General features: G+C 36.6%; 62 protein-coding genes, 2 pseudogenes and 2 other annotated features (2 of these 66 only partly in view). Of the genes and pseudogenes, 51 read left to right on the top strand and 13 right to left on the bottom strand.

The window, feature by feature from the left end:
• From mtnN to AC1DKZ_RS03620, 12 genes are all read left to right on the top strand, one after another.
• A protein-coding gene (mtnN, locus tag AC1DKZ_RS03675; RefSeq protein ID WP_002015266.1) for a 5'-methylthioadenosine/S-adenosylhomocysteine nucleosidase crosses the window boundary here: on the top strand, nt 1-198 show its 3' end. The gene continues 498 nt to the left of window position 1, outside the view; only the last 198 of its 696 coding nucleotides appear in the window; the start codon falls outside the window, past its left edge; it ends in the stop codon at nt 196-198.
• 82 nt (nt 199-280) lie between these two features.
• Nucleotides 281-1204, top strand: a complete 924-nt coding sequence (locus tag AC1DKZ_RS03670; protein ID WP_476995653.1) for an O-acetylserine dependent cystathionine beta-synthase — start codon at nt 281-283, stop codon at nt 1202-1204.
• A gap of 3 nt (nt 1205-1207) precedes the next feature.
• Entirely contained in the window at nt 1208-2341 is a 1134-nt protein-coding gene (locus tag AC1DKZ_RS03665) for a bifunctional cystathionine gamma-lyase/homocysteine desulfhydrase (RefSeq protein WP_476995652.1), read from the top strand.
• Between the two features lie 260 nt (nt 2342-2601).
• Complete coding sequence (gene adhE / locus AC1DKZ_RS03660) at nt 2602-5205, top strand: bifunctional acetaldehyde-CoA/alcohol dehydrogenase (protein WP_427327208.1); 2604 nt, start codon at nt 2602-2604, stop codon at nt 5203-5205.
• A gap of 126 nt (nt 5206-5331) precedes the next feature.
• Nucleotides 5332-5568 (top strand): YrhC family protein, encoded by a 237-nt coding sequence (locus tag AC1DKZ_RS03655; protein ID WP_002034123.1) that lies wholly within the window; start codon nt 5332-5334, stop codon nt 5566-5568.
• Nucleotides 5569-5715: 147 nt separating this feature from the next.
• Nucleotides 5716-6663 carry an ABC transporter substrate-binding protein gene (locus tag AC1DKZ_RS03650; RefSeq protein WP_476995651.1) on the top strand — a complete coding sequence of 316 codons (948 nt, stop codon included), beginning with the start codon at nt 5716-5718 and terminating at the stop codon, nt 6661-6663.
• A gap of 5 nt (nt 6664-6668) precedes the next feature.
• Complete coding sequence (locus AC1DKZ_RS03645) at nt 6669-7697, top strand: FecCD family ABC transporter permease (protein ID WP_113935624.1); 1029 nt, start codon at nt 6669-6671, stop codon at nt 7695-7697.
• Nucleotides 7684-8502, top strand: a complete 819-nt coding sequence (locus tag AC1DKZ_RS03640) for an ABC transporter ATP-binding protein (RefSeq protein WP_113935623.1) — start codon at nt 7684-7686, stop codon at nt 8500-8502. Before AC1DKZ_RS03645 ends, AC1DKZ_RS03640 begins: the two co-directional genes overlap by 14 nt.
• On the top strand, nt 8469-8864 hold the full coding sequence (locus AC1DKZ_RS03635) for an ankyrin repeat domain-containing protein (protein ID WP_113935622.1): 396 nt from the start codon (nt 8469-8471) through the stop codon (nt 8862-8864). Before AC1DKZ_RS03640 ends, AC1DKZ_RS03635 begins: the two co-directional genes overlap by 34 nt.
• A 294-nt stretch (nt 8865-9158) precedes the next feature.
• Nucleotides 9159-9686, top strand: a complete 528-nt coding sequence (locus AC1DKZ_RS03630; protein ID WP_002015253.1) for a GNAT family N-acetyltransferase — start codon at nt 9159-9161, stop codon at nt 9684-9686.
• 58 nt (nt 9687-9744) lie between these two features.
• Entirely contained in the window at nt 9745-10203 is a 459-nt protein-coding gene (locus AC1DKZ_RS03625; protein ID WP_113935620.1) for a GNAT family N-acetyltransferase, read from the top strand.
• A 109-nt stretch (nt 10204-10312) separates the two neighbouring features.
• Nucleotides 10313-10690 carry a hotdog family protein gene (locus AC1DKZ_RS03620; RefSeq protein WP_002088730.1) on the top strand — a complete coding sequence of 126 codons (378 nt, stop codon included), beginning with the start codon at nt 10313-10315 and terminating at the stop codon, nt 10688-10690.
• Between the two features lie 39 nt (nt 10691-10729).
• Here AC1DKZ_RS03620 and AC1DKZ_RS03615 read toward each other — a convergent pair whose 3' ends face one another.
• Nucleotides 10730-11275, bottom strand: coding sequence for a helix-turn-helix domain-containing protein (locus AC1DKZ_RS03615; protein WP_002015249.1), 546 nt, complete (start codon nt 11273-11275; stop codon nt 10730-10732).
• A 156-nt stretch (nt 11276-11431) separates the two neighbouring features.
• On the opposite strand from AC1DKZ_RS03615, the gene AC1DKZ_RS03610 reads away from it, so the two are divergent.
• Nucleotides 11432-11836, top strand: a complete 405-nt coding sequence (locus tag AC1DKZ_RS03610; protein ID WP_070144931.1) for a DoxX family protein — start codon at nt 11432-11434, stop codon at nt 11834-11836.
• 21 nt (nt 11837-11857) lie between these two features.
• A complete protein-coding gene (locus tag AC1DKZ_RS03605; protein WP_476995650.1) occupies nt 11858-12715 on the top strand; it encodes a VOC family protein in 858 nt (285 codons plus the stop codon).
• 16 nt (nt 12716-12731) lie between these two features.
• Here AC1DKZ_RS03605 and AC1DKZ_RS03600 read toward each other — a convergent pair whose 3' ends face one another.
• From AC1DKZ_RS03600 to AC1DKZ_RS03590, 3 genes are all read right to left on the bottom strand, one after another.
• Entirely contained in the window at nt 12732-13046 is a 315-nt protein-coding gene (locus AC1DKZ_RS03600; RefSeq protein ID WP_113769194.1) for a 4a-hydroxytetrahydrobiopterin dehydratase, read from the bottom strand.
• The gene (locus AC1DKZ_RS03595) at nt 13027-14781 is read right to left on the bottom strand and encodes an aromatic amino acid hydroxylase (protein WP_113935616.1); all 1755 of its coding nucleotides are present in this window, start codon (nt 14779-14781) and stop codon (nt 13027-13029) included. The genes AC1DKZ_RS03600 and AC1DKZ_RS03595 overlap by 20 nt, the downstream gene beginning before the upstream one ends.
• Before the next feature lie 162 nt (nt 14782-14943).
• Nucleotides 14944-15171, bottom strand: a binding site (T-box leader).
• A gap of 51 nt (nt 15172-15222) precedes the next feature.
• Nucleotides 15223-15451 (bottom strand) — a binding site (T-box leader).
• A gap of 70 nt (nt 15452-15521) precedes the next feature.
• Nucleotides 15522-18269: a S8 family serine peptidase gene (locus tag AC1DKZ_RS03590; protein WP_476995649.1), complete on the bottom strand. Its 2748-nt coding sequence runs from the start codon at nt 18267-18269 to the stop codon at nt 15522-15524.
• A 230-nt stretch (nt 18270-18499) separates the two neighbouring features.
• On the opposite strand from AC1DKZ_RS03590, the gene AC1DKZ_RS03585 reads away from it, so the two are divergent.
• Nucleotides 18500-19738 carry a TolB family protein gene (locus AC1DKZ_RS03585; RefSeq protein WP_476995648.1) on the top strand — a complete coding sequence of 413 codons (1239 nt, stop codon included), beginning with the start codon at nt 18500-18502 and terminating at the stop codon, nt 19736-19738.
• A 43-nt stretch (nt 19739-19781) separates the two neighbouring features.
• Here AC1DKZ_RS03585 and AC1DKZ_RS03580 read toward each other — a convergent pair whose 3' ends face one another.
• Together AC1DKZ_RS03580 and AC1DKZ_RS03575 are read right to left on the bottom strand one after the other, a co-directional pair.
• Nucleotides 19782-19904: a DUF4023 domain-containing protein gene (locus tag AC1DKZ_RS03580; protein ID WP_000071861.1), complete on the bottom strand. Its 123-nt coding sequence runs from the start codon at nt 19902-19904 to the stop codon at nt 19782-19784.
• Nucleotides 19905-19976: 72 nt separating this feature from the next.
• The gene (locus AC1DKZ_RS03575; RefSeq protein ID WP_431181708.1) at nt 19977-20315 is read right to left on the bottom strand and encodes a phosphoglycerate mutase; all 339 of its coding nucleotides are present in this window, start codon (nt 20313-20315) and stop codon (nt 19977-19979) included.
• Between the two features lie 173 nt (nt 20316-20488).
• Here AC1DKZ_RS03575 and AC1DKZ_RS03570 point away from each other — a divergent pair, with 173 nt between their 5' ends.
• From AC1DKZ_RS03570 to AC1DKZ_RS03560, 3 genes and pseudogenes are all read left to right on the top strand, one after another.
• Nucleotides 20489-21064 carry a histidine phosphatase family protein gene (locus AC1DKZ_RS03570; RefSeq protein WP_098635928.1) on the top strand — a complete coding sequence of 192 codons (576 nt, stop codon included), beginning with the start codon at nt 20489-20491 and terminating at the stop codon, nt 21062-21064.
• Nucleotides 21065-21409: pseudogene (locus tag AC1DKZ_RS03565) on the top strand (delta-aminolevulinic acid dehydratase); the annotation flags it as partial.
• A gap of 264 nt (nt 21410-21673) precedes the next feature.
• Complete coding sequence (locus tag AC1DKZ_RS03560) at nt 21674-22174, top strand: DoxX family protein (protein ID WP_113935610.1); 501 nt, start codon at nt 21674-21676, stop codon at nt 22172-22174.
• Nucleotides 22175-22210: 36 nt separating this feature from the next.
• Here AC1DKZ_RS03560 and AC1DKZ_RS03555 read toward each other — a convergent pair whose 3' ends face one another.
• Nucleotides 22211-23095 carry an alpha/beta fold hydrolase gene (locus AC1DKZ_RS03555; RefSeq protein ID WP_431181707.1) on the bottom strand — a complete coding sequence of 295 codons (885 nt, stop codon included), beginning with the start codon at nt 23093-23095 and terminating at the stop codon, nt 22211-22213.
• 15 nt (nt 23096-23110) lie between these two features.
• Nucleotides 23111-23950, bottom strand: coding sequence for a GNAT family N-acetyltransferase (locus AC1DKZ_RS03550; protein WP_476995647.1), 840 nt, complete (start codon nt 23948-23950; stop codon nt 23111-23113).
• A gap of 269 nt (nt 23951-24219) precedes the next feature.
• Here AC1DKZ_RS03550 and AC1DKZ_RS03545 point away from each other — a divergent pair, with 269 nt between their 5' ends.
• Together AC1DKZ_RS03545 and AC1DKZ_RS03540 are read left to right on the top strand one after the other, a co-directional pair.
• A complete protein-coding gene (locus AC1DKZ_RS03545) occupies nt 24220-25605 on the top strand; it encodes an alkaline phosphatase (protein WP_113935607.1) in 1386 nt (461 codons plus the stop codon).
• Nucleotides 25606-25659: 54 nt separating this feature from the next.
• On the top strand, nt 25660-26124 hold the full coding sequence (locus AC1DKZ_RS03540; RefSeq protein ID WP_427327199.1) for a hypothetical protein: 465 nt from the start codon (nt 25660-25662) through the stop codon (nt 26122-26124).
• 26 nt (nt 26125-26150) lie between these two features.
• On the opposite strand, the gene AC1DKZ_RS03535 is transcribed toward AC1DKZ_RS03540, so the two are convergent.
• Nucleotides 26151-26801, bottom strand: a complete 651-nt coding sequence (locus AC1DKZ_RS03535) for a GTP pyrophosphokinase (RefSeq protein ID WP_002015229.1) — start codon at nt 26799-26801, stop codon at nt 26151-26153.
• Nucleotides 26802-27091: 290 nt separating this feature from the next.
• Here AC1DKZ_RS03535 and AC1DKZ_RS03530 point away from each other — a divergent pair.
• The 3 genes and pseudogenes from AC1DKZ_RS03530 to AC1DKZ_RS03520 all read left to right on the top strand — a co-directional run.
• Nucleotides 27092-27703 (top strand): annotated as a pseudogene (locus AC1DKZ_RS03530) (YcdB/YcdC domain-containing protein); the annotation flags it as partial.
• A 183-nt stretch (nt 27704-27886) separates the two neighbouring features.
• Complete coding sequence (gene sigK, locus AC1DKZ_RS03525) at nt 27887-28600, top strand: RNA polymerase sporulation sigma factor SigK (protein WP_000051382.1); 714 nt, start codon at nt 27887-27889, stop codon at nt 28598-28600.
• A gap of 291 nt (nt 28601-28891) precedes the next feature.
• Complete coding sequence (locus tag AC1DKZ_RS03520; protein WP_113935604.1) at nt 28892-29680, top strand: phosphatidylserine decarboxylase; 789 nt, start codon at nt 28892-28894, stop codon at nt 29678-29680.
• A 152-nt stretch (nt 29681-29832) separates the two neighbouring features.
• On the opposite strand, the gene sda is transcribed toward AC1DKZ_RS03520, so the two are convergent.
• A complete protein-coding gene (sda, locus tag AC1DKZ_RS03515) occupies nt 29833-29988 on the bottom strand; it encodes a sporulation histidine kinase inhibitor Sda (RefSeq protein ID WP_002015226.1) in 156 nt (51 codons plus the stop codon).
• 246 nt (nt 29989-30234) lie between these two features.
• Between sda and AC1DKZ_RS03510 the strand changes: the two genes are divergently transcribed.
• The 8 genes from AC1DKZ_RS03510 to AC1DKZ_RS03475 all read left to right on the top strand — a co-directional run bounded on the left by AC1DKZ_RS03510 (nt 30235) and on the right by AC1DKZ_RS03475 (nt 35367).
• A complete protein-coding gene (locus AC1DKZ_RS03510) occupies nt 30235-30747 on the top strand; it encodes a YqeG family HAD IIIA-type phosphatase (RefSeq protein ID WP_002015225.1) in 513 nt (170 codons plus the stop codon).
• 3 nt (nt 30748-30750) lie between these two features.
• Nucleotides 30751-31857: a ribosome biogenesis GTPase YqeH gene (gene yqeH / locus AC1DKZ_RS03505; RefSeq protein ID WP_002015224.1), complete on the top strand. Its 1107-nt coding sequence runs from the start codon at nt 30751-30753 to the stop codon at nt 31855-31857.
• Between the two features lie 15 nt (nt 31858-31872).
• Entirely contained in the window at nt 31873-32706 is an 834-nt protein-coding gene (gene aroE / locus AC1DKZ_RS03500; protein WP_002088705.1) for a shikimate dehydrogenase, read from the top strand.
• Nucleotides 32707-32710: 4 nt separating this feature from the next.
• A complete protein-coding gene (yhbY, locus tag AC1DKZ_RS03495) occupies nt 32711-33004 on the top strand; it encodes a ribosome assembly RNA-binding protein YhbY (RefSeq protein WP_002015220.1) in 294 nt (97 codons plus the stop codon).
• Nucleotides 33005-33139: 135 nt separating this feature from the next.
• Nucleotides 33140-33709: a nicotinate-nucleotide adenylyltransferase gene (locus AC1DKZ_RS03490; RefSeq protein WP_002015218.1), complete on the top strand. Its 570-nt coding sequence runs from the start codon at nt 33140-33142 to the stop codon at nt 33707-33709.
• The gene (gene yqeK, locus AC1DKZ_RS03485) at nt 33699-34268 is read left to right on the top strand and encodes a bis(5'-nucleosyl)-tetraphosphatase (symmetrical) YqeK (RefSeq protein WP_002143180.1); all 570 of its coding nucleotides are present in this window, start codon (nt 33699-33701) and stop codon (nt 34266-34268) included. Before AC1DKZ_RS03490 ends, yqeK begins: the two co-directional genes overlap by 11 nt.
• On the top strand, nt 34265-34621 hold the full coding sequence (gene rsfS, locus AC1DKZ_RS03480; RefSeq protein WP_000653209.1) for a ribosome silencing factor: 357 nt from the start codon (nt 34265-34267) through the stop codon (nt 34619-34621). The genes yqeK and rsfS overlap by 4 nt, the downstream gene beginning before the upstream one ends.
• The gene (locus AC1DKZ_RS03475; RefSeq protein ID WP_002088700.1) at nt 34618-35367 is read left to right on the top strand and encodes a class I SAM-dependent DNA methyltransferase; all 750 of its coding nucleotides are present in this window, start codon (nt 34618-34620) and stop codon (nt 35365-35367) included. Before rsfS ends, AC1DKZ_RS03475 begins: the two co-directional genes overlap by 4 nt.
• A gap of 172 nt (nt 35368-35539) precedes the next feature.
• Here AC1DKZ_RS03475 and comER read toward each other — a convergent pair whose 3' ends face one another.
• Nucleotides 35540-36367: a late competence protein ComER gene (gene comER / locus AC1DKZ_RS03470; RefSeq protein WP_002015213.1), complete on the bottom strand. Its 828-nt coding sequence runs from the start codon at nt 36365-36367 to the stop codon at nt 35540-35542.
• Nucleotides 36368-36444: 77 nt separating this feature from the next.
• Here comER and AC1DKZ_RS03465 point away from each other — a divergent pair, with 77 nt between their 5' ends.
• The 3 genes from AC1DKZ_RS03465 (at nt 36445) to AC1DKZ_RS03455 (ending at nt 40001) form a co-directional block, all read left to right on the top strand.
• Nucleotides 36445-37044 (top strand): helix-hairpin-helix domain-containing protein, encoded by a 600-nt coding sequence (locus tag AC1DKZ_RS03465; RefSeq protein WP_476995646.1) that lies wholly within the window; start codon nt 36445-36447, stop codon nt 37042-37044.
• A gap of 63 nt (nt 37045-37107) precedes the next feature.
• A complete protein-coding gene (locus AC1DKZ_RS03460; RefSeq protein WP_002088698.1) occupies nt 37108-37665 on the top strand; it encodes a ComE operon protein 2 in 558 nt (185 codons plus the stop codon).
• A 14-nt stretch (nt 37666-37679) separates the two neighbouring features.
• On the top strand, nt 37680-40001 hold the full coding sequence (locus AC1DKZ_RS03455; protein WP_476995645.1) for a DNA internalization-related competence protein ComEC/Rec2: 2322 nt from the start codon (nt 37680-37682) through the stop codon (nt 39999-40001).
• A gap of 31 nt (nt 40002-40032) precedes the next feature.
• Here AC1DKZ_RS03455 and AC1DKZ_RS03450 read toward each other — a convergent pair whose 3' ends face one another.
• Entirely contained in the window at nt 40033-40167 is a 135-nt protein-coding gene (locus tag AC1DKZ_RS03450) for a YqzM family protein (protein WP_000997609.1), read from the bottom strand.
• A gap of 348 nt (nt 40168-40515) precedes the next feature.
• On the opposite strand from AC1DKZ_RS03450, the gene holA reads away from it, so the two are divergent.
• Nucleotides 40516-41526 (top strand): DNA polymerase III subunit delta, encoded by a 1011-nt coding sequence (gene holA, locus AC1DKZ_RS03445; protein ID WP_002034073.1) that lies wholly within the window; start codon nt 40516-40518, stop codon nt 41524-41526.
• Between the two features lie 84 nt (nt 41527-41610).
• Here holA and rpsT read toward each other — a convergent pair whose 3' ends face one another.
• On the bottom strand, nt 41611-41868 hold the full coding sequence (rpsT, locus tag AC1DKZ_RS03440) for a 30S ribosomal protein S20 (protein WP_113935599.1): 258 nt from the start codon (nt 41866-41868) through the stop codon (nt 41611-41613).
• A 180-nt stretch (nt 41869-42048) separates the two neighbouring features.
• Here rpsT and gpr point away from each other — a divergent pair, with 180 nt between their 5' ends.
• From gpr to yqfD, 16 genes are all read left to right on the top strand, one after another.
• Complete coding sequence (gene gpr, locus AC1DKZ_RS03435) at nt 42049-43152, top strand: GPR endopeptidase (RefSeq protein WP_002088693.1); 1104 nt, start codon at nt 42049-42051, stop codon at nt 43150-43152.
• Nucleotides 43152-43514, top strand: a complete 363-nt coding sequence (locus AC1DKZ_RS03430) for a DUF3679 domain-containing protein (RefSeq protein ID WP_049946676.1) — start codon at nt 43152-43154, stop codon at nt 43512-43514. The genes gpr and AC1DKZ_RS03430 overlap by 1 nt, the downstream gene beginning before the upstream one ends.
• 208 nt (nt 43515-43722) lie before the next feature.
• Nucleotides 43723-45546, top strand: a complete 1824-nt coding sequence (gene lepA, locus AC1DKZ_RS03425; protein WP_002034072.1) for an elongation factor 4 — start codon at nt 43723-43725, stop codon at nt 45544-45546.
• 189 nt (nt 45547-45735) lie between these two features.
• Nucleotides 45736-46110 (top strand): winged helix-turn-helix transcriptional regulator, encoded by a 375-nt coding sequence (locus tag AC1DKZ_RS03420; RefSeq protein WP_002015203.1) that lies wholly within the window; start codon nt 45736-45738, stop codon nt 46108-46110.
• 51 nt (nt 46111-46161) lie between these two features.
• Nucleotides 46162-47301, top strand: coding sequence for a radical SAM family heme chaperone HemW (gene hemW, locus AC1DKZ_RS03415; RefSeq protein ID WP_431181703.1), 1140 nt, complete (start codon nt 46162-46164; stop codon nt 47299-47301).
• Nucleotides 47302-47434: 133 nt separating this feature from the next.
• The gene (gene hrcA, locus AC1DKZ_RS03410) at nt 47435-48451 is read left to right on the top strand and encodes a heat-inducible transcriptional repressor HrcA (protein ID WP_002067157.1); all 1017 of its coding nucleotides are present in this window, start codon (nt 47435-47437) and stop codon (nt 48449-48451) included.
• Between the two features lie 114 nt (nt 48452-48565).
• Nucleotides 48566-49132 carry a nucleotide exchange factor GrpE gene (gene grpE, locus AC1DKZ_RS03405; protein ID WP_002138384.1) on the top strand — a complete coding sequence of 189 codons (567 nt, stop codon included), beginning with the start codon at nt 48566-48568 and terminating at the stop codon, nt 49130-49132.
• Between the two features lie 26 nt (nt 49133-49158).
• On the top strand, nt 49159-50994 hold the full coding sequence (gene dnaK, locus AC1DKZ_RS03400) for a chaperone protein DnaK (RefSeq protein ID WP_002015198.1): 1836 nt from the start codon (nt 49159-49161) through the stop codon (nt 50992-50994).
• A 202-nt stretch (nt 50995-51196) separates the two neighbouring features.
• Nucleotides 51197-52303, top strand: coding sequence for a chaperone protein DnaJ (gene dnaJ, locus AC1DKZ_RS03395; RefSeq protein WP_002015197.1), 1107 nt, complete (start codon nt 51197-51199; stop codon nt 52301-52303).
• 28 nt (nt 52304-52331) lie between these two features.
• A complete protein-coding gene (prmA, locus tag AC1DKZ_RS03390) occupies nt 52332-53270 on the top strand; it encodes a 50S ribosomal protein L11 methyltransferase (protein ID WP_002138379.1) in 939 nt (312 codons plus the stop codon).
• Between the two features lie 145 nt (nt 53271-53415).
• Nucleotides 53416-54165: a 16S rRNA (uracil(1498)-N(3))-methyltransferase gene (locus AC1DKZ_RS03385; RefSeq protein ID WP_113935596.1), complete on the top strand. Its 750-nt coding sequence runs from the start codon at nt 53416-53418 to the stop codon at nt 54163-54165.
• Nucleotides 54166-54171: 6 nt separating this feature from the next.
• Nucleotides 54172-55524: a tRNA (N(6)-L-threonylcarbamoyladenosine(37)-C(2))-methylthiotransferase MtaB gene (mtaB, locus tag AC1DKZ_RS03380; RefSeq protein ID WP_002138376.1), complete on the top strand. Its 1353-nt coding sequence runs from the start codon at nt 54172-54174 to the stop codon at nt 55522-55524.
• A gap of 466 nt (nt 55525-55990) precedes the next feature.
• The gene (rpsU, locus tag AC1DKZ_RS03375; protein WP_000048061.1) at nt 55991-56164 is read left to right on the top strand and encodes a 30S ribosomal protein S21; all 174 of its coding nucleotides are present in this window, start codon (nt 55991-55993) and stop codon (nt 56162-56164) included.
• A gap of 15 nt (nt 56165-56179) precedes the next feature.
• Nucleotides 56180-56623, top strand: a complete 444-nt coding sequence (locus AC1DKZ_RS03370; protein WP_000054578.1) for a GatB/YqeY domain-containing protein — start codon at nt 56180-56182, stop codon at nt 56621-56623.
• 107 nt (nt 56624-56730) lie between these two features.
• On the top strand, nt 56731-57024 hold the full coding sequence (gene yqfC / locus AC1DKZ_RS03365) for a sporulation protein YqfC (RefSeq protein WP_002067170.1): 294 nt from the start codon (nt 56731-56733) through the stop codon (nt 57022-57024).
• A gap of 249 nt (nt 57025-57273) precedes the next feature.
• On the top strand, nt 57274-57671 hold the 5' end (the start) of the coding sequence (gene yqfD, locus AC1DKZ_RS03360) for a sporulation protein YqfD (protein ID WP_476995644.1). 802 nt of this gene lie beyond the right edge of the window; the window shows 398 of its 1200 coding nt (coding positions 1-398); it begins with the start codon at nt 57274-57276; its stop codon lies off the right edge, out of view.

The raw sequence follows: 57671 nt of genomic DNA, 5'->3' as shown, positions 1-57671 counted from the left end.
GAAGACCTTTATGCAGTAGAAATGGAAGCAGCAGCTGTTGCGCAAGTATGCCACCAATATGAAGTTCCGTTTGTTATTATTCGCGCACTTTCTGATATTGCTGGTAAAGAATCAAATGTTTCATTTGATCAATTTTTAGATCAAGCAGCTCTTCATTCTACAAACTTTATCGTAAAAGTACTAGAAGAGTTAAAGTAATGTAACAAAAAGGCAACTGTCTCATATAAAGAAAATACATACAGTTGCCTTTTCTTTATTGGCAAATAAGGGGGAGAACACGATGAATGTATATCGTGGCGTTCATGAATTGATTGGTCATACACCAATTGTAGAAATTACGCGTTTTTCACTTCCAGAAGGAGTCCGTTTATTTGCAAAGCTTGAATTTTACAACCCAGGCGGAAGCGTTAAGGATCGTTTAGGAAGAGAATTAATTGAAGATGCACTAGAAAAAGGGCTTGTTACCCAGGGCGGAACAATTATTGAACCGACGGCTGGGAATACTGGCATTGGACTGGCACTTGCAGCGTTACAACATGATTTACGCGTCATTGTTTGTGTACCAGAGAAATTTAGTATTGAAAAACAAGAATTAATGAAAGCGCTAGGTGCAACGGTTGTGCATACACCGACTGAGCAAGGAATGACCGGCGCAATTGCAAAGGCAAAAGAATTAGTAAAGGAAATACCGAATTCATACTCTCCAAGTCAGTTTGCGAATGAAGCAAACCCTCGTGCTTATTTCAAAACATTAGGTCCTGAACTTTGGGACGCATTGAATGGAGAAATTAACATATTTGTTGCAGGGGCAGGAACTGGCGGTACGTTTATGGGAACTGCGTCTTATTTAAAAGAGAAAAACATTGATATTAAGACGGTTATTGTAGAACCAGAAGGATCTATTTTAAATGGTGGTAAAGCTGGTTCACATGAAACAGAAGGGATTGGTCTTGAATTCATCCCGCCATTTTTAAAAACATCTTATTTTGATGAAATTCATACAATTTCTGATCGACATGCATTTTTACGAGTGAAAGAGTTAGCGCAAAAAGAAGGCCTTCTCGTTGGGAGCTCTTCAGGAGCAGCGTTTCATGCAAGCTTACTTGAGGCAGAGAAAGCAGCACCAGGTACGAATATTGTAACGATTTTTCCTGATAGTAGTGAGCGCTATTTAAGTAAAGACATATACAAAGGATGGGAATAAAAAATGAGAGCAAAGACAAAGTTAATTCATGGTATTCGCATAGGAGAACCTTCAACTGGATCTGTAAACGTGCCGATCTATCAAACAAGTACGTACAAACAAGAAGCAGTTGGTAAGCATCAAGGATATGAATATTCACGTACAGGCAATCCAACACGTGCAGCTTTAGAAGAAATGATTGCTGTATTAGAAAACGGTCATGCTGGATTTGCATTTGGTTCAGGAATGGCTGCTATTACAGCAACAATTATGTTGTTCTCAAAAGGTGACCACGTCATTTTAACAGATGATGTTTATGGCGGAACGTACCGTGTTATTACGAAAGTATTAAACCGCTTCGGTATTGAGCATACATTTGTAGATACAACAAACCTAGAGGAAGTTGTAGAAGCGATTCGTCCAAATACGAAAGCGATTTATGTGGAAACACCAACGAATCCATTACTGAAAATTACTGATATTAAGAAAATATCCGCTCTTGCTAAAGAAAACGATTTATTAACAATTATTGATAACACATTCATGACGCCATATTGGCAGTCGCCAATTTCTTTAGGAGCAGACATTGTGCTTCATAGTGCAACGAAATATTTAGGAGGACATAGTGACGTAGTTGCAGGCCTAGTAGTTGTAAATAGCCAGCAATTAGCAGAAGACCTTCACTTTGTACAAAACTCAACAGGAGGTATTCTTGGCCCACAAGATAGCTTCTTACTACTTCGTGGTTTAAAAACATTAGGAATTCGTATGGAAGAACATGAAACGAATTCACGTGCGATTGCCGAGTTTTTAAATAACCATCCGAAAGTAAATAAAGTATATTATCCAGGTCTTGAATCCCATCAAAACCATGAACTAGCAACAGAACAAGCAAATGGATTTGGTGCTATCATCTCATTTGATGTAGATAGTGCGGAAACGTTGAATAAAGTACTTGAGAAACTGCAATACTTTACACTTGCTGAAAGCTTAGGAGCAGTAGAAAGTTTAATTTCTATCCCATCTCAAATGACACATGCATCAATCCCAGCAGATCGCCGTAAAGAATTAGGAATTACAGATACATTAATTCGAATCTCTGTTGGTATTGAAGATGGAGAAGATTTAATTGAAGATTTGGCACAAGCGTTAGCGTAATAAAAATGCACTGCTAATATAGAGCAGTGCATTTTTATTATATTAATTTGTGAAACATTTCACAAATTAGACATACACAAATGAAATGATTTCATGTATATTGAATTCATGAAATGTTATTCACGAACAAACTTGTGAAATATTTCACAAGCGATGGGATTCATGTAGGAAGGTAACTCTATTTTTTTACGCTAATCGGGACTTTTTATGACCTACAGGGACTTATGAAGTCCAAGATAGCAGAATAGGAGGAAATTTACATGGTAGTCAAAGAGAAAGTTGTAAATGAAATGCAAGAGGTAAAAGAGATGATTGATACGTTAGTAGATAACGGTCAAAAAGCTTTACAAGCATTAGAAAGTTTTACACAAGAGCAAATTGACAACATTGTTCATGAAATGGCGCTTGCGGGTGTCGATCAACATATGCCGCTTGCGAAGTTGGCTGTTGAAGAAACGGGCCGTGGCGTATATGAAGATAAATGCATTAAAAATATTTTTGCCACTGAATATATTTGGCATAGTATAAAGAAAGATAAAACGGTAGGAATTATTCATGAAGATCCTCATGAAGAAATAATAGAAATCGCAGAGCCTGTCGGTGTAGTAGCTGGGGTAACGCCAGTAACGAACCCAACATCGACAACAATGTTTAAAGCATTAATCGCGATAAAAACGAGAAATCCAATTATTTTCGCATTTCATCCTTCTGCACAAAACTGTTCCGTTGCAGCGGCAAAAACAGTATATGATGCAGCAGTGAAAGCTGGTGCACCAAAGCATTGTATTCAATGGATTGAAAGACCTTCTGTGGAAGCAACGAAACAATTAATGAACCATGATGGTGTCGCACTCGTTCTAGCAACTGGAGGGGCTGGTATGGTGAAATCGGCTTATTCTACTGGTAAACCCGCGCTAGGTGTAGGGCCAGGTAATGTACCATGTTATATAGAGAAATCGGCACATGTAAAACGCGCTGTTAATGATTTAATTTTATCGAAAACATTTGATAACGGTATGATTTGTGCGTCAGAACAAGCTATCATTGTAGATAAGGAAATCTATAATGATGTTAAAGCAGAAATGATTGCAAATAATTGTTATTTTGTAACAGAGGAAGAGAGAAAGAAATTAGAAAAGCTTGTTATTAATGAAAATACATGTGCAGTAAATAGTGATATTGTTGGGAAATCAGCACAGTATATTGCTGAATTAGTAGGAATTACTGTACCTGAACATACAAAAATGCTTGTAGCTGAAATTAAAGGTATCGGAGCGGCGTATCCACTATCTCGTGAGAAACTGAGCCCAGTGTTAGCTTGTGTAAAAGCAAATTCATTAGAAGAAGGATTTACATATTGCGAAGAAATGTTAGAGCTTGGTGGCCTAGGGCATTCAGCGGTTATCCATTCTACAAATAAAGAAGTACAAAAACAATTTGGGTTACGTATGAAAGCCTGCCGTCTCATTGTAAATGCACCTTCATCACAAGGTGGAATTGGTGATATATATAATGGATTTATTCCATCACTTACGCTTGGTTGTGGCTCCTACGGGAAAAACTCAGTTTCCCAAAACGTAACGGCGACTCATTTATTAAATATAAAAAGGTTGGCAAATAGAAAAAAGAATATGCAGTGGTTCAAATTACCACCCAAAATTTATTTTGAAAAACATGCGACAGCATATTTAGCAAACATGCCTAACATTTCCCGCGCATTTATTGTAACGGATCCAGGGATGGTTGAGCACGGTTATGTAGATACAGTTACGCACTATTTACGTAAGCATGCAAATGATGTGAAAGTTGAAGTTTTCTTTGAAGTTGAGCCAGATCCATCAGATGAAACTGTATTTAAAGGTGCGGACATGATGAAAAGCTTTAAACCAGATGTAATTATCGCGCTTGGTGGCGGTTCAGCTATGGATGCAGCAAAAGGGATGTGGCTATTCTATGAGCACCCAGAAACGACATTCTATGGAATAAAACAGAAGTTTTTAGATATAAGAAAACGTACATGTAAGTATCCGAACTTGGGAAATAAAGCACAATTTGTTGCCATTCCAACAACATCAGGGACGGGATCAGAAGTGACGCCATTTGCGGTTATTACAGATAAGAAAAATAATATTAAATACCCGCTTGCGGATTATGAATTAACACCAGATGTAGCGATTGTTGATCCGCAATTTGTAATGACAGTACCACCTCATGTGACGGCAGATACTGGTATGGACGTATTAACACATGCAATTGAAGCGTATGTGTCTGTTCTGGCAAATGACTATACTGATGGTTTAGCATTAAAAGCAATTGATCTCGTATTTAAATATTTACCGAGAGCATATAAAGATGGAAATGATGAAGAAGCACGAGAAAAAATGCATAATGCTTCCGCAATCGCAGGGATGGCATTTGCAAATGCTTTCCTAGGTATTAATCATAGTTTAGCACATAAAATTGGACCGGAATTCCATATTCCGCATGGACGTGCGAATGCAATTCTTATGCCGCACGTAGTTCGCTATAATGCTATTAAGCCAAGAAAACACGCATTGTTCCCAAAATATGAGCACTTTGTGGCTGATGAACGCTATGCACATATTGCGAGAATGCTCGGGCTTCCAGCAAGCTCAACAGCGGAAGGTGTGGAATCACTCGTCCAAGCAATTATTGAGCTTGGAAAAAGCTTAAATATAAATATGAGTATTGCAGGACAAGGAGTTGCTAAAGACCAATTTGAAGGGGGTGTTGGATTATTAGCAGAAAGAGCTTTTGAAGATCAATGTACAACAGCTAATCCAAAATTACCGCTCATTTCAGAGCTGAAAGAAATCTATATGGAAGCATATAAAGGCGTATAATAGATAAAAAAGAGCCGCGAGTAAGCGGCTCTTTTTTACTTTGGAAAACATCTCCCAGATTGGTTCTATTTACTTGTCTTTAAGCTTGATAGAATGTGATAAAGTGAGGATGGGAGTGATAAGCAGATGAAAGAATTACAAGAAAAAATAGCAGATTATACCCGGTTTGCACAAGTACTTTTAGCTATAAGTACATTTTTAATGATCGGTTTATTAATTCCAAGTGGAATAAAAAGTATGGTACAGTCTTTTGTTATGATGGGGAGTATTATTGTATTTTTAGTTCTTGCTTTTTTCTTCTTTAAGCGTGTTAGAACGATGCGTGATCAATTAGAGGAGAGCGAATATGAAGAAAATTGTTAAATAGGGCGCTACGAAAAGAAGAAATCTTTTTGTAGCGTTTTTTCATTTTTGTAGAAAATGTATGCGTTTCATATTGACAATGATAATCCTTATCAATTAAAGTAGAATAGTAGTTAATGATTATTATTATCAATTAGAGGTGAAAGAATGAACAAATCTATTACGCTGTTCACAGCGATCTTATCTATTTTTTTCTTATTAATAGGTTGCAGTGCAAAAGAAAACGAAAAAGCATCCGCAACAAAAATAGACAAAGGAACAGACAAAATCGAAATTACCGATCTCTCAGACAGAAAGATAACATTCAATAAAGTTCCTGAAAGTTTTGCTACGTTGAGTATGGGAGACATGGATATTATTCATGCTTTAGGTGGAAAAATAGTAGGTCGTCCTGATACAAAATTAACTCTCCCAGAGGAATTAAAGAAAGCACAAGTAATCGGGAATGCACATCAACCGAATTTTGAGCAAATTGCTAGTTTAAAACCGGATGTACTTGTTGCTAACAATGGATTCCAAAAGAACATTCCAACGGTCGAAGGACAAGGAACAAAAGTAATCATTTCTTCAGCCAACTCTGTAAAAGATATTCAAAAGGGTATTGAAATGTATGGAACAGTAATGAAGAAAGAAGATAAAGCAAAAGAGCTTAACCAAAAAATTAATGATCAAATGAAGAAATATGAGAAAAAGAGTGACGTTAAAGCGTTGCTAGTTTATGGAGCACCAGGCACTTATTTAGCGGCATTACCAACATCTCTATCAGGGGATATTTTAGAAAAAACAGGCGGGAAAAATATCGCAGCTAGTTTTCCAGAAATGAAAGAGTATCCGCAATATGCACAGCTAAGTGTAGAACGTATTATCGAAGCAAATCCAGATGTGATTTATTTAATTACACATGGAGATCCCAATAGTGTGAAAAAAGCATTTGAAGGCGAAATGATGAAAAATGAAGCATGGAAAAATTTAGATGCAGTAAAACAAAATCGTGTAGTTATTTTACCACCAGATTTATTTGGATCAAATCCTGGGACAAAAGTTACAGAAGCGATGGACTTTATGTATAAAAGTATACAAGATGTAAGGAAATGATAAGTATGGAGAGTAGTGAAATAGTAAGAGAAAAGGAACATCCTTTTGCGAGAAAAAGGTGGATAATAACAGTTACTTTAGTCGTATTAACTGTTCTAGGTCTTTTTTATGGCCTTTTTGCAGGGAGCTTATCTTTTTCTTTACGAGACATTATAGAAGGTATACAAGATGAAGGTTCGACAGTTCATCGAATTGTATGGGATCTTCGTATACCGAGAGTGCTCGTTGGTTTTATAGTAGGAACGTGTTTAGCTGCATCAGGAGCATTATTGCAAGGGGTTATGAGAAATCCTCTTGCAGATCCTGGAATTATCGGAGTTTCATCAGGAGCAGGTCTTGTAGCAATTATAATCATGATTTTATTTCCTCAACATATGGCATTCTTACCACTAGGAGCGTTTTTAGGAGCTTTTATTACAGCAATGGTCATTTACGCACTATCATGGCAAAGGGGGGCGCCACCTTCACGAATTGTATTAGTAGGTGTTTCAATAAACGCCTTAATTGGTGCAGCGACTTCAGCGCTAATGCTATTACATAGTGACAAAGTACAATCAGTTTTACCGTGGTTAGCTGGTGGTATTGGTGGTGTTAGTTGGGCACATTTAAATATGATTATTTACTATGCGATATTCGCTATTATATTAGCTTTCTTCGGTATTAAACATATTCGAGTATTAATGCTTGGGGATGAAATGGCAAAATTATTAGGGTATAACGTGGAAAGAAGTCGGTTTTATTTAATAGTAGTAAGTACAATGTTAGCTGGAATAGCAGTTAGTGTTTCTGGTCTTATTGGATTTGTCGGTCTTGTTGTACCGCATATGTTACGTTTATTAGTTGGAAATGACTATAAATATTTACTGCCATTATCATGCCTTGGCGGTGGGATATTACTTGTTTTTGCGGATGCGATAGCTCGAAGTTGGTTCGATCCAATCGAATTGCCTGTTGGTATTTTATTGTCCTTCTTAGGTGGTCCGTTCTTCTTATATTTAATCCATAGAGGAGGAAAACAACGTGATTTCCGTTAACAAAGTGTTTTACGCACATTCTGAAAGATTTCAAATGCAAAATATGAATGTACATATTAAAGCTGGGGAAATCGTTAGTTTAATCGGTCCGAATGGATCGGGGAAATCTACTTTGCTTCGTTTAATAGCACGGCTACTTAAGCAAAGCGAAGGAGACATCATTTTAGATGGGGAAAATATTCATATGATGAAGAGTGCAGATGTAGCGAAGCAATTAGCGATGTTACCACAAATGCACGATCATCAATTAGATTTAACAGTGAAAGAACTAATAGAGTTCGGAAGAGGTCCTCATAAATCATGGAGTAGTCGCTTAAATAAAGAAGATGAAGAAATTGTTGATTGGGCATTGTCTGTTACAAAGCTTGAAGGGTATGAATATCGTCTTTTACAATCCTTATCAGGAGGAGAAAGGCAACGTGCTTGGATTGCAATGACGCTTGCACAACGTACAAATGTCTTATTGCTAGATGAACCAACAACCTTTTTGGATATCGTTCACCAGTTGGAAGTAATGGAACTTGTGAAACGATTAAATGAAGAGTTTGGTATGACAATTATAATGGTTTTACATGACATTAACCAAGCAGCTCAATATAGCGATCGTTTACTCGTATTAAAGCGAGGGAAGATTCAGTATGATGGTGTGCCAGAAGAAGTACTATGTCATCAAATGTTTCAGCGTGTATTTGGAATTGAAGTTGATATATTCCAAGGGAGTGACAAGCCATTTTTTACACCGAAACGAATTTGTGAAAAGGGAGAAGAGAGATGCAAACAGACGAGCGTATTACCACTGAGTTAGTAAGGGAATTTGTTATGGCAGCTCACGGAGATCTAGAAAGAGTACAGGAGCTTTTGGCCGAATCACCAAGCTTACTTCATGCTTCTTATAATTGGGGTGGCTCAGATTGGGAAAGTGCCTTAGGAGCAGCGGCCCATGTAGGCCGTAAAGATATTGCTCTTTATTTACTGGAAAAGGGAGCTCGGATGGATATTTTTGCAGCAGCTATGCTTGGTGAACTTGAAGTCGTACAAGCCATTTTAGTAGCACAACCAGAAGCATTACGTGCATCTGGCCCACATGGCATCACTCTTCTTCAACATGCACGAATGGGTGGAGAAAAAGCTCAGCGTGTATTTGAGTACTTAACAGTGCTTTCTTAATGACCGCAAAGTTCTTATGTGCGGTAAACTTTCCACTCAAAAGATTGGAAGGTTTACCGCCCGTTAGAACGGGATAAGTATCTAGTATATTTGAAAATCCTACACCCCCTCAATTGTAGTTTTCTTTATACTAGTTATGATATGGATGCAGTAGACACTCTTTTGTCTACTGCTTTTTTTTGATATAATACACTTTCATAAGATTGAATTTTCTTTCTTTTTGGTAACTTTCTTGATATGAATTATTCAACACTTACGTAGTTTGAAATATGTTGTTATGTAATGAGGTTCAAAATGATGGGAGTGAATAAAAGAGTGTTCCATACAGATCGCTTACAATTTCGTAAATATACAATGGATGATTTACCATTTTATGCTTCTTTATGGGGGGATGAGAAGGTAATGCGTTATATTGGAAATGGAACGTTAAAAACATTTATGCAATGTAAAAAAAGTTTGGAGGAGAGGGTACTTCCAAATTATAAAAACGGTCTCGGTTTATTTGTAATGATTGAAAAGGAAACAGGGATACGAATTGGTCATGCAGGACTTGTCAAGCAGAAGGTAGATGGAAAAGAGGAAATTGAGATTGGCTATTGGCTACTTCCTAAGTATTGGGGGAAAGGGTATGCGAAAGAGGCTGCGGCGGCATTTCGAGACTATGGTTTTCAAGCATTACAAATGAATAAATTAATTTCACTTATTAATCCGAACCACCCAGCTTCAATATTTGTTGCTAGAAAAACAGGGCTTAGTTATGAGAAAACAACTTCATTTCATGAGATGGATGTTCTCGTTTATTCCATTAAGCGGGTTGGATGAAAAAAGGTGAATTGCATTTTTGGGAGAATGGTATATAAAAAATAAAGGGAGGGATTACATGTATATTTATCATAATGGACTAATTATTCGTGAAGGAACGAATGGAGTGCCAGCATATGCGATTAAGACATTATTTGAAGATACTGGCTGGAGTAATGATAATATCCCTTCTTGGCAAATTGAAAAGTTTACGATTGCATTTGAAAATTCAACATGGGCTTTCACAATTTGGGATGAAGAAGAAATGGTCGCGATGGTTAGAGTGATTTCTGATCAAATCATGGTTGCTAACATAGTAAATTTAGTTGTGAAGTGTGAGTATAGGGGGAAAGGGTTAGGTAAGAAACTTGTAGCTCTTTGTTTACAAAAGCTTCCGCATGGTGATTGGTTTGCGCATACGTCCGCTAACAATTTTGATTTTTATAGAAGTTGTGGTTTTGAAGTAAGAGAGTTATCAAGAAATGGAACATGTGCGTACTATGGGTATCAAGTGGCAAAAAAGGAAGGGCATCGATAACTTATAAGGTAATAAAGAAAAAGGATTGCTATTTTAATAATATAAACTGAACTGAGACTCATTTTGTGATAAAATAAAAGAAAATTCAGTTTATTAACGGGGGATAAAAATGAATGTAAAAGTTGGAGATATATTTAAATACGAAAGAAGATTTACCGAGGAAGAAGTTTTTGAATTTGCAAATATTACAGGCGATAAAGGTAGACATCATATGGAATATGATGAGAATGGACGATTAATGGTCCATGGTTTATTGACTGCTAGCATTGGGACGAAAGTAGGCGAAGAGTTACATTACATAGCGAGGGAATTAGTAAGTGAGTTTATTAGACCAGTTTTTACAGGGGATACGATTACTTGTGAATTAACTTTAACAAATATTGAGCAAATGGAAGGATATAAAAAAGTTTCAATTGAGTCAGTTTATCGCAATCAACATGAAAAGACCGTACTAGTTGGGACGAGTTATGGAATTATAAGGGAATAAAAAAGAAGCCTGTTACGAAACAGGCTTCTTTTTTATCGTTTAGTAAACACGTTTTCGATTTTCCGCATGACTAGAGATAAGTAATAATGCAGATTCTTCACCTATATTGCGAACAATATGAGGAACGCATGCATTCCAAGAGAAAGAATCACCTTCTTCTACAATCGCAATATCTTCTCCATGTTGAACTTCTAGTTTTCCGCGTAATACAAGATGACACTCTTCACCTTCATGAGCATTTGGTGAGTTTTCTTTCGGGAATCCGGCAGAAATTTCTACTAGAGATAGGCGGAGACCACCTTGCTCCGCAACATGCTCAATTCTTTGTTCATCTTTTCCATACACACTGTATTTACGCTCTTCTTTTTTTACAATTTTCAAACGATCTTTTTGTTCTAACAATAAATATGGAAGGGGAACATTTAAAAAATTAGCGATCATTTCTAAAGTTGAGATAGATGGTGATGTTTTATTGTTTTCAACCTGACTCATAAAGCCTTTAGAAAGACCTGTTCCTTCACAAATTTGGGCAATCGTAATTCCTCTACGTTGACGAATTTCACGAATCGCAGAACCGATATTCATAAAATCATGCTCCTTTTTGTAAACAACTATTTGTATCATAGCAAAAAAAAAAAAATTTTTCTCATGAAAAATGAATTGACGAATAAAAATAATTAGTGTATGTTTTGTAATGTAAATAAAAGTTTTGTATAACAAAACTATAAAGGAGAGAAAGAAATGAATCAACATATTGGTAACTTAATTATTCGTATCGTGTTAGGGGTAACGTTCTTTATGCACGGTTTAACAAAATTCCAATCAGGAATTGACAATATTGCAGGGTGGTTTACAAGCATTGGTTTACCAGGAGGACTTGCATACGGTGTAGCAACAGTGGAATTAGTTGGTGGTCTATTGTTAATTCTAGGTTTAGGTGTAAGATATATTGGATTATTATTTGCACTTGTTATGGTTGGAGCGATTGTGAAAGTAAAATGGTCAGCTGGTTTGTTAGGAGACGGGAAAAATCCTGGATTTGAGTTAGAACTTGCATTATTAGCAATGGGTGCTTATTTATTTGTTGCGAAAGCTGATGGTTTTGTAGATAATTTCTTAAAAGAGAAAATGTTAAAGAAGAACTAATTTAAATGGGGGTATAACAAGATGAGCTTTCAACTTCATCCCGAAACAACACTTGGGGTTGTTCATTTATATGTATCAAATTTAAAGAAATCGCTAGAGTTTTATACAGAAGTATTGCGTATGAAGGTACTGGAAGAAAAAAGTACAATCGTTACGTTTGGTAATGAGGACAATGAGCCACTTCTCATAATAGAAGAAAAGGAAGACGCTCTTCCGAAGCAAAGAGGTCGAACTGGTTTATATCACTATGCAATTTTATTACCAAACAGACAAGACTTAGCAAATATTCTTCGTCATTTTGTTGAGAGAGTACACCCATTACATGGTGGGGCTGACCATTACTTTAGTGAAGCTCTTTATTTAGCTGATCCAGATGGAAACGGGATTGAAATTTATCATGATCGCCAAAAAGAAGTTTGGCATGATGAAAATGGAGAGCTACCATTTGTTAGTAACCCGTTAGACGGCGAAGGATTATTACAGCAAGGAAGTACATGGAATGGGTTCTCGGCTGGTACTGTGATGGGACACATTCATTTACATGTAGCTGACTTAGAAGAAGCGAAACGTTTCTATGTTGATGGCCTTGGTTTTGATGTAACGATTCCAGCTCGTAATGGAGCGTTGTTCGTATCAGCAGGTGGTTATCATCACCATATCGGTTTAAATACATGGCAGGGTGAAGGTATACCACCACAAATGCCAAATTCCGTTGGTTTGAAATATTTCACAATTGTACTAGCAGATGAAAAACAAAAAGAGCAAGTGTGTGAAAGTTTAAAATATATTGGCGTAGTTGCTACGTATAAAGATGGAATATTACAGGCCAAGGATCCGTTTGGACATTGTATACATTTTAAAGTGAAAGGAGAAGCCTAAAAAGGCTTCTCTTTTTTCACTTTCTTATAATAGCTTTTTCACTTTGTAAAAATAGTTCATCAAATTGCTTTGCAAGGTCAAAATCTAGTTTCGTTAAACCTTTTGCATTCCATGATGACAAAGTAATAATGACTGCTTTATACTGGATAAGGATAAATGGGTGGTGATTATGTTCTTCTGATAGTTTGGCGGCTTCAGAGACAAATTCGACTCCTTTTAAGTAGTCGGAAAACATATATTTTCTTTCAATCCATTTTTCATCTTTCACTGTCCATTTATCCAGCTTTGTTAATTCCTCTTGTACTTCTTCATTAGTTAATCGTAGCATCATTTTTCACATCCTTTACCTGCAGTAACGCAAGACCATTGTTAATAAGACGTGTTACAGATTCTTCAGTTGTGAAAGTAGAAAGTTGTTGTAATAATGCTGCTGATGCTTCGTGACCTTTGTTATGTTCTAAAAGCAATTCTAAAATTTCAAGACGAAGCAACCATTCTTTCGGATAAAATTTATTTAATACTTCTTGAATAGCTATTAATTGATCAGTATGAGTATCGTGTAAAATACTATCGTTACGTATATCTCGAACTGTTTGATACATACGTTCAAGCTTATTCAGTACAAGTGGATCAGGCGTTTCTTGTACTTCTTCATTCATCGGGAAAAATGCAACCGCATCTGCCGCTCCTGGGAATACAGAAGTGATTTGTGAGCCGACAGCCATATCAAATGCTCCCCATGAAGGATCAAATAATAAGCGATCTTTATGAGTAACTGCACAATTTATAAAGGAGATAAGAGCAATTTTTTTATCATTCTTTACAATGTCTGTTACTGTTCCTTTTACATGAATGCCACTTGCAAAAGTAAACTCTGCACTGCTTCCAATTGTAATGCCTAATGATTGTAATTGTTCTTCTGTACAATTTTCTAATGCAATATCTCCATCTAGTAATCCGATTGGTGTCCCGAATCCATCGCTGTGCACAGATGTAGAATGATTTGCTAGTTGTTTATTATGAATTGCTAATGCAGTTGGTGAGCTTGTTCGTGTGTAAATAACTTCACCAGTATCATTTTTAATTGCCTCTGTAAATGTACCCGTAATTTGTAATCCACTACTTAGCTCAGTTGTAGCATGATTTTCGGAGCGGATTGCTTTTTCTAATCCTTCTGTGCCACCTGTTTTAAATGCCATCGTTGTAGAGAACTGCTCAAGGGCCTCAGTCAATTCTTCAAATGATTCACAAACAAATAGCTGTGGTTGCATTTTTGTCACATCATAAGTTGTCCCGGTGCAAGCTTCAATTGAGAATGGGACTTTCTTTACAGCGTTTGTTAAGCAATGCTTACTTTCACCGACAGAGGAAAGGAGACCAGCACCGTAAATTTTCGGATCATTTATATTGCCGATTAAGCCGTATTCCACTGTCCACCAGAATAAACGTGAAATTTGTTCTGCTTCTGATAAACCAGAAACTAAGTTTTGTTTTTCGATTACAGCATTTTCAGCAACTGCAACTTCTTCAGGTGTAGAAGTAGGGCTTTCTTTTACGATCGTTAATGTACGAACGGCTTCAAAAGCATCATGTTCTTCTTTTGTGGAGAAAGCTTTCGCTCCAATTTGTCCAAAGCGTTTCACATATTTTGCATATGTAGAATCAAGCAAAATCGGTGCGTGGCCTGCAGCTTCATGAACGATATCAGGAGCGGGTGTATACTCGATATTTTCTACTTTACGAATATCTGTTGCGATTGGTAGTAATCCATGCCCCTGAAAATCGAAGAATGCGACGCCGGGAATAAGTCCGTCAATCGTTACGGCACCCCAGCCRCTTGGTGCTAAACAGTCATTCATTTCTTCTACTTTTGGAATTGCATCTATATTAATACCAGATGATTGTAGTCCGTTAACATAGGATGGATGAGCAACATCTTTTAAGAAGCTATGGTTTTGTCTCATAATGTAACGCCAAACAGCGTGATTCACCGGTGTGTATTGATCATAATGCTGTGTGGATACGAATGGTTTTAAATGTGATGGAATTTCTGTTTTCTTTGTCATTTAGACGTCCTCCTTTTTCTCTATAAAAATGAATACCAGTTTTGTATAGCATGTACCACCTCCTTTCAAAATTGTAAGCGCTTATAAAATTTTATCATAACATTCGAAATTCTTTAACAACTGTTTGCGTGAGAAATAGAAAAATCCCCTATCGGAAAATCCGATAGGGGCGAAAAAATCGCGGTACCACCCTATTTGTAAGTGAAAATATACTTACATCTCAACTAATGATAACGGAAAAATTCCGTCTTTTCCTTCATGCATAGAAGCACTACGAAAAAGAAGCTCCAGAATTGTAATTCGTACTTATATATGTGCTAATTCCCACCGACCATTAGCTCTCTGAAACAGGGATACAAGATACTACTGCGATTCTTTCAACGCGTATATATGAAGTTATTTAAAAGGGAAGGACGCAAAAAAGCCCCTATCGGAAAATCCGATAGGGACGATAAAAATCGCGGTACCACCCTATTTGTAAACAATTAATTGTTTACCACTTACTTTAAGATAACGGAAAGATCCGTCTTTCTCTTCATGCATAAAAAGCATTACGGGAAAGAAGCTCCAGAATTGTAATTCACGCTTGTATATGTACTGATTCGCACCAACCATCAGTTCTCTGAGACAGGGATATAAGTCGCTACTAGTATTCCTTCAAAGCCGATATATAATTCGTTCAACTAAACTATGTTTTGTATTATAAAACTATATTTAAAAGCTTGTCAACAATAATTTTATTATTTCACTTCTAAATCGACGTTTAAATTAGATTTATTTCCAGCTGCATCGGTTGCTACAATATGAATTGTATTCTTTCCTTGTTGTAATTGACTACGATCGAAATAAATTTCATAGTTTTTCTCCCAAGGATTTAGGTATGCACTTTCCCATGCTCCATTTCCGTTAATTTCATACTGTATCGTTACGGGATGTCCTGGAGCAACCCATCCGGATTCTGCCATCCAATCTAAAAGTATATCATCTACTTTACCTCTAATTACGAGGTTTTCTTGATCTACTTCAGACGATAATTTCGGTGCAGTACGATCGACAAACACAGCTCCTGTCTGTTTCGTTTCTCCACCAGAGTTAGAAGCAACAGCTTCGATTTGGTATAAGCCATCAGGTAGAGGAGATCCGTCAGTTTTCGTACCATTCCATTTGAAAGATTTATAACCAGGTGTTTCGTTTTTACCTTGATGTATCATGCCTTGATATGTTACACGGTCTTTCGTAATTAAATTAGCGTGAAATGTTACATCCTCCACTGGTGTAACTAAATAGTAATTGATCAGGTTGTCATCTAGTATTCCATCATTATTTGGACTAAAAGTAGAATTAACGATTTCAAGACCATCAATACGTTTGTATTCTTTCGGATCAATGCTAAACGTAAATGGAATACGCATTTCTTCAGTCTTCCCTTGCTCTTTCACATATAGATTTCCTGTATATACACCCTGTGGTAAGGAGCTATCTACAGTAATAGTAAAGGGCTTTTCGCTGTTACTATTAGGTTTCACACTAATAGAAGAAGAGAAAGAAGTCTGGATTTTTGTTTTTGTATCTAGTAATTCAATGCGAGTTGAAAAGTTTTTCTTTTTGCTAGAAAGATTTTGTAACGTAATATTTTGTGTTAACTTCACTTTGCCGCTATTAGGTTTAATAAGACCGAAACTTACATTGTTAGGTTTCACTAATGCATCTGTTTGGGCTGCTTTTGGAATGTTAATTAAACCAGATCCTTGTGCCATGACAGGATATGTATTTTCATTGACATCCTTTAATGTTTTTGCAGTGTTGGCAAGAGCTGCTTTCAATTGTTCTGTCGTCCAATCAGGATGCATTTGACGCAGCAGGGCAACGGCTCCCGCTACTTGTGGCGCAGCCATACTTGTTCCGTTGTGAGATTCATAGCCACCTCTCGGCACTGTACTAGTAATTTGCACTCCAGGTGCAACTATATCAGGTTTTATAAGCCAACTACCTTGTGATGGTCCTCTTGAACTAAAGTTACCAATAAGTTCTGTTTGCTTTGGTTGTCCAATTTTTATATTTTTCTTTCGTTTTGTAATTAAAGTTTTTAATTCTTCGCCATTTGTATTTGATAGTTGCATAACTGGAAGAGCTACATCTTCACGTGCAAAATATTCGGGCATAATATTAATTTCTTTTTCGTTAGAAATTAGTAGCACGCCAAGAGCGCCAGCTTGTTTCGCTTGTTCTGCTTTTACTAATGTGCTCGAAGTTCCTTGTAAAACAAGGGCGAACTTACCTTTTACATCTTGTTTAGCGTAATCGCTTGAATTACCGTAGCCAACATATACAAGCTGAGCATCGTTTCCTACTTGGAAGTCTGCTTTTGATAACGGTAATCCTTGGTAAGATTTATTGGAACCAGCTACTTGGAATGTTGGAAATGGAATAGAAACTGTAGATGCTCCAACAGAGATGACACTACTTGCGTTACCAGGAGCGTCAACAGACCAAGGCTTTGGTCCATCATTCCCATTTGAGACGACTGCAGTAACACCAAGTTTTGCTGCGCGTTCTAACGTCATTGTTACAGGTTGATCAGGTACATTCAAATCTTGACCAAGAGATAGATTTAAAACATCGGCACCATCTTGAATAGCGCGCTCAATACCTTGAATAATATCTTCGGTCGTACCAGTACCACCATCATTCATGACACGGTAAGCGAGTATAGAAGCATTCGGAGCAATCCCCTTTATTTTTCCGTTACCAGCGATAATTCCTGCAACATGGGTACCGTGAACGTTTCCATCCATCGGATCATTATCCTCATCGACTGCATCATAGCCACCGATATAATTTGCTTGTAAATCAGGATGGGTATAGTCTACACCTGAATCGATAATAGCGACTTTCATCCCTTTCCCATCAAGGGGTTTACCAGTTGGATCTTTTAAATTCCAAGCTTCAGGTGCACCAACTGTAGGGCCTCCAACGTTTGGTGTTTCTTGATCTGCTAGGCTTTTTGACGTTTCATGTAATTTATATGTTAAGTTCGGATAAATTGCTTTTACTTCAGGTAAAGAAGCTAGAGCGGCAATTTGATCCCCTGGGATAGAAATAGAAAATCCAGAAAATAACGTACTATACGTTTCTTTTATTGTTGCTTTCGGTGCTTTTTCTTTTATTTTCTTTGTTGTATCCTCTTGTGCTTTTTTTAGTTGTGCATGGTATGGTTGCACATTGCTATTTTGTAGGTCCGGAGCATGTTGAATGTTACTTTGTGAAGCGAGTGGAGCATGTTGCAATTCTACAATAACTGAAATTTCTTTTGATGTTTTTGTTTCAACATTTTGCGCGATTTTGTTTTCTCCCCATTGTTCAATATTTGCTTTTAATTGTGGACTAAATTGCTTCTCTTTTTGCAGTGATTCAGCATGGGCGCTTAATGCTCCAAAGCTCGAAAAGACGAGCGCCATACTTAATAGTGTTGATGTAGTTTTCTTCATTGAAACTCCCCCCTAATAAAAAGTGCCAATTTTCCGAAAGTAAATATTACATTTTTATCGTTAATTATAGGTACGGATGTTGGCTAAACTATACATTCAACATAATTCATACCAATCCTCTTTGAATTGAAAATTTCTCGGGAAATTTTTGGGGATTATGTCGAATGGCTAAAATTTGCAGATAGTAAGCGGAATATGAGGAATGCTAAAGGGGAAAATGGGGGTGCTACATGAAAAGGTTTATAGTAAGTGGAATCGTGATTTTTTTCCTTTTTTTTTGTTCAAGTTCTATTACCAGCGCAGAAAACAATGGAGTGAAAGTTGCCTTTATTCGTAATCATAATCTATGGATTAAAGTCGGTGAAAAAGAAAAACAAATTACAAAAGGAGAGTACATAACAGGGCCGAAATGGTCACATAATGGAGAATGGCTTGCATATGCAAAAGGAAAGAAGCGAAATCACTTTGAACTGTATCGGCTAAAAGATGGAAAGAAAGTTAGACCATCTCAATCAGAAGCATCGAATTATCAATGGTCACCAACAGAGAATATAATTACATTTGTATTTGCACGCACATTAAATACATTTGATGCTGAAAAAAAGAAAGCAGATTTTGAAAACGTAGCTAATGGTGTAGGTGACTATGCATGGTATCCTGATGGTAAGAAGTTTCTTGTATCATCAGAAGCGTACTTGCTTCCAACAGGATGGACAGGTGCTCAGTTATATGAAATACAAAAGGATGCAAATATGAATCCTCATAAGATGAAGCATTTATATGCACTACCGAATGAGCATGATGACTTTTTAGCATTAGTTGGAAGTGGATTTAATTGGTCGCCAGATCAAAAATGGATTTCGTTTTTGGCAGTACCAACAGCTTCTTTGTCAGCTGATAGTAATACCCTTTGCTTAATTCGATCAGACGGCAGTCGTTTTGAAACAGTAGATCAAATGTTATTAAACACACAATGGTTCAAATGGGCGCCATCAAAGAATATATTAGCCTATATTGAAGGAAGCGGGAGAGTGGCTTTAGAGAATAAGCATTTAAAAATAAAAGAATTGCCGGCTCTCCAGCAAAATACATTTACTCCAAAAGGCTATGTTGATTGGGATTTCACATGGAAGAACGATAATGTAATTATCGTTTCAAGGGCAAGGGAAGCAGAGCTATCGGTCCCTCTAGAAAAAAGACCACTACCATCTTTATATGAAATAAATAGTACAACAGATGAACAACATCAAATTACAAAGCCATCAAATAGCCAAGGCGATTATAACCCTATTTTTAGTAAGAAAAGCAACCAATTAATGTGGCTCCGTTCAAATCGTAAGAAAGCTGATGTATGGCTTGCTCATAACGATGGAAAACATGAGAAGAAGTGGATTGAAAATATAGATGTGCCAGAGTGGTATTATGAGAAATGGAATTGGGAAGATGTCGTTTCGGTTAAAGACGAGTAAAAAAACCTGCCTGAAATATAATTTTCAGGCAGGTTTTTCAATGTTATTTATGTGTTTTATTTGGCTTTTTTTTCGCAGGGTTTCCGTTCCCTTGGCGCTTTCTATTTTGTTCATCTTTTGCTTGTTTTTCATGTAATGTATCTAAAAAGTCATTTGAGTTACTCATTTTTATATCTCTCCTTTTTTCATTGCGTCCTAGTTACTATAACCATTTAGGAGGAAAATCATGAGATAAAAGTTAAGCGCTTAATTTTCTTCGATAGTATACGTAAAATATGCCATATGTAATAAATAGCATAAGTAAAACTTGTAACTCTACATTTTCTTTTAAAATAGTTGCGACAGAAGATGGTAAGTAAGGTGATGTATCGCTCGTTCCTAAACCTAACCATTTGTTTAAGAGGTTAATGATACAAAATATGAAAACACCGGACCAGCTTGCGATAATTGCTTTTTGTTTAATTTTTGTTTCACGCTCATCATCTGTAATCCAAGGATTAGCAGTTTTATCAATATTAAAAAAGCCATTTATGTATCCCCATATGATCATTCCCATAAAGACGATAATCCATTTCATATTTGTAATCCTCCTCTTCTTGTGAAAAGTATTTTACATACATATATATATATAATATTTTCCAAATGTTGATGTCAAACACTTTTTACATTCTGCTTTTTAAAATAGCAGGAGTAGAGAAAACAATAGGGAAGAAATATGTGAGACCATTTTCTAGTGAGAGGAAGAGGAGAATGAAACTTATTTTTGTTCGGCATGGTGAAGGTGAACATACGAAAGATTTACCATTAAGTTTACAAGCAGTGAATCCGCCATTGACGGGCGTGGGAAAGAAGCAGGCTAAATTACTTCAGTGCGATGTACCATTACAAGAAAAGGATATATTAATCGCTAGTCCTACACTTCGAACTTTACAAACTGCGACAATATGGAGTGCGGAAGTTGCTTGTCAAAAAATTGTTCACCCATATATATCCCCGCGTATTTTTCCTTATCGGGAATCCGCCAAAACATTACCATGCGATCAATTGTTAGATCGAAAGATAATACAAAATTTATTTCCACATTTTTCATTAGAAGAAAGTAGAAATGAATTGTTATGGAATGAGGGAGTCAATATCATCTCGGAGATGGAATTTCAGCAAATAGTAGATGAATTTCTGCACTGGTGCTATCAGTTAAAAGCAGAAAAAATTTGTATCGTTGCACACGATGGAACAATTACAGCGTATAGGCAATATTTACAGAAAGTCGCTTTAACTAGAGCTGATTTTTTGAAAGAAACGGGTATATATGAAATGGACTTATAGGAGAGAAAATTTGTAATGGAAGAGTTAGGAGAAGATGTGTACGACTTAAATGGGCCGAGAGTATACTTTAGCGTAGCGGAAATTAAGTAATATGCAAAATTGCATATTACACATATTGTAAATGGTTGGTATAAGTTTGGGGAGTTGAAACTAGTAGAATCCATTTTACATAAAGATACAAAATCACATGTTAAATCGATAGATTATGTAGATGGAAATATAGCACTTATGTTTACAATACGCTTATTTTACAGGCTTATTAACCATGACAAAATGTTAGAAGAAGCTGTTCAAGAAGCTAGATTAATCGATGAGGAGACACATACATTTCGATTATATAAATAGCGTGAAACACGTTTATTCTATATTCGAATAAACGTGTTTCACATTTAACTCACAGTTTTTTTACACTTTATTCAATGAAAATGATTATCACCTGTGGTATGATATGTTCAAGTTTTTACAGGTAATAAAAGTTACTATATATACGTTAGTATTTAATGTTTTGTACACATGTCACGAATTATTCACAATTAACATTTTAAAAGTAAGTAACTAATGTTATTATATTATCTGTAACTGACTTAATTACAACTTTAGGAGGAAGATATGATTATTCAATTTTTAAGAGAAAACAAAGCAGTTTCTTTTGTATTAGCGATAATTCGAGTGTATCTTGGTTACACATGGGTAATGGCTGGAATCGGTAAACTACAAGGAAAAGGCTTCGATGCAACTGGTTATTTACAAGGTGCAATTGAAAAATCTAAAGGAGCACAACCAGCTGTTCAATCTTGGTGGGCATCATTCTTACAAGATTTTGCAATTCCAAACGTTGATTTATTTAATACACTTGTGACGTGGGGAGAAATTTTAGTCGGAATTGGTTTAATTGTAGGCTGTTTAACAAAAACAGCGGTCTTTTTCGGTCTTTTAATGAACTTTTCCTATATGTTTAGTGGGTCAATTGGTGTAAACCCTGAAATGGTTATCTTATCCATGTTCGTTCTTGTTTCTGGTATGAATGCTGGAAAACTTGGAATTGATGGCTTAGTTATTCCAAAAGTACTAGGATCAAAAATTCAAAAACGCCAAAAGCAAGCTGCTTAATATATGAAAACGGGTATCTCAAAATGAGATACCCGTTTATTTTTCAGCACTTATAGGATTTTTCTTGAAGAAATCTTTTACATACCCTACAAATTCTTGTGGTTCTTGACGAAATGGAGCATGATAACCCTTTTCGATAATATGGAAATTGCTATTTTTTAAGAATTGATGATAAGTTTCTCCTTCTTTCCAAGAAACGCTATTATCATTTCTTCCCCATATAATTAAAGTTGGTTGCTTGATTTCAGTTGCATTGATTTGAAGACGCCTAGGCCATAATTTCATTTTATTATAATGCTCTTCATCATTACGCTTGAATCTAACTTTGCTCTCATCATAATCTGCAATAGAAGAAACGGTACTTAAATCAGTCGACAACTTTGGTTTTGGTGAACCTTGTTTATTAACGAACGTATGAGGGCCGCCTGTAGCATCAGTTAAAATAAGGTGGGTAACCGCTTCGGGGTATAAATATGTTAAATTAAGAGAAATTTCTCCGCCCATAGAATGTCCCAGTATTGCGAATGAGTCATACCCTAGTTTTTTCATTAACTTATAATACAAATTTGCATGAGTTGGGAAAGAATAATAAAAATCCATCGGTTTAGAGGAACGTCCGAATCCTAAAGCATCAACAGAAATAATCGTATGATCTTTTGCTAAATCTGAGTAAACCTTTTGAAAACCATCGGATGATCCTCCAAATCCATGGATCATAAGTAAAGGTGGTTTTTCATCACCAATCTTTTTAAAGTAAATCGTTTGACCATCTATCTCTACCATTTTTTCCTCGGTAGCTAGTTTCGCTGTAATTGTATTTTTAACTTGTTTTACTTGTTCTACTGGCTTTTCTGCTGCACTACATCCTACTAATAGTGTAAGAGTAAGACAACCTACCATAAAATAGCTAAATTGCTTCAATTAGGTGTCTCCTTTCTAACATAATGCTGCATCTATCATAGCAAATAGTATATTACGATTTCCRGGAAGTTGATTACCATTCTTTATCATAAGAGGTGAAAGGAGCGTTTCCTGGAAATTTTCTGTTTGAAGAAATTGACGGAAAATGAATTGTGAGTGCGGAACATCAATGCGTATTGACCCATTCCACGAGTTACAAATTATTTCTAATAACTGAATAGCGTCTTTTTCTTTTTTTGAAATAAGTGGAGTGATACATAGTACATCTCCTTTTTGTATGCATAAAGCAAAAGCATCTATTTGATTATCCCGCTCTATTTTAAAGGAGTAAGTTGCTCTCGATAGTAGTGATAAATAAAGATTAGAACGATCTGCACCAGTCGCAGTTTGATCAAGAAAAATGAGAGATTGAAGATCGGCTTGCTGAATTTGTTTTATGGGAAAAGAATTTATACTTATATGAGACGCTTGTTTTTCGAAACGATGAATTGTTGTTATTGATTGAAATCCATAAGATTCATATAAGGATTCACCAGCTTTTGTTGCAATGAGCGTAATAGGGAGCGATGGATAAGTTACTTTTAAGCTATTGTTTAACAAGATACGGCCAATTCCTTTTCTTTGAAAATCAGGATGCACGATTAACATACCGATAGAAGAATATCCAGGGGCAAACGAAAAGACCCCGCCCGCTGCAATAAGTTTATTCTCATGTACATAGCCAAAAATTGTGCCAATGGAAAGGTACATATGGAATTGCTCTTTCATAAAACTCTCATGCTGTAACCACCCGACTGATTTGCAAAGAGAGAGTAAATCTGGAATGGAAGATGCGTCTAGTTTTACTGTTTTCATAAAGTTCACCATATTTCCATTTAAATTAGAAAAAATAAGAATAATATTACGAAATGTAAAATAATAGGTTCGTATTAAAAGAAATCCAACATGTTTATATTTATCTTTGTAAAGGGGAGTATGCTTGATATGAAAAGATAAACTTATACAAATTATAACTTAAATTTACATAAGTTAACAAAAAATTTACATATAACTCATTTTCTCTTAACAGTCTTCTATTAAATTTGATAGAGGGAAATGAATAACCTAATTAGGGGGACAAGACAGTGAAAAAGTTTGTAAAAAAAGCATGGCCATTTGCAGTTGTGGCGTCGTTAGCAGTTACTTCAGTAGCAACATGGAATTTTACGCGTTCTAGTGAGGTTAATGCAGATGAGAACGGAAACAATGCAAAAATTAAAAATGTCATTGTATTAATTGGGGACGGTATGGGGCCTTCATATATGACAGCTCATCGTTATATGAAAGATAATCCAAAAACATTTGAGATGGAATCTACAGAATTTGATAAGCATCTTGTAGGAACACAAAAAACATATCCAGAAGATGAACATGAAAATATTACAGACTCTGCATCGGCAGCTACTGCGATGTCAGCAGGTATAAAAACATATAACGCAGCTATTGCAGTAGATAATGATAAAGCTGAAGTGAAAACAGTATTGGAGCAAGCGAAAGAAAAAGGGAAGTCAACGGGACTCGTTGCAACTTCTGAAATTACGCATGCAACACCAGCTGCATTCGGTGCACATGATATTAGTCGTAAAAATATGGACGCAATTGCAAATGATTACTTTGATGAGAAAATTAAAGGTAAGCATAAAATAGATGTTATGCTTGGCGGTGGTGTAAATAACTTTGTTAGAAAAGACCGCAATCTTACAGAAGAATTTAAGAAGTCTGGTTATAGTTATGTAACAGATCGTAATCAATTATTAAATGATAAAAGCGATCAAGTTCTTGGCTTATTTGCACCAGGTGGTTTAGACAAAATGATTGACCGTACTGACAAAACACCTTCATTAGAAGAGATGACAAATGCAGCGATTGAGCGCTTGAACAAAAATAAAGACGGTTTCTTCTTAATGGTCGAAGGTAGTCAAATTGATTGGGCTGGACATGATAATGATATTGTCGGTGCAATGAGTGAAATGGAAGACTTCGAAAAAGCGTTTAAAGCAGCAATTGAGTTTGCGAAAAAAGATAAGAACACATTAGTTGTTGCAACTGCAGATCATTCTACTGGCGGATTATCTTTAGGTGCGAATGGTGAGTATAATTTTAAAGTAGATCCGATTAAAGCTGCGAAACGTACGCCAGACTTTATGGCAAGTGAGATTGTAAAAGGTGCAAATGTAGAAGAGACATTGAAAAAGTATATTGATCTACAATTAACACCAGAAGAAATTAAAGCTGTAAATGATATAGCTCCATCAAAAGATGTAACAAAGATTGATAATGCAATTGAAGATATCTTCAATAAGCGTTCGGTTACAGGTTGGACAACGGGTGGACATACAGGTGAAGATGTGAACGTATATGCATTCGGACCAGGTAAATACTTATTCTCTGGCGTTCAAGAGAATACAAATATAGCTAAACGTGTCTTTGACATTATTGGCGGCGGCGATCCAAATAAAGGAAGACGCTAATTATAAATGAAAGTGAGGCGAAATGCCTCACTTTTCTTTTTAGGAGATGGAAAGATGAGCGTTTTTTTAGGGAAATTAAGATTCCTTCTAGTATTTGTATTATTGCTAGTTGGATGTCAATCTCAAGAGAATAATATAGAACAAAAATCTGCTGGAAAAACTGAGGAAAAGGTACATATAACGAAAGAAGAAGAGAAATTCATTCAAGATGTTATTGAGGCATTTGTACGGACGACGAATGAAAAAAATCTTGCTGAACATATGGAGTTATTTTCAAAGAAGATGCCTAGTGCTGAAGACTTAAAAACACAAAAGGAAGCGGCATTTCAAAAGGGAAATAAGAAAATAGAGTTAGAACATATGAATATGAAAGCTCTTAAAGGTGGGCTTGTTATTGTTGAAACGGAGGAAAAAGAAGTAGATGGAGGGGTTACTCTTCAAAAGAAAATGCGGTATGCACTTGGAAAAGAAGACGAAGGGTGGAAGATTGAAGAGGTTCGTATGATAGAGAAGAAATAAAAAGGTTCTCATAGGAGAGAACCTTTTTATAGTGGTAATAAAATTTGATTTGAACATGCTTCAATGTCATCAATATCTTGACGGATTGTTGCCATCTTATTATCGAGGTCTTCAGCTTTCATAGCAGCGTCATGTAGTTCATCTTTCAAATAGTCAGGTATATTTCCTTCATATTTGTAGTAAAGTTTATGTTCTAAACTTGCCCAAAAGTCCATGGCAAGTGTACGTAATTGAATTTCTGCAAAGACATCTTTCGTACCAGAATTTAGTGACAATGGATATTTAATAATCATATGCAAACTTTTATAGCCATTTCCTTTTGGATTAGCAATATAATCTTTTACTTCTACAATTTCCATATCTCCACGATTTTCAATAACTTCTTTTAAATGATAAATATCTTCTACAAAGCAACATGTAATACGGATGCCAATAATATCTTGTAATTGTGTTTGAGCATTTTCAACTGTTGGTGATAAGTTTTTACGCTCAAGCTTCCTGATGATACTTTCGGGTTGTTTAAGTCTTGTTTTTATATGTTCAAACGGGTTGTAGTCTTCTAAAAATTGAGCTTCCCGGTTCATAATTTCAAATTTAGTTTTTAACTCTTCTAAAGCAAATGTATAAGGTAATACAAAAGCTTTCCAGTAGTTAACGGTTGATTGGTTATATTCCATTTATATACACACCTTTTCTTATTTACAAGTGAAGTTGTTATTATACTAAACACCAAATCATGTAGGCGCAAGCAGCAAATGATGAGATCATAAAGCGATATTTAGTTTTCATCTTTTCAACCCCTTTCAAATGAAATTATATATGAATAAACGTCATTGTTAGTAATTTCACTATGTACAATTCTTATAGTAATAGATTCATGTGAAATTCGTATGAACTAATTGTTTCAGCTTTTTGTCTTTTTGCTAATGATTTTTGGTTTTGTTTGTTGTAATTACCTTAAATTGTAATAATGAATGAATTCTTTAAAAAGCATTTACCGATGTTAAAATATAATAATTTAGTTGGCATTACGATTGATAAATCAACCAATGAGTTAATTGGTTTTATAAAACTGGCAGACGATAAAGAAGTAAAACAAATAATGTCTAGAGAGGAATGTTTACAAAAAGCACTTCAATTTTTAGAACGAGTTATTCCAGATATCACACAATATCTTCGTCTTTGGGAAGAACGTGAAGAAGCAGAAGATGGGATTGAAAGATTTACCTTTTCCGTATATGTGAATGGGATTCCAATAGACTATATGCAATTTATGATCAGCATCAATACAGAAAATGGTGCTGTGATGCACTACTCAGGAGAATCTAGCAACTTTATAAAAGAATTACTTGCATATGAAACAACACCAAAAGTAACAAAAGAAAAAGCGTTAGAAATATATAAAGAGGTCATTCGAGTAAAATTAGAATGGTGTATAGATCATGATGCAGAGGAAATGAAATATAAACTGCTGTATAAACAAACGACGAGTGAAAATCATAAAGAATCCGTCGATTGTAGTCGGAAAATTCGTTACATAGATGCGCATACTGGAGAGAAAATTTGGAGTGAATATTAGTAAAAGCCAATCGATACGTTTCGATTGGCTTTTACTATGTTTATAGAAAAATTTAATGATTAGCGTTGAGTGGTTTAAGAATGCCATTAAGTTAAGAGTTCCATATTTACATCGTACAGACACAAACAACCTCATGCCCACATACACATAGTAAAGACCACTATTTTGGCGGAGGTGAAAGGTTTGAGTCTATTCGCCGCAATTGGATATATGGTTCGAGAAGTGTTTGTATTTGTTTCTTATGTGAAGAACAATGCGTTCCCGCAGCCGTTATCATCAGATGATGAGAGAAAGTACTTAGAGTTAATGGAGCAAGGTGATGCTCAAGCGAGAAATCTTTTAATTGAACATAATTTACGGCTTGTAGCTCATATTGTTAAGAAATTCGAAAACACTGGTGAAGATGCAGAAGATTTAATTTCAATTGGTACCATTGGGCTTATTAAAGCGATTGAAAGCTATTCAGCAGGGAAAGGAACTAAGCTTGCAACATATGCAGCACGCTGTATCGAAAATGAAATTTTGATGCATTTACGTGTGCTGAAGAAAACGAAAAAAGACGTTTCACTTCATGATCCGATTGGGCAAGATAAAGAGGGTAATGAAATATCGCTTATTGATATATTAAAATCAGAATCTGAAGATGTAATTGATATGATTCAGCTTAGTATGGAGTTAGAAAAAATTAAAGAGTATATCGATATTTTGGACGAACGAGAGAAAGAAGTAATTGTGAAGCGTTTTGGACTTGGGCTTGATAAAGAGAAAACACAGAGGGAGATTGCGAAGGCACTCGGTATTTCAAGAAGCTACGTATCGCGAATTGAAAAGCGTGCTTTAATGAAAATGTTCCATGAATTTGTGCGGGCTGAGAAAGAGAAAAAAGCAAAAGAATAATGTGTATTGTAAGCAGCTACACTTTAAAAGTGGCTGCTTTTCTTTCGGGAAAACGGAAAGAAAACGAGCTGTTCTAAGAAGAAATACATGTTCACTGTTGAAAATGGCGGGTTCTATCTGTAATATTAGAAGGTGCTAAACAATTTAAGAATAAAAATTATACTTAGTTTTTCTTCGTGTATAACGAGACGGCTCCATTCTATATGTGGGAATAAGAACCAATTTTACATATGATATAGAGAGAAAAGAAGGGGAAACTAAAGTTATAGGCTGATTAGGAGGTTTCGTAATTTGCGACGGACATTATATCGACTTATGATCGAACTTACAAATGGTCGTTTTACTTCTTATATATTACGTAAATTTGCACAATCTCGTTTGAGCTCTATCATTATTCCATCGTATGTGAAAGTTTTTCAAATTAATCAAGATGAGATGGAAAAGGGTTTGAAGGAATATCGAACATTGCATGATTTATTTACACGTAGGCTAAAAGAAGGAAAGCGTAGTATTGATACTGATGCATCGAGTATCGTTAGTCCTGTTGATGGTGTTTTTGCTGATAAAGGTCCTATTGAGGATACAAAAACATTCGATATAAAAGGAAAGCGTTATTCAATTGTGGATATGCTAGGTAATGAAGAGCGTGCAAAGCGATATGCAGGCGGTACATATATGGTAATTTATTTGAGCCCGAGTCATTATCATCGTATTCATAGCCCGCTTTCTGGCTCTGTGACTGAAAGATTTGTACTCGGTAGAAAATCATATCCGGTAAATGCAGCGGGTATGGAGTATGGGAAAGAACCATTGTCAAAAAATTATCGCTCTGTTACAGAAGTAAATAGTGACGGCGAACATATGGCACTTGTAAAAGTAGGTGCTATGTTTGTTAATAGTATCGAGCTTCTTCATGAAAGAAGTACTGTTCAAAAAGGTGAAGAGATGGCATACTTTACATTTGGCTCAACAGTTGTTTTATTATTTGAAAAAGATATGATTGAAGCAGTGCAGGAATTGACAAGTGGGCAAGAGTTGCGTCTTGGTGAAAAAATTGCAACCCGAGTATCTCATAAGTAAAGAAAAGATTTTATAATATACTTATGAAGCTCTAATTAAGAAATGTGGACAAAGATGCTTAATGGAGAAATCCCCTAGATGGGAGTACTTGTTTATTCGAGAGCCATCGCAGGATGGCTCTTTTTACAGGTCAATCAGCAATCTATATGTACTCAAGAAGATTTGACGAGCTTGTCCTCTAACGAGCGTCTAATAATTTCTTGTTTTATAAGTAAAATGAAGTCGGGATTTAATTTTAGTTCTTTTGCTTTATAATAAGACTCAGTGAGTAAATCAGTAGATAACTGTTCCATATGTTTTGTTTTCAAGGTGAGTCACCTCCTAATAATATAAGGATTGATTCGTTGTTGCATTTAATGTACCAAAAAAATATGACAGTCACAAACAAGAGGTTATCCACATAACTCAGTGGATAAAATGTGGATAGATTGTTAGTAAATTCCAAATTGACTGAAAAATTAATGTGGAAAGTGTGTACAAGTTTATCCACAGGTTATCTATCGAAAAATGTTGTCGAAAAATTTTATGAAAAATCCTCAAAGAGGTGAAAGAAATTGAAGTTATTTTTACCAAATGAATATGTGAAAAATATATATCATATTCAACCAGAAGATTTGAAAAAACGTGGAATTAAAGGAGTTATTACTGATTTAGATAACACTTTAATTGAATGGGATCGTCCAAACGCAACGCCACAGCTTGAAGAGTGGTTTTTGAAAATGAAAGAAAATGATATTCAAGTAACGGTCGTTTCAAATAACAACGAGCAACGCGTTAAAGACTTCGCTGATCCATTAGGTATTCCGTTTATTCATAGTGCGCGCAAACCGTTTGTTCGCGCATTTAAGCGTGCGATACACGAGATGCACCTGCAGCCAGATGAAGTTGTAGTAATTGGAGATCAGTTACTAACGGATGTGCTCGGCGGGAATCGTGTGGGACTTCATACAATTTTAGTTGTACCGGTAGCGCAAACGGACGGATTGGTGACACGATTTAATCGGAAAATTGAACGAAGAATTATGAGAAACATGAAGAAAAAAGGCTTAATTAACTGGGAGGAATAAAGTTTGACTGAAACAATTAAATGTATTGGTTGCGGTGTAGAAATTCAAACAGAAAATAAAAATGAAGTAGGATACGCTCCTGTATCATCTTTAGAAAAAGAACAAGTAATTTGCCAACGTTGTTTTCGTTTGAAACATTATAACGAAATTCAAGATGTATCTTTAACAGATGATGATTTCCTTCGTATTTTGAACGGAATTGGACAATCAGACGCACTGGTGGTTAAAATCGTAGATATTTTCGATTTCAATGGTAGCTGGTTACCGGGCTTACATCGTTTTGTAGGGAACAATAAAGTATTACTTGTAGGGAATAAGGCTGACTTAATTCCAAAGTCAGTTAAGCATGATAAAGTAAAACATTGGATGCGCTATAGTGCAAAGCAACTTGGTTTAAAACCAGAAGATGTCTTTTTAATTAGTGCAGCTAAAGGACAAGGAATCGCTGAACTTGCTGATGCAATTGAGCATTACCGCGAAGGTAAAGATGTTTATGTTGTTGGATGTACGAATGTTGGTAAATCAACATTTATTAATCGTATGATTAAAGAGTTTAGTGATGAAACTGAGAATGTAATTACAACATCACATTTCCCAGGAACAACGCTTGATTTAATTGATATCCCATTAGATGAAACATCATCTTTATACGATACACCAGGTATTATTAATCATCATCAAATGGCGCATTATGTTGGGAAACAAAGCTTAAAGCTTATTACACCGACTACAGAAGTTAAGCCGATGGTATTCCAATTAAACGAAGAACAAACATTATTCTTTGGTGGATTAGCACGATTTGATTATGTAAGTGGGGGCCGTCGTGCATTCACTTGTCATTTCTCAAACCGTTTAACAATCCATCGTACAAAGCTTGAAAAGGCTGATGAATTGTACGAAAAACACGCTGGAGAATTATTGAATCCACCGACACCAGAAGAATTAGAAAATATGCCTAAGTTTGTGAAATATGAATTTAATATTCGTGAGCCGAAAACGGATGTTGTATTCTCTGGATTGGGCTGGGTTACTGTAAATGAATCAGGAGCGAAAATTGTTGCTCATGTACCAAAAGGAGTAAGTGTTTCATTACGTAAATCTTTAATTTAATATGGAGAGGGATTTATGAAACAATTATATGGTGTAATCGGAAATCCAATTGGACATTCATTATCACCCGTTATGCATAACGATGCATTTGAACACTTGAATATGGATGCCCATTATCATGCGTTTCTTGTAGAAGAAGAAGCGCTAGGGGAAGCAGTAAAAGGTTTGAAAGCATTAGGTATTTCAGGATTTAATGTAACGACTCCGCACAAAGTTACAATTATGGAGTACTTGGATGAGATTGCCCCGTTAGCAAGGCAAATCGGTGCGGTAAATACAGTAGTTCATCGAGATGGAAAATTGATTGGGTATAATACAGATGGAATTGGTTTTGTTCGTGCCCTGCAGTCAATTAGTGAAGATCCACTTCAAGAGAAACGTATTTTATTAATCGGTGCAGGTGGTGCTAGCCGAGCTATTTACTTCTCGCTTGCCGATGTAGGTGTGAAAGAAATTGATATTGCTAATCGTACGAGAGATAAGGCGAAAAACCTTATCTCTGGGTGCATGGCAAATGTTAATTCGCATGCTCTATCGTTAGAATGTGCAGCAGAAAATCAAGGGGAATATGATATTATCATCCAAACAACAACGATAGGTATGCATCCACATGTTGAGTATACGCCGCTGGAAATTCGTTCATTGAAACAAGGAACGATTGTTTCTGATATTATTTATAATCCATTTGAGACGAAAATTTTAGGCGATGCGAAAGAACAAGGTGCAATAATTCAAAATGGAATCGATATGTTCGTTTATCAAGGTGCACTTGCATTTGAAATGTGGACAGGGTGTGTGCCGAATATTGATAGAATGAAACAATTAGTAATGAGAGAGCTTGGAGGCTAATTATATGTTAACAGGAAAACAAAAAAGATTTTTACGTGCAAAGGCACATCATTTAACACCGATTTTTCAAGTTGGAAAAGGTGGCGTGAATGAAAATATGGTGAAACAAATTGGAGAAGCATTAGAAGTTCGTGAACTATTTAAAGTGAGCGTATTACAAAACTGTGAATTTGATCGTAGTGAAGTTGCAGAAGAGCTTGCACAAGGTGCACGAGCTGAAATCGTTCAAGTAATCGGAAGCACAATTGTTTTATACAAAGAATCAAGAGAAAATAAGCAGATTAAGCTTCCTCGATAAAAGATATACGTGAGTTATTTCGTAATGGACGCTTGATATGTAGAAAGCGAAACCAATTGAACTTTTATTAACAGTGGGCTCTCTTCGAATATGTATGGGGAGAGTTGCTGTATGTAAAAGGAAGGGGCGTTTCTTTTGAGAAAAATTGGCATTATTGGTGGCACGTTTGATCCACCTCATAATGGACATTTGTTAATTGCAAATGAAGTGTATCATGCTTTAGGGTTGGAAGAGGTATGGTTTTTGCCGAATCAAGTTCCACCGCACAAGCAAGGACGTAATATTACGAGTGTGAAAAGTCGATTAAACATGCTGCAAATAGCGATTGAGGAAGAAGCGTACTTTTCAATTTGTTTAGAAGAGCTAGACAGAGAAGGCCCATCTTATACGTACGATACTATGGTACAATTAACGGAGAAGTATCCGGATGTGCAGTTTCACTTTATTATTGGCGGAGACATGGTTGAGTATTTGCCGAAGTGGTATAACATTGAAAAGTTACTTAAGCTTGTGACTTTCGTTGGAGTTGCAAGACCAGGTTATACATTACATACGCCTTATGATATCGTAAAAGTGGAAATTCCGGAGTTTGCAGTTTCTTCTTCTCTGTTACGTGAGAGATATATGACGAAGAAAACGTGCAAATATTTACTCCCCGAAAAAGTACAGGTATATATCGAGAGGAATGGGTTGTATGAATCGTGAGGAAGCACTTAGTATTGTCAAACAACAAATGCATGAAAAACGTTATATACACACGGTTGGTGTAATGGAAACAGCGATTGAACTTGCTAGGTTATATGGTGTAGATGAGAAAAAGGCAGAGACGGCTGCTATATTTCACGATTATGCAAAATGTAGAGCGATTCCAGAAATGGAAGAGATTATTAAGAGAGAAGCTTTGCCAAAGGATCTACTGCACTATAACAAAGAGTTATGGCATGCACCTGTTGGGGCATACTTGGTAGAAAAAGAAGTAGGCATTACTGATCCTGAAATTCTACAAGCTATTACATATCATACAAGTGGTCATGAAAAAATGACAATGTTAGATAAAGTTATTTATGTAGCAGATTACATTGAACCAGGACGTAAGTTTCCTGGTGTGGAAGAAGCGAGGAAACTCGCATATAAAGATATAAATCAAGCTTTACTGTTTGCTTTAAAGCGAACAATTCAATTTTTAATGGAAAAAGATCAAACGATTTATCCATTAACATTCCAAACATACAATGAAGTTATCAAGGAGGAAATTAATAAATGAAAGATAAAGAGTTATTAGTATTAGCGGCAAAAGCAGCTGATGATAAGAGAGCAGAAGATATGGTTGTGCTAAATATGCAAGGTATTTCACCGATTGCAGACTATTTTATTATTTGTCACGGAAATTCAGACAAGCAAGTACAAGCAATTGCACGTGAAATTAAAGCGAAGGCACATGAGTTCGAAATTAACGTACAACGTATGGAAGGCTTTGATGAAGCGCGTTGGGTTTTAGTAGACCTTGGTGATGTGGTTGCTCATGTATTCCATAAAGATGAGCGTAATCACTATAATTTAGAGCGTCTATGGGGCGATGTGCCGCGTGAAGATATTGCAGATGAGCTAGATCAATGAAATACGAACAATTTGCTTTGCTGTATGACGAACTGATGAATGATGTCCCTTATGATAAATGGGTGGAATTCACAGAGGAAAGTTTACAACAGGCATCTATGAAAGAGGCAAGAATCCTTGACGTAGCATGTGGAACTGGTAACGTAACACTTCCGCTTGTGCGAAAAGGTTATGATTTAATTGGTGTAGATCTTTCGGAAGAAATGTTAACTGTCGCGCAGCAAAAATTGGGGGGAGAAGGCTATTTTATTCCTTTTTACCAACAAGACATGAGAGAGCTCGATGTTCCTGGTGAATTTGATTGTGTGACAATCTTTTGTGACTCATTAAATTATGTATTGCAAGAAGATGGAGTGCAAGAAACATTTAGAAGAGTTTTCCACCATTTACGTCAGGATGGCTTGTTTTTATTCGATGTACACTCTTTATATAAAATACATCACGTATTTCAAAATGAAACATATACAGTGAACGGCGAAGAAATATCACTTATTTGGAACTGCTTCCCTGGAGAAGAATCAGATAGTGTGGAACATGATTTGACATTCTTTGTACAAGATTCAGAAGAAGATGTGTATCATCGTTTTGACGAATGTCACGTGCAGCGTGCGTATTCGGTTGAAGTGTTAACAAAATGGCTTGAAGAAGCTGGGTTTACAGTGCTTCGCGTCACAGGTGACTTTGAACGAATTGAAGTGACAGAACAAACAGAGCGCATCTTTTTTATGGCGAAGAAGAATGGATAAAAGAAAAGCAACCGATAAGGTTGCTTTTCTTTTATAGAAAAGATGTAGTTTTAGTTCTAGAAAAATAAAAAGATAATATGTGTAAAGTGTAAAAATGCTAGTTTTAGTGAAAATGTAGCATGAAAAAGATAAGTATTAATAAAAAGGGTTTGGGATTACGATGGCGTATTTATTATGTGTGTTTATTGAATTGCTGCTCAACGCATTTTAAATCTTCATCAAATTTCTCATGTGTCCGTTCGATTAATTTATGAAACATATCCCCAACGTGCTCTTCTAAAATACGAATACCTTCTCCTGTAACACCGCCTTTAACGCATACCTTTTCTTGTAAAGTAGGTAATGTAAAAATTTCTTTTTCCAGTAATTTCCCCATTCCAATGACCATTTCACTTACTAAAGTAGTGGCTTCTTCATGTGTAATATTTGTTTTATCTACAGCAGCGTTAATGAAACATTGTAATAAATAACTAAAAAAAGCAGGGCCGCAGCTTGCTATATCAGATGAAACGCGCGTTATATCTTCTTCTATAACAAGGGGAGTAGAAATGTTTTTGAATAGACGAAGTAGTTTTTGTTGCCATTCTAGAGAGCAGTTATTTCCAAATGTAAATAGTGATGCGCCGGATAAGGCGCGGTTTGTGATGCTTGGAATGATACGAGCGACGTGGCAAGGTATAAGTGTTTCTAATTGTGATGGAGATATGGGGCTTGTGATAGAAACTAAGCAATCTTCGTCTGAAAAATGGTCAGCGTATTTTTGTAGAATAGGGTATATGTCTATCGGTTTTACGCAAATGAAAATAAGCTGGGATTGTTCGATTACCTCTTGGATTGTTTTGGCTATATGAACAGAAGGGTATTTTTCTTTTATATGATATGCTTTGGCAGGCGTCCGATTAATAATAGTAAGGCACGAGGGTTTGACAGCACGGGTTTCTAAAAATGCATCGATTAGTATATTCCCCATGTTCCCTGTCCCTATAATTCCTATGTTCAATGTTTCATCCCTCCTTCGTAACAGCTTTCTCCTAAACAATATGAATGATGTTATAAATTTATGATTAGAGGTGTAAAATGATGTGGGATTTTCCGAAAAAATGGTTGGGATTAGTGATTATTATTGGCACTTTGATTTTTCTTTTTTTCTGGAAAACGAATCAGCAAACAGAGCGATCGCTCATTACAACGGAAGTTCAAGTGAAAGATGTGGAGAAAAAAAGTAAACCGAAAGTATTGGATACAAAGGAGCAGAAAAAAATAATTATAATTGATGTGAAAGGGGCGGTTTTTAAAGAGGGTGTGTATGAAATGAAGGAAGGGGACCGGGTGAAGGAGGTAGTTGAAAAAGCTGGTGGTTTGTTGCCAGATGCAGATGTGAAGAAAGTGAATTTGGCGCAAATGGTCCAAGACCAAATGCTTCTTTATGTTCCTAACAAGAATGAGCCAGTGCAAGAAGGGGCTACTTTTTCAAAAAGCGGGGGTAAAGTGCAAATAAATACAGCTTCTAAAGAGCAACTTGAAAAAATAACAGGCATTGGTTCTCGGAAAGCGGAAAGTATTTTGAAATACCGAGAAGAACATGGTCCGTTTCAGAAAATAGAAGATTTATTAGAAATTGATGGGATTGGTGCGAAGTCTTTAGAGAAAATAAAAGATCAAATTATTATTCCATAAAAGATTGACGAAGTTTTTCTTTTTTCGCTACACTACAAGTAGACAAAAAAGAAGGTGAAAAATATGGAACGAATTTCATGGGATCAATATTTTATGACGCAAAGCCATCTACTATCTTTACGTAGTACATGTACAAGGCTTGCGGTAGGAGCGACAATTGTTCGTGATAAACGAATTATTGCTGGTGGATATAACGGTTCAATTAAAGGTGGTGTGCATTGTATAGACGATGGTTGCTATGTCATTGATAATCATTGCGTTCGTACAATTCATGCTGAAATGAATGCTTTATTACAATGTGCGAAGTTTGGTGCAAAAACAGAGGAAGCGGAAATTTATGTCACACATTTTCCTTGTTTGCAGTGCTGTAAGGCGATTATTCAAAGTGGTGTTACAGCGGTTTATTATGCACAGGACTATAAAAATCATCCGTATGCCGTAGAGTTATTTGAACAAGCGAGTGTAACAGTAAAGCACGTTCCACTAGAATACGATATTACATCGCTAGAGGAACAAGAGCGTCATTTACAGCTAAAGGAATTATTCGCAGCTTTAGAAAAAGATAATTTATCAATGGAAGAATTACAGCGTGTATTCACTAAAGCGAAAATGATGCTATAAGGAGTGAGTATGAGTTGAATGGGCAATGGGGCTATGTTGCAATCTCGTTTATAATTGGGATTGCAATTACCTTTTCCGCATCGCATTTGTTGGCTGCTTGTTGTTTCGTTTGTTATGTTTTATTTTGTTTATATCGTACTTCGCGTAAAACCTTCATATTTTTTATAATAGCGTGTTTTAGTGGCGCTATGTACACCACGTATGTTCAGAGTCTAAATAAGCCGCTAGGGGAGTCCTATGAAGTTACACGAGGGGTCGTGCAAAATACACCTCTAATTAATGGGGATCGTCTCTCTTTTCAAATTGAAGATCAGAATAAAAACTTAGTGCAGTTAAATTATAAAATACAATCTGCTTCGGAAAAGAAGCAGTTGCAACAATTACATGCAGGTATATCGTGTACATTTAAAGGGGAGGTGAAAGAACCACAAACTGCCCGGAATTTTCATGTTTTTGATTATCGTAATTATTTATATCAGCAAAAAATACATTTTATATTTGATGTGACATACATTTCTGAATGTCAAAAAACATCGTTGTCACTCGTGCAATGGATTTTCCTTCTCAGGCAACAAACAATCTCGAAAGTTACAGAAATGTTCCCGGAACAATCAGGTGCATTTATGAACGCATTATTATTTGGAGATCGACAACAAATGACGTTTGAAGTAGAAGAGCAATATCAACAATTTGGTCTTATACATTTGTTAGCAATTTCAGGATCGCATATCGTATTACTAATGGTTATAATGTATTTTGTTTTGCTAAGAAGTGGTGTGACGAAAGAGATAGCAACAGTATGCCTTATAGTTTGCATTCCTCTGTATATGATCATAGCTGGGGCGTCGCCATCTGTTGTGAGGGCTTCTATAACAGGAGTTTTATTATTGGTAGCTTTCATGTGCTCTGTTCGCTTATCTAGTCTAGACGCCTTAAGTATAACAGCTGTATGTATGCTTATATACGATCCGTATCTTATTTTCAACATTGGATTTCAATTCTCATTTGTAGGTAGTTTTTCTTTACTACTATCTGCGCCGATATTATTAGGGCGTTGTAATGGGATATTTCGAAATTCTATTTACATTTCTATAATTTCACAGCTCGCTAGTACCCCCATCTTGTTATATCATTTTGGTTATTTTTCTCCTTATAGCGTTTTCCTCAATCTTATATATGTTCCTTTTCTATCCATTATTGTATTGCCGTGTAGCATCATTATTCTTATATGTATGCCGGTTATTCCATTTTTCGCAAAAGGAATCGCATATGTACTTTCACTATGTTTAACCATTTCTAATGATTTTCTAAGTTACTGTGAAAGTTTCCCTTTCATCCGACTTACTTTTGGTCAAACACCTTTATTTCTTGTGGCTATATATTGTTTTAGTATCGTTAGTATATTTGTGATTTGGGAAAGGGTAATAACGAAAAAAATTTTGTGCATAGTTGTGGGTGTGTTTCTTTTTATTAGTACTTGTCATTATGTATATCCATATTTTCGCGAAAGTGGGAGTGTTACATTTCTTGATGTTGGACAGGGAGATGCGATATTAATTCGTCTTCCGTACGATAAAGAGGTTTATCTTATTGATACAGGAGGGGCCCTTCCTGTCAAGAAGGAAGCGTGGCAACAGAAAAAGCATGAATTTTCTGTTGGGCATGATATTCTTGTTCCTTTTTTACAAAAAGAAGGTATAAAAACGATTGATAAATTAATTGTAACGCACGGAGATGCGGATCATATAGGTGCTGCGCTGGATTTGTTGTCATCTATTATTGTAAAAGAAGTTGTATTTGGGAGAAAGGAACAAGATGCTGTATTGGAAAAAGTGGTGAAGAAAAAGGCGTTAGAAAAGAGCATGAAGATAAGTGTAGTAGGAGAAGGGGAAGGTTGGAGGGTAAATGAAGCGGAATTTTTCGTATTAGCTCCAAAGGGGAAAGAAAAGGGAGAAAATGACTCTTCGATTGTACTATGGGCCAGACTAGGGGGACTAACATGGCTATTTACGGGTGATTTAGAAGAAGAAGGAGAAAAGTTTATAGTATCAACATATCCTGATTTGCGGGCTAATATTTTAAAAGTTGCCCACCATGGGAGTAAAACATCGTCTACAGATCCATTTTTAAGCCTTGTACAGCCTGCTGTAGCGATTATTTCTGTGGGGGAGCGTAATAGGTATGGGCACCCGCATAAGGAAGTTATAGAGCGTTTTAAGAAGATGGGTATTGATATATGGCGTACGGATAAGCAAGGTGCTATTTCCTATGTTTTTAATGGAGAAAAAGGAACCTTTCAAAGTAAAATCACATATGATGAAACACATAGAAGATGAAAAAAAGAAGACTGCCGTTAAGCAGCAGCCTTTAAGAACCGATAAATTTAATAACAGTTGCAATAATGAAAAGTGTTGCGAAAAAACCAAATGAGACGATAAAGCCTACCCCTGAATCAATAGCGTCATTGCGTTTACTTTGAACGTTTTGTTCAAAATCATTCATTTAGAATCCCTCCCCAACATTCCATTTTAGTATAAAATATTGTCAGAAAAAAATCTACAATTTCCATATGAAGTGAAATAGAGTATTTGTATACTTTTTCTAGTTAGTTAAGTAGCGTGAATTTTTCATTTCCAATCATGTTAACAGTTGGCACTTATACTAAGATTATTATTGTAAATAATAAAGGGAAGGTGATTACCGCACACCAATAAGAAATCCGGGGCTTATTGTGTGGCGTTTTATATAAATAAAGGGGCGGGTTATAAAGACCGTCCCTTTGTACTTGTAAAACAAAAGCTAGGGCATTAGTATAAATATATATTGCCAAGTTAGGGAGTAGGAAAAAATATGAGTGATATACATAAGAAGATTAAAAAGAAACAGTTCGCTCCGTTGTATGTACTGTATGGAACGGAAGCCTATTTTATAAATGAAACGATAAAGCTTATTACAACGGAAGCGCTTGAAGAGGAAGATCGAGAGTTTAATGTTGTGACATACGATTTGGAAGAAGCGTATTTAGAAGATGTAGTTGAGGATGCGCATACACTTCCTTTTTTTGGAGAGCGTAAAGTTATATTAATAAAATCACCACTATTTTTAACGGCACAAAAAGAAAAATTAGAACAAAATATAAAAATTTTAGAAGAATATATTGGGGAGCCATCTCCTTTTTCTATTCTTGTTTTTGTTGCGCCTTATGAAAAATTAGACGAACGAAAAAAAATTACAAAACTATTAAAGAAAACAGCGGATGTAATAGAAGCAAATGCGATGCAAGTGCAGGATGTTCAGAAGTGGATTGTTTCTCGTGCGGATGAGGTGCATGTGCATATTGATAATGCAGCTGTTAGTTTATTGTTAGAGCTTGTGGGAAGTAATGTAACAATGTTGGCGAAGGAAATGGACAAGTTAACGTTATACGTCGGTATGGGCGGAGAAATTACGCCAAAACTTGTCACGGAACTTGTGCCGAAATCTGTTGAGCAAAACGTGTTTGCTTTAACAGAAAAAGTGGTGAAAAAAGATATCGCTGGTGCTATGCAAATTTTAGACGGATTATTTACACAGCAGGAAGAACCGATTAAACTGCTCGCTTTATTAGTAAGTCAGTTCCGCTTGCTACATCAAGTGAAAGAGTTGCAACAGCGTGGTTACGGACAAAATCAAATCGCGTCCCATATTGGTGTACATCCGTACCGGGTAAAGTTGGCGATGAATCAAACGAAGTTTTTCTCTTTTGAAGAATTAAAAAAAGTTATTATAGAATTGGCGGAAGCTGATTATAGTATGAAGACTGGAAAGATGGATAAGAAACTTGTGCTTGAGTTTTTCTTAATGCGGTTAAATCATATGTAGTGACACAAAAAAGTTCACGTACTTAGTACGTGAACTTTTTTGTGTATATAAAAAACGATCCGAATGGATCGTTTTTTAAACGCCTTACGCGTTTACTTGTTTCGCTAAGCGAGATTTTTGACGAGATGCAGCGTTTTGGTGGATAAGACCTTTACGAGCTGCTTTGTCAAGTTTTTTAGAAGCAGTTTTGAAAGCTTCTTTAGCATTTTCAAGATCGTTATTAGTAACTAAAGTTTCTACAGTTTTAACAGCAGTACGCATGTCAGACTTGATAGAAGCGTTATGTGAACGACGCTCTTCGCTAAGTTTAGCGCGTTTGATAGCAGATTTGATGTTTGCCATACTTTTCACCTCCCTGGTGCAATCGAATGACTCGATTCTTACATAGAACAAGTGATATTCTATCAAACGGTGAAGAGAATTGCAATAGTATATCAATGAAATTTCACGTAAAGGAAAGAATGACCTAATATAACTTGGGGAAATCTAACGATATTTACTATGAATTACGGAGGAGATACGATGAAAGAACCATTAGATTTAAGTAAATATAGTGTTAGAACTGACCTTGCTGTAGAGGCGCACCAAATGCTACAAGAGCGCCAAGAAGAACAAAAAGGGATACAGGGAGTTATTGTAAAAGAGAGGGAAGAAGAGGGAGTTACAATTACAAAAGTAACTATTGATGAAATTGCATCTGAGTCGATGGGGAAAAAACCTGGAAGTTATTTAACTCTTGAGGTGCAAGGTATACGACAACAAGATACGGAACTTCAGCAAAAGGTAGAGCGTATTTTTGCAAAAGAATTTTCTTATTTCTTAGAAGAGGTTGGAGTTTCAAAAGAAGCGAGTTGTTTAATCGTAGGTCTTGGGAATTGGAATGTAACGCCGGATGCACTCGGACCGATAGTTGTAGAGAACGTACTGGTGACGAGACATTTGTTTAAATTGCAGCCTGAAAGTGTGGAAGAAGGGTTTAGACCAGTTAGTGCCATTCGTCCAGGGGTAATGGGAATTACAGGGATTGAAACGAGCGATGTCATTTACGGAATTATTGAGAAGACAAAACCAGACTTTGTCATCGCAATTGATGCATTAGCTGCGCGTTCTATTGAACGAGTAAATAGTACGATACAAATTTCTGATACAGGAATTCATCCAGGATCTGGTGTTGGGAATAAGCGTAAGGAACTAAGTAAAGAAACATTAGGTATTCCTGTTATCGCAATTGGTGTGCCAACTGTGGTAGATGCTGTTTCGATTACGAGTGATACAATTGATTTTATTTTGAAACATTTTGGCCGGGAACTGAAAGAAGGAAACAAACCGTCACGCTCTTTATTGCCAGCAGGTTTTACATTTGGAGAAAAGAAAAAATTAACAGAAGAAGATATGCCGGATGAAAAGAGTCGAAATATGTTTTTAGGAGCTATTGGTACGTTAGAAGAAGAAGAAAAGAGAAAGTTAATTTATGAAGTGTTATCTCCTCTTGGTCATAATTTAATGGTAACTCCAAAAGAAGTAGATGCGTTTATTGAGGATATGGCAAATGTAATAGCCAGCGGTTTAAATGCAGCACTGCATCATCAGATTGATCAGGATAATACAGGGGCATATACACATTGATGGAAAGAGGCAGAAATAGCTTGAGTCAATTTACGCTGTTATGTATATGCGGTACAGTCTTATGTTTGCTTATGATGATAGCTGGAGTGGGACTTGCTAATCATGGCCTAAAAAGTATGAAAGGATATCGTCAGCTGTCATATGAACAAATTGCTCATATGACAGGAACAGAAGGCGCTGGGGCTGAACCCGGAATTTCGGGAGAGACGTTTTCGGCTACTGAAAAACAAAAACAGTTAGAAAGTTTAAGAAGTTTTAATGTTGTAGAAGGTATCGGTATGGCGATAGCAAGTGTTGCTCGTGATATGACAAAGTTTGGAACAGATATAGTTGTTGGGGCAATAAAAGGAATTTTTAGTTAAGGGTAGCGGGAAGGATGGTTGTCTTATGTTTGTAAGAGAGCTGTCTTTTAATTTGAAAAAGGTTTGTCTCTTATGGTTTGTTCGCATAAGATATAGATAGAGTGATTTGTATTGTAAGCAGCACGAGTTTTCATTGAATCTTTGCTGCTCTATTGATATAATCAGTGCTAGTGTATATTGGCGAGACTATTAGGAGTTGAGAACATAGATGAATAAAGAAGAAAGAGCAAAAAGACAGTCCAAAATTCGTAACTTCTCCATCATTGCTCACATTGACCACGGGAAATCAACGTTGGCAGACCGTATTTTGGAGAAAACAAACGCGTTGGCACAGCGCGAAATGAAGGCGCAATTGCTTGACTCTATGGAGTTGGAGCGTGAGCGTGGTATTACAATTAAACTAAATGCAGTACAACTAACGTATAAAGCGAAAGACGGTGAAGAGTATATTCTTCACTTAATCGATACTCCAGGACACGTCGACTTTACGTACGAAGTATCTCGTAGTTTAGCGGCTTGTGAAGGTGCAATTCTTGTAGTGGATGCAGCGCAAGGAATTGAGGCGCAAACATTAGCGAACGTATATTTAGCGCTTGATAATAATTTAGAAATCTTACCAGTTATTAATAAAATCGACTTACCAAGTGCAGACCCAGAACGCGTACGTCAAGAGGTAGAAGATGTAATTGGTTTAGATGCATCGGAAGCTGTACTTGCTTCAGCGAAAGCTGGCATTGGTATTGAAGATATTTTAGAACAAATCGTTGAAAAGGTACCAGCTCCAACAGGTGATTCAGAAGAGCCGTTACAATGTATGATTTTCGATTCTTTATATGATCCGTACCGTGGTGTAATTGCATATATCCGTGTTGTAAATGGAACGGTAAAAGTTGGCGATAAAGTACGTATGATGGCAACTGGAAAAGAATTTGAAGTAACAGAAGTAGGTGTGTTTACACCGAAAACAACGCAACGTGACGAGTTAACAGTAGGTGATGTAGGTTTCTTGGCAGCATCTATTAAAAATGTAGGCGATACACGTGTTGGTGATACGATTACACATGCGAAACGTCCGGCTGCAGAGCCGTTAAAAGGGTATCGAAAATTAAACCCAATGGTATTCTGTGGTTTATATCCAATCGATTCTGCACGTTATAACGACTTACGTGATGCGTTAGAAAAACTAGAATTGAATGATTCTGCTCTTGAATTTGAGCCTGAAACATCTCAAGCTTTAGGTTTTGGTTTCCGTTGTGGTTTCTTAGGGCTTCTTCACATGGAGATTATTCAAGAACGTATTGAACGTGAATTCAAGATTGACTTAATTACAACAGCGCCAAGCGTTATTTATAAAGTGTATTTAACGAACGGTGAAGATTTTATTGTTGATAATCCATCTAATATGCCAGATCCGCAGACTATCGATCGTGTAGAAGAGCCGTTTGTGAAGGCTGCAATTATGGTTCCGAATGACTATGTTGGAGCTGTAATGGAAATTTGCCAAGGGAAACGTGGAACGTTTATTGATATGCAATATTTAGATGAAACACGTGTTACATTGACATATGAAATCCCGTTATCAGAAATCGTATATGATTTCTTCGATCAATTGAAATCAAATACGAAAGGATATGCATCATTTGACTACGAGTTAATTGGTTATAAACCATCTAAACTTGTGAAAATGGATATTCTTTTAAATAATGAACAAGTGGATGCTTTATCATTTATTGTACATCGTGATTCAGCGTATGACCGTGGTAAAGTAATTGTAGAGAAATTAAAGAAATTAATTCCAAGACAACAGTTTGAAGTGCCAATTCAGGCGACTATCGGAAATAAAGTTGTATCTCGTTCTACAATTAAGGCGATGCGTAAAAACGTACTTGCAAAATGTTACGGTGGTGACATTTCTCGTAAGCGTAAACTTCTTGATAAGCAAAAAGAAGGTAAAAAACGTATGAAGTCTGTTGGTTCTGTAGAAGTGCCGCAAGAAGCATTCATGGCTGTACTGAAAATGGATGATAACTAATGGAGTGAACTATAATTAGTGGAGATTTTTCTATTCTTCGCTAATTATTAGCCCGCACCAATCGTGATAAAAGTAGAAGCCGTTCGTTCGGCTTCTTTTTTATATGCTACTTTTTAGACATCTTAGCATCTCTCATTTACAATAGTGAGAGAGCTTTTTAGTGATTGATATAGAGTTAGGAGACTATTAATGTCCGAAAATATTCGAAAAGATATTCGAGAGAAAATACAAAAAGGTAATTTTAATTGCGAAAAGGAACTGACGCTTTCTATAATTAGTGGGAAGTGGAAAGTTGTGATATTGTGGCACTTAGGTGTGGAAGGTCCGCATCGTTTTAGTGAATTGCAACGTCTGTTCCCGAGCATTTCTCATAAAGTGTTGTCAAATCAATTGAAAGAGTTAATGGAGGACGGGATTGTTGATCGAACGGTATACCCGGAAATTCCTCCGCGTGTTGAGTACTATATGACGGAATTAGGTATGTCGCTTTTACCGATCGTTGAAATGATGTATGATTGGGGAAAAATGCGAATGGAACAAATCCGTAATACAGTAGAGAAGTAAAGAATCCTCCGGAGTGCGGAGGTTTTCTTTTTAGAAAGGTAGGAGTTATATTTGGTACAAGCTGCATATATTCATATTCCGTTTTGTCAGCATATTTGTCACTATTGTGATTTTAATAAAGTATTTATTGAACGCCAACCGGTTGATCGATACTTACAATATTTAGAGAAAGAAATAATAAATACGGTTCAAAAAGTACCGTTTGAAAGTATGAAAACGATTTTTGTTGGCGGAGGAACTCCGACGGCATTAAATATGGAACAGACAAAAAAACTACTCGACATCATTAACCGTCGTTTGCGTCCATTTGCGCCGAATTGTGAATTAACATTTGAAGCGAATCCAGGTGATTTACCGAAAGAGAAATTGAACGTATTGCTAGAAGGTGGAGTAAACCGAATTAGTTTTGGTGTGCAAACGTTTCGTGATGAGCTACTTGAGAAGATTGGACGCAGGCATACGAGAGAAGATGCATTCGTAGCAATTCGAGAAGCGCAGGAAGTCGGTTTTACAAATATTAATGTAGATTTAATTTATGCTCTGCCAGGACAGACGATAGAAGATGTAAAGGAAACATTAGACATTGCCTTTACGCTTGGTGTACAACATTTCTCGGCATATTCCTTAATTGTGGAACCGAAAACCGTATTTTATAACTTAATGAATAAAGGGAAATTAAGACTTCCAGGTGAAGACCATGAAGCGAAAATGTACGAAATGGTAATGGATGAAATGGAGAAACATGGTTATAACCAGTATGAGATTAGTAACTTCTCAAAAGGTAATAATGAAAGTAGACACAATCTCACATACTGGAATAATGAAGAGTATTATGGATTTGGAGCTGGAGCGCATAGCTATGTGAACGGGGAACGAATTCAAAATGTAGGCCCGCTCAAGCAATATTTCACTAAAATTGATGAGACAGGATTTCCGTATTTAGATGTTCACTCAGTGACAGAGAAAGAAAAAATGGAAGAAGAGTTGTTCTTAGGACTTCGAAAAACAAAAGGTGTTTCTAAGCTAGAATTCCAAAAGAAATTTAATGTGGAGATGGATCATGTTTTTGCAAAGCAGTTACAAAGTAATCAAGAACAAAGATTACTTGAAAACAGAGATGGACATGTTTGTTTAACGAGGAAAGGGAAACTATTAGGGAATGAAGTATTCCAGTCATTTTTGATTGATTAATTAAATGTGCCATAAGCGTGAAAAAGTTTCGTTATTTCGTGACGTTTCCGTTGACAATTGAATGTCAATTTTGGTAAGTTATTAATAGATTTAGCACTCGAAGACAAAGAGTGCTAACAGAGGTGATGATGAGATGCTTACGGAACGTCAGCTCTTAATTTTACAAACAATTGTTGATGACTTTATTGGATCAGCGCAACCAGTTGGTTCGAGGACGTTGGCTAAGAAAGATGAAATTACGTTTAGTTCAGCTACTATTCGAAATGAAATGGCTGATTTAGAAGAACTAGGATTTATTGAAAAAACGCATAGTTCTTCTGGGCGTGTTCCTTCTGAAAAAGGGTATCGTTTTTATGTAGACCATCTTTTAGCGCCGCAAAACTTACCGACCGATGAAATTGTACAAATTAAAGATTTATTTGCTGAAAGAATTTTTGAAGCAGAAAAAATTGCACAACAATCAGCTCAAATTTTATCAGAGCTTACGAATTATACGGCCATTGTTCTTGGTCCGAAATTGAGCACAAATAAACTTAAAAATGTACAAATTGTACCGCTTGATCGTCAAACAGCAGTCGCTATTATTGTAACAGATACAGGGCATGTGCAAAGTAAAACGATTACCGTTCCGGAATCTGTTGATTTATCAGATTTAGAAAAAATGGTTAATATTTTAAATGAAAAGCTATCTGGTATACCTATGGCAGAACTTCATAATAAAATCTTTAAAGAGATTGTTACAGTCTTGCGTGGGTATGTTCATAATTACGATAGCGCAATAAAAATGTTAGATGGTACATTTCAAGTTCCTTTATCGGAAAAGATATACTTTGGAGGGAAAGCAAATATGCTTTCGCAACCAGAGTTCCATGACATTCAAAAAGTAAGATCCTTGCTGACGATGATTGATAACGAAGCTGAGTTTTATGATATTTTGCGTCATAAACAAGTTGGTATTCAAGTGAAAATTGGTAGGGAAAATTCTTCAATAGCTATGGAAGATTGTAGTTTAATTTCTGCAACATATTCGATTGGAGAAGAGCAACTAGGAACAATTGCGATTTTAGGTCCGACGAGAATGCAATACTCTCGTGTAATTAGTTTGTTGCAGTTATTTACAAGACAATTTACAGACGGACTTAAAAAGTAAATGAGAGTAATACATTCGCTCAAGTGATGAGATTCTCATTGCTGTGTGTAATATATAATGCTTAGGTAATCGTGCTAAGCGTGATACCTAATACCTTTTAAGGAGGTGAAAATTGTGGAAGAGCGTAACGAACAAGTGGTAGAAGAAGTGAAAGAAGCGCAAGTTGAAGAAGCTGTCACGCCAGAAAACAGTGAAGAAGCTGTAGAAGAAAAAAGTGAGGCTGCTCTTTTACAAGAAAAAGTAGATGAGTTACAAGCGAAACTAACGGAAACGGAAGGTCGCACATTACGTCTACAAGCTGATTTTGAAAATCATAAGCGCCGTGTCCAAATGGATAAACAGGCTGCTGAAAAATATAGAGCACAAAGTTTAGTTTCAGATATTTTGCCAGCTCTTGATAATTTTGAAAGAGCGATGCAAGTGGAAACAACTGATGAGCAAACGAAATCCTTGTTACAAGGTATGGAAATGGTGCATCGTCAATTGCTAGAAGCGCTGACTAAAGAAGGTGTTGAAGCGATTGAATCTGTTGGTAAACAGTTTGATCCTAATGAGCACCAAGCTATTATGCAAGTCGAAGACAGTGAATTTGAATCAAACGCGGTTGTGGAGGAATTCCAAAAAGGTTATAAACTAAAAGACCGTGTGATTCGCCCATCAATGGTAAAAGTAAATCAATAATTTACATAAAAGTAGGAGGAATCGCCATGAGTAAAATTATCGGTATTGACTTAGGTACAACAAACTCTTGTGTAGCTGTTATGGAAGGTGGAGAACCAAAGGTTATCCCAAATCCAGAAGGAAACCGTACAACACCTTCTGTTGTAGCTTTCAAAAATGAAGAGCGTCAAGTTGGGGAAGTTGCGAAGCGTCAAGCAATTACAAACCCAAATACAATCATGTCTGTTAAACGTCATATGGGTACAGACTACAAAGTAGAAGTTGAAGGTAAAGATTTTACACCTCAAGAAATTTCTGCAATCATTTTACAAAACTTAAAAGCTTCTGCTGAAGCATACTTAGGTGAAACAGTAACGAAAGCTGTTATTACAGTACCTGCATACTTCAACGATGCAGAGCGTCAAGCAACGAAAGATGCTGGTCGTATCGCTGGTTTAGAAGTTGAGCGTATCATTAACGAACCAACAGCCGCAGCACTTGCTTACGGTTTAGAAAAACAAGATGAAGAGCAAAAAATCTTAGTATATGACTTAGGTGGCGGTACATTTGATGTATCTATCCTTGAGTTAGCAGACGGCACATTCGAAGTTATTTCAACTGCTGGTGACAACCGTCTTGGTGGAGATGACTTTGACCAAGTTATCATCGATCATTTAGTAGCTGAATTCAAAAAAGAAAATAGCATTGATTTAAGCCAAGATAAAATGGCACTTCAACGTCTGAAAGATGCAGCTGAAAAAGCGAAGAAAGATCTTTCTGGTGTAACACAAACACAAATTTCATTACCATTCATTAGTGCTGGAGCTGCTGGCCCATTACACTTAGAATTAACGTTAACAAGAGCTAAATTCGAAGAAATTTCAGCTGGTCTTGTTGAAAGAACATTAGAGCCAACTCGTCGTGCATTAAAAGACGCTGGTTTTGCTCCAAGCGAATTAGATAAAGTTATCCTTGTTGGTGGATCTACTCGTATCCCAGCTGTACAAGAAGCAATTAAACGTGAAACTGGTAAAGAGCCATACAAAGGTGTAAACCCAGATGAAGTTGTAGCATTAGGTGCTGCAGTTCAAGGTGGCGTACTTACTGGTGATGTAGAGGGCGTTCTATTATTAGACGTAACTCCACTTTCTTTAGGTATCGAAACTATGGGCGGTGTGTTCACGAAACTAATCGAGCGTAACACTACAATTCCGACAAGTAAGTCACAAGTATTCTCAACAGCTGCTGATAACCAACCAGCGGTAGACATTCACGTACTACAAGGTGAGCGTCCAATGTCAGCTGACAACAAAACGTTAGGTCGTTTCCAATTAACAGACCTTCCGCCAGCACCACGTGGAATTCCACAAATCGAAGTAACATTCGATATTGATGCGAACGGTATCGTTAACGTACGTGCAAAAGACTTAGGAACAAGCAAAGAGCAAACTATTACAATCCAATCTTCTTCAGGTCTTTCTGATGAAGAAGTAGATCGTATGGTACAAGAAGCTGAATCAAATGCTGATGCTGACCAAAAACGTAAGGAAGAAGTTGAACTTCGTAACGAAGCTGACCAACTTGTATTCCAAACAGACAAAGTTGTAAAAGATTTAGAAGGTAAAGTAGATGCAGCTGAAGTAGCGAAAGCAACGGAAGCGAAAGAAGCATTACAAGCGGCAATCGAGAAAAACGAACTTGAAGAAATCCGCGTGAAAAAAGATGCTCTTCAAGAAATCGTACAACAATTAACTGTTAAATTATACGAGCAAGCTCAAGCGGCTGCAGGGCAAGCAGAAGGTGCACAAGGAGCACAAGACGCTGGCGCGAAAAAAGATAATGTAGTAGACGCTGAGTTTGAAGAAGTAAAAGAAGACAAGTAATACAGTGAAATAAAATAAGTAAGATGACAAAAAGTCAAAGTCAAGCGTGCCTTGGCTTTGACTTTTTTCACGAATAAGAAGAAATGTGTGAGGATCTTAGTTTTTTTATTTTGCATACTGTAAGTGAGGAAACTTTGTTGCAAAGCACTTTCTTTCGGTGTTAAAATTACGTTTATGTGAAAGATTCGGGGGTTGCAAATTTATGAATAAACGAGACTATTATGAGGTCCTTGGACTTAGCCAGGGTGCTTCAAAAGATGAAATTAAAAAAGCGTATCGTCGTTTGGCTAAAAAGTACCATCCAGACGTAAGTAAAGAAGAAAATGCAATTGAAAAGTTTAAAGAAGTACAAGAAGCATACGAAGTATTGAGCGATGATCAAAAGCGTGCGCAGTATGATCAATTTGGTCACGCGGGTCCGAATCAAGGTTTCGGTGGCGGAGGAGACTTCGGCGGTGGCTTCGGTTTCGAAGATATCTTTAGTTCATTCTTTGGCGGTGGCGGCGGAAGACGTCGTGACCCGAATGCTCCACGTCAAGGTGCTGATTTACAATATCAAGTTACTTTAGAGTTTGAAGAAGCTATTTTTGGTAAAGAATTAAACGTTGAGATTCCAGTGGAGGATCCATGTGATACTTGTAAGGGTAGTGGAGCAAAACCAGGGACTTCAAAAGAAACATGTAAACATTGTTCAGGATCAGGGCAAGTAAGTGTAGAACAAAATACACCATTTGGGCGTATTGTAAACCGTCAAGCTTGTGGACATTGTTCAGGAACAGGTCAAATGATTAAAGAGAAATGTACGACATGCCATGGTTCTGGTAAAGTTCGTAAACGTAAAAAAATCAATGTTAAAATTCCAGCGGGTATCGATAATGGTCAACAAATTCGTGTATCTGGAAAAGGTGAAGCAGGCGTAAATGGCGGACCGGCAGGTGACTTATATGTTGTTGTTCATGTGAGAAATCATGAATTCTTTGAACGCGAAGGGGATCACATTATTTGCGAAATGCCAATAACATTTGCGCAAATGGCACTTGGTGCGGAAGTTGAAGTTCCTACCGTTCATGGCAAAGTGAAGCTGAAAATTCCAGCAGGAACACAAACAGGAACAGAATTCCGTTTAAAAGGAAAAGGTGCTCCGAACGTACGTGGATATGGTCAAGGAGATCAATATGTAGTCGTTCGTGTTGTTGTGCCGACGAAATTAACTTCACATCAAAAAGATTTATTGCGTGAATTTGCAGGGCAAGAAGAGCAGGATGATAGCTTATTCAGAAAGCTTAAACGTGCTTTCAAAGGGGAATAATGGAAATAAAAAATGGAGTTGGTAAATTGTGAAATGGTCAGAAATTAGTATTCATACAACAGAAGAAGCAGTAGAAGCTGTCTCTCATATTTTGCATGAAGCAGGCGCTAGCGGGGTTGCGATTGAGGACCCAGCGGAGTTGACGAAAGAGCGCAAGCAACAATACGGTGAGATTTATGCACTTAACCCAGATGAATATCCAAGTGAGGGTGTTTTGGTAAAAGCATATTTCCCACAAACGGATTCTTTACACGAAACAGTTGCAGGTGTAAAATCATCTATTGATGCACTACCATCTTTCGACATCGAAATTGGTAAAGGAACTATTACAATTAATGAAGTCGATGAGGAAGATTGGGCTACTGCTTGGAAGAAGTATTATCATCCAGTTCAAATTTCTGATACATTCACAATTGTGCCGACGTGGGAAGAGTATACACCGTCTTCTCCAAATGAAAAAATTATTGAATTAGATCCAGGTATGGCGTTTGGTACAGGGACACATCCCACAACGACGATGTGTATTCGTGCGTTAGAAAAAACGGTTCAGCCAGGTGATACTGTGATTGATGTGGGGACAGGTTCGGGGGTACTTAGTATTGCTGCGGCAAAATTAGGTGCGGCTTCTGTTCAAGCGTATGATTTAGACCCAGTTGCAGTTGAAAGTGCAGAAATGAATGTGCGCTTAAATAAAACAGATGACATTGTCAATGTTGGACAGAATAGTCTATTAGAAGGTATTGAAGGCCCAGTTGATTTAATCGTAGCAAATTTACTAGCGGAAATTATTCTTCTATTCCCTGAAGATGCAGCGAGAGTTGTGAAGCCAGGTGGATTATTTATTACATCTGGTATTATTGGGGCGAAAGAAAAAGTAATTTCTGAAGCGTTAGAAACAGCTGGATTTTCAATTGAAGAAGTACTTCGAATGGAAGATTGGGTAGCAATTATTGCACGAAATGCGTAATATAGATTTTAGTCTATAAAGAACAGGGGAGTCTCTCACCGTATAAGGTGAGGGACTTGCCGTTTGTTATATGAAAATGATAACGTTTCGTTCTTTTCGTAAGTATTGACTTACGAAAGGAACGAAACTCTACTAAGGTGATTATATGCAACGTTATTTTGTAGAAGAGAAATATGTAAATGAGACAAGTATTCGCATAATGGGTGATGATGTCCATCACATCGCAAGAGTGATGCGTATGTCAGCTGGTGACCACATTTATTGCTGTGTAAATGGTAAAACAGCAGAGTGTTCAATTGCTGAAATTACCAGTGAATTTGTGGATACCACTATTGTAGAATGGGTAGAGGCGTCAAGCGAACTTCCTGTGTTCGTGACGATTGCAAGTGGACTGCCGAAAGGAGACAAGCTAGAGTTAATTTTTCAAAAAGGAACTGAGCTTGGGGCAGCTGCATTTTTACCATTTCAAGCATCTCGATCTATTGTAAAGTGGGATGCGAAAAAAGCAGATAAAAAAGTTGAGCGTTTGAAAAAAATTGTAAAAGAAGCTGCGGAACAATCGCATAGAAGTGAAATTCCAGAAGTACACGTTCCCTCATCATTTAAACAACTGCTGTCGATGAGTAGCGAGTATGATGTTTGTCTTGTTGCGTATGAAGAAGAAGCGAAACAAGGTGAGAAATCTAATTTTGCGAAAGCTTTAGCGACGGTTAAACCAGGCCAAAAGCTGCTGATTGTATTTGGACCAGAAGGCGGCTTAGCGGAGGAAGAGATAACCGCACTTCGTGAACATAAATTTGTACCATGTAGTTTAGGACCAAGAATTTTAAGAACAGAAACGGCTCCGCTTTATGCGTTAAGTGCCGCTTCTTATCATTTTGAATTGATGGGGTGATAATCAATGGCAACTGTTGCGTTCCACACGTTAGGTTGTAAAGTAAACCACTATGAAACAGAAGCGATTTGGCAATTGTTTAAACAAGGTGGTTATGAAAGAACTGAATATGAAAAAAAATCTGATGTATACGTTATTAACACATGTACAGTAACGAATACTGGAGATAAAAAAAGCCGTCAAGTAATTAGACGTGCTGTACGTCAAAATCCAGATGCGGTAATTTGTGTAACTGGATGTTATGCACAAACATCTCCAGCGGAAATTATGGCGATTCCAGGTGTAGATATTGTTGTTGGTACGCAAGATCGTGAGAAGATGTTAGGATACATCGAAGAATTCCGTAAAGAGCGTCAACCAATTAATGCTGTCCGCAATATTATGAAAACACGTGTATATGAAGAGCTCGATGTACCATATTTCACGGACCGTACACGTGCATCTTTAAAAATACAAGAAGGTTGTAATAACTTCTGTACATTTTGCATCATTCCTTGGGCGCGTGGTTTAATGCGTTCTCGTGATGGAAAAGAAGTTATTAAACAAGCGCAGCAATTAGTAGATGCGGGCTATAAAGAAATCGTATTAACAGGTATTCATACAGGTGGGTACGGTGAAGATATAAAAGAGTATAACTTAGCTGGATTACTGCGCGATATGGAAGCGGAAGTAGGCGGATTGAAACGCCTTCGTATTTCTTCTATTGAGGCGAGTCAAATTTCTGATGAAGTAATTGAAGTGTTAGATAAATCAGAAGTAGTTGTACGTCACTTGCATATTCCATTACAGTCAGGATCTAATACTGTATTGAAACGTATGCGCCGTAAGTATACGATGGAATTTTTCCAAGAGCGCTTAGATCGTTTGAAAGAAGCGTTACCAGGTCTTGCGATTACATCAGACGTAATTGTTGGATTCCCAGGCGAAACAGAAGAGGAATTCATGGAAACGTACAATTTCATTAAAGAGAATCGTTTCTCTGAATTACACGTTTTCCCTTATTCGAAACGTACAGGTACTCCAGCAGCACGTATGGAAGATCAAGTTCCTGAAGACGTGAAGAACGATCGTGTTCACCGTCTAATTGAGCTATCAAATCAATTAGCGAAAGAGTATGCTTCTAGATTTGAAGGTGAAGTACTTGAAATCATTCCGGAAGAGACATTTAAAGATGGTGACCGTAAAGGTTTATATGTAGGTTATACAGATAACTACTTAAAAATTGTGTTTGAAGGATCTGAAGAATTGATTGGTAAGCTAGTAAAAGTGAAAATTACAAAAGCTGGTTATCCATATAACGAAGCGCAGTTTGTTCGTGTTCTTGAAGATGATGTAAAAAAAGAATCAGCAAGCGCATAAAGTGAAACTTTAATCAGTGGGGGGGGTGTTCATCCCCGCTGATTATCAGCCTGACCCCCGCCTAAGTTCTTTGCTTTCGCTGAATTTTGAGGTGGGGGTCTTACTGTCCTGGCAAATAGCGGGATAAAAAAGCATGCAAACGGAAACGATTTGCATGCTTTCTTTTTTTTTGTGGAGAAGTTAAGTACTGAAAAGGCAGGTACGTTGAATGAGTAGTTATTTAATGCTTTCTTGTATTAAAAAAGGTGTAATGATAAAAAATATAGTTGTCTTCGGGGGAAAAGGATAATAGCTATCTACATAGCTTTTGAACAGGTAAGGGCATCTATTCTTCTTTTATTCTGCCAAATAGTTGACCTGAAGTGATAAAATGTATTATAATCGTAAAAGACATGCTGAAGAAGGGTTTCTTTTTGCATGCTGAAATTAGTATGTAAGTGTGATGTTTCGGAGGGAGGGAAAGAGAATGTCAAAAACAGTCGTTCGTAAAAACGAGTCTTTGGAGGATGCACTTCGCCGTTTTAAAAGATCGGTTTCTAAAACTGGTACACTTGCTGAAGCAAGAAAGCGCGAGTTTTATGAAAAGCCAAGTGTAAAACGTAAGAAGAAATCTGAAGCGGCAAGAAAGCGTAAGTTCTAAGAGAGGGTGTAAGTTATGAGTCTTCTCGGTCGTTTAAACGATGATATGAAACAAGCGATGAAGAATAAACAAAAAGAAAAATTAACCGTTATTCGTATGGTTAAGGCTGCTTTACAAAATGAAGGTATTAAACTGCAACATACTCTTACTGAAGAAGAGGAATTAACAGTTTTAGCTCGTGAAGTAAAACAGTATAAGGACTCCCTCCTTGAATTTAAAAAAGCTGGTCGTGAAGACCTTGTTGATAAACTGCAAAGTGAAATTCAGATTTTAAGCGCATATTTGCCGGAGCAATTAACAGAAGAAGAACTAGCGGATATAATTAAGCAAGTTATTTCTGAAGTTGGTGCTACATCTAAAGCAGATATGGGTAAAGTGATGACTGCTGTTATGCCGAAAGTAAAAGGTAAAACAGACGGATCACTTGTGAATAAGCTGGTTATCCAGCTATTAGCATAAAAAAGCGTCTCATTTCGTATGAGACGTTTTTTTATGCTTTTTTCAGTTTGGACGTGATATTACAAGCTCTTTTTTCATACATATGGGATGAGAGGGGGTCTTTTGAGATGAAAAAAATAGAACAAATGAAGAATTGGTTAACGAAGCAAATAGACCTGCCAGTGGATGTGTTAATGGATCTACCTCGGATCACGCTTGTTGGGCAAGTACATATCTATATAGAAAATCATCGAGGATTATTAGTGTTTTCAGATAAAGAGGTAAGATTGCTATTGAAACATGGTCAATTATTAATTAAAGGTCAATCCTTTGTTATTAAAACAATCCTTCCAGAAGAACTGTTGCTTGAAGGGATTATTGAACAAGTGACGTTTTTAGAAAATGAAAAGAAAGAGGAGTGAGGAGAAACTTCCGTTTGTGAAGTTTTTCTTCGTTACCTTGTATTAACAGGCGGTAACGTTCTGGCCTCAATATTCGGTTCGTACAAAGAGGATAGGTGGGAATTGAGTTCCACGTAAAAAGCTGGCTCGTGAAGGTTAATAATTAGTGAGGATCAAGGAATCTGCTAATTAAAATTTTAGTACGAGCTAGTTTGATAATCGAATTGAAAAGTAGTGTATCTACTTTTAGAAAGGTAGTGGAGATAGTCGATGAAAAATAAATGGTTTATAAAATGGCTTGGGTATGTAAAGGTGCGAATTGAAGGTAGAGGAGCGGAACGATTTGTTAACGAGTGTGTGCGGAAGAAATTACTCGTTTGGGATGTAAAGAAGATAGCTGATGAAACGTTAGTTCTTTGTATGTTATTACGAGATGTGAAAAAGATAAAACCAATTTATAGAAAAAATGAATGTAAATTATATTTTATTGGACGTTACGGTTTTCCTTTTTGGAATAAGCGTGTAATTAAAAATAGTGGATTTTTAATTGGGTTTTTAATATTTTTTTTCGGAATGATCGCATTGTCAAATATGGTGTGGAAAATTGAAATTACAGGAGCAAAACCTGAAACAGAATATATATTGATGAAAGAATTGGACAAAATGGG

This window comes from Bacillus sp. 05T21 (assembly GCF_056396785.1).
Note: the sequence above shows the minus strand (reverse complement) of the source record. Positions and strands in the feature narration are given on the sequence as shown.

Coding starts and splice junctions, on each gene's coding strand:
- aroE (WP_002088705.1), top strand. CDS start 31,873: ATGAAACAATTATATGGTGTAATCGGAAATCCAATTGGACATTCATTA.
- adhE (WP_427327208.1), top strand. CDS start 2,602: ATGGTAGTCAAAGAGAAAGTTGTAAATGAAATGCAAGAGGTAAAAGAG.
- AC1DKZ_RS03650 (WP_476995651.1), top strand. CDS start 5,716: ATGAACAAATCTATTACGCTGTTCACAGCGATCTTATCTATTTTTTTC.
- lepA (WP_002034072.1), top strand. CDS start 43,723: ATGAATAAAGAAGAAAGAGCAAAAAGACAGTCCAAAATTCGTAACTTC.
- AC1DKZ_RS03600 (WP_113769194.1), bottom strand. CDS start 13,046: ATGATGCTACGATTAACTAATGAAGAAGTACAAGAGGAATTAACAAAG.
- AC1DKZ_RS03420 (WP_002015203.1), top strand. CDS start 45,736: ATGTCCGAAAATATTCGAAAAGATATTCGAGAGAAAATACAAAAAGGT.
- AC1DKZ_RS03570 (WP_098635928.1), top strand. CDS start 20,489: ATGAAACTTATTTTTGTTCGGCATGGTGAAGGTGAACATACGAAAGAT.
- rpsT (WP_113935599.1), bottom strand. CDS start 41,868: ATGGCAAACATCAAATCTGCTATCAAACGCGCTAAACTTAGCGAAGAG.
- AC1DKZ_RS03605 (WP_476995650.1), top strand. CDS start 11,858: ATGAGCTTTCAACTTCATCCCGAAACAACACTTGGGGTTGTTCATTTA.
- AC1DKZ_RS03665 (WP_476995652.1), top strand. CDS start 1,208: ATGAGAGCAAAGACAAAGTTAATTCATGGTATTCGCATAGGAGAACCT.
- AC1DKZ_RS03540 (WP_427327199.1), top strand. CDS start 25,660: ATGAGCGTTTTTTTAGGGAAATTAAGATTCCTTCTAGTATTTGTATTA.
- dnaK (WP_002015198.1), top strand. CDS start 49,159: ATGAGTAAAATTATCGGTATTGACTTAGGTACAACAAACTCTTGTGTA.
- yqeK (WP_002143180.1), top strand. CDS start 33,699: ATGAATCGTGAGGAAGCACTTAGTATTGTCAAACAACAAATGCATGAA.
- dnaJ (WP_002015197.1), top strand. CDS start 51,197: ATGAATAAACGAGACTATTATGAGGTCCTTGGACTTAGCCAGGGTGCT.
- gpr (WP_002088693.1), top strand. CDS start 42,049: ATGAAAGAACCATTAGATTTAAGTAAATATAGTGTTAGAACTGACCTT.
- AC1DKZ_RS03385 (WP_113935596.1), top strand. CDS start 53,416: ATGCAACGTTATTTTGTAGAAGAGAAATATGTAAATGAGACAAGTATT.
- holA (WP_002034073.1), top strand. CDS start 40,516: ATGAGTGATATACATAAGAAGATTAAAAAGAAACAGTTCGCTCCGTTG.
- AC1DKZ_RS03615 (WP_002015249.1), bottom strand. CDS start 11,275: ATGAATATCGGTTCTGCGATTCGTGAAATTCGTCAACGTAGAGGAATT.
- yqfC (WP_002067170.1), top strand. CDS start 56,731: ATGAAAAAAATAGAACAAATGAAGAATTGGTTAACGAAGCAAATAGAC.
- mtaB (WP_002138376.1), top strand. CDS start 54,172: ATGGCAACTGTTGCGTTCCACACGTTAGGTTGTAAAGTAAACCACTAT.
- AC1DKZ_RS03635 (WP_113935622.1), top strand. CDS start 8,469: ATGCAAACAGACGAGCGTATTACCACTGAGTTAGTAAGGGAATTTGTT.
- AC1DKZ_RS03430 (WP_049946676.1), top strand. CDS start 43,152: ATGGAAAGAGGCAGAAATAGCTTGAGTCAATTTACGCTGTTATGTATA.
- AC1DKZ_RS03610 (WP_070144931.1), top strand. CDS start 11,432: ATGAATCAACATATTGGTAACTTAATTATTCGTATCGTGTTAGGGGTA.
- AC1DKZ_RS03585 (WP_476995648.1), top strand. CDS start 18,500: ATGAAAAGGTTTATAGTAAGTGGAATCGTGATTTTTTTCCTTTTTTTT.
- hrcA (WP_002067157.1), top strand. CDS start 47,435: ATGCTTACGGAACGTCAGCTCTTAATTTTACAAACAATTGTTGATGAC.
- AC1DKZ_RS03645 (WP_113935624.1), top strand. CDS start 6,669: ATGGAGAGTAGTGAAATAGTAAGAGAAAAGGAACATCCTTTTGCGAGA.
- rpsU (WP_000048061.1), top strand. CDS start 55,991: ATGTCAAAAACAGTCGTTCGTAAAAACGAGTCTTTGGAGGATGCACTT.
- AC1DKZ_RS03475 (WP_002088700.1), top strand. CDS start 34,618: ATGAAATACGAACAATTTGCTTTGCTGTATGACGAACTGATGAATGAT.
- AC1DKZ_RS03625 (WP_113935620.1), top strand. CDS start 9,745: ATGTATATTTATCATAATGGACTAATTATTCGTGAAGGAACGAATGGA.
- rsfS (WP_000653209.1), top strand. CDS start 34,265: ATGAAAGATAAAGAGTTATTAGTATTAGCGGCAAAAGCAGCTGATGAT.
- AC1DKZ_RS03620 (WP_002088730.1), top strand. CDS start 10,313: ATGAATGTAAAAGTTGGAGATATATTTAAATACGAAAGAAGATTTACC.
- AC1DKZ_RS03655 (WP_002034123.1), top strand. CDS start 5,332: ATGAAAGAATTACAAGAAAAAATAGCAGATTATACCCGGTTTGCACAA.
- AC1DKZ_RS03630 (WP_002015253.1), top strand. CDS start 9,159: ATGATGGGAGTGAATAAAAGAGTGTTCCATACAGATCGCTTACAATTT.
- AC1DKZ_RS03370 (WP_000054578.1), top strand. CDS start 56,180: ATGAGTCTTCTCGGTCGTTTAAACGATGATATGAAACAAGCGATGAAG.
- AC1DKZ_RS03560 (WP_113935610.1), top strand. CDS start 21,674: ATGATTATTCAATTTTTAAGAGAAAACAAAGCAGTTTCTTTTGTATTA.
- AC1DKZ_RS03580 (WP_000071861.1), bottom strand. CDS start 19,904: ATGAGTAACTCAAATGACTTTTTAGATACATTACATGAAAAACAAGCA.
- AC1DKZ_RS03465 (WP_476995646.1), top strand. CDS start 36,445: ATGATGTGGGATTTTCCGAAAAAATGGTTGGGATTAGTGATTATTATT.
- AC1DKZ_RS03575 (WP_431181708.1), bottom strand. CDS start 20,315: ATGAAATGGATTATCGTCTTTATGGGAATGATCATATGGGGATACATA.
- AC1DKZ_RS03460 (WP_002088698.1), top strand. CDS start 37,108: ATGGAACGAATTTCATGGGATCAATATTTTATGACGCAAAGCCATCTA.
- yhbY (WP_002015220.1), top strand. CDS start 32,711: ATGTTAACAGGAAAACAAAAAAGATTTTTACGTGCAAAGGCACATCAT.
- AC1DKZ_RS03670 (WP_476995653.1), top strand. CDS start 281: ATGAATGTATATCGTGGCGTTCATGAATTGATTGGTCATACACCAATT.
- AC1DKZ_RS03450 (WP_000997609.1), bottom strand. CDS start 40,167: ATGAATGATTTTGAACAAAACGTTCAAAGTAAACGCAATGACGCTATT.
- AC1DKZ_RS03590 (WP_476995649.1), bottom strand. CDS start 18,269: ATGAAGAAAACTACATCAACACTATTAAGTATGGCGCTCGTCTTTTCG.
- AC1DKZ_RS03535 (WP_002015229.1), bottom strand. CDS start 26,801: ATGGAATATAACCAATCAACCGTTAACTACTGGAAAGCTTTTGTATTA.